Here is a 57,671-nt window from a genome sequence, read left to right on the forward strand (position 1 = left end):
GAGATGATCCAGCAATCATCTCAATTGCCCCTTTTTTAGCTAATGCTTTTAAATGTTCTTCAGCTGCATTGGCTGATCGGAATCCTAATTTTTGGGCAATTTCAGCTCGAGTCGGTGGCATACCGGTTGTTTGGATGTTTTCTTTAATTAAATCATAAATTTGTTGTTGGCGTTCGGTTAATGGTCTCATGGTTTATTCCTGTTTTTATATACAGATACATGTGATTATATACAGCTATACAAACAAAACAACTGTTTTATCTAATTTTTTTGATATTGGACATTAAAAAATCCACAAAAAGTATTATTTTTGATCTAAATCACAAAATATGGAGGCATTTTTTCATCAAAATGCGTTATTGATGATATTCTGACAGAGATGATTTAAATGTTTTATGTGGGACCTTTTGCGGGCAATTATTAAAATTATTTTAGGTATAGATGCTATATATTCTGTTGCCCAGTTGTATGATATAATCCCTTAATATAGTCATTTTAGTTGGAATTTGATTTATGTCTTATATTGTTGCCCTTAGTGGAGGCATTGCAAGTGGTAAAAGTACCATAGCCCATCTATTTGCTCAATTAGGCGTTCCAATTATTGATGCTGACATTATTGCTCGCCAAGTGGTTGAAGTAGGTACGCCTGCTTTGGAGCAAATTACTAAACATTTTAGCCAAGAAATCTTGTTAGAAAATGGTGAATTAGACCGTAGCCAATTAAGAGAGATCATTTTTAACAATGATCATGAACGGTTATGGTTAAATAATTTATTGCACCCGATTATTGCACAAGAGATGCAAAAACAGTTTGCTCAGCAAACCAAACCTTATGTGATATGGGTGGTGCCTTTATTAATTGAGAACAATTTACACCAGTTGGCTGATCGCGTTTTGATGATTGATATTCCAGAAGCGTTACAATTAGAACGCCTGATTAATCGAGATAGAATTAGTGAGTCATTGGCAAAAAAAATGATTGCAACACAGGTTTGTTTGACCGATCGTTTAGCCTTTGCCGATGATATTATTGTGAATGATGGTGATTTAGAGTCACTGAAAATTCAAGTAGATAACTTGCATAAGCAATATCTACATAACTTAAAAGTTAAGAATAGCTATGAATAACATAATTTTCGAACATCCATTAAATGAAAGAATGCGTACTTGGTTACGGATCGAGTTTTTACTTAAACAATTACATTTACATCGCCATTTCACACAAAATAATGCATTATTGTTTTTTCATGCATTATCAGAATTATTAGAAATCGTTGAGCGTAATGATGTTAAAGGCGATTTAATTAAAGAGATCGAAGCTCAAAAACAGAAAATACTATCTTGGATTGAACTTGATGGTGTAGATAAAGAGTTACTTGGCGATATGCTTAAAAAATATGATCTTTTTTTAACAAAGTTTAATTCGAGTTTACGCTTAGGACAAGCTTTGAAAGATGACCGTTTTATTACGGCAATTCGTCAGCGTTTGATGATCCCAGGTGGATGTTGTAGTTTTGATTTACCATCATTTCATTTATGGTTAAATCAAACACAAGAAAAACGCAATTCACAAGTTGATGAGTGGTTAAAACATATTGCGGTACTTGATGAGCCTTTGAAAGCTTGTTTACAATTTATTCGACAATTAGGCGAATTTAGTCTTTTCACTTGTACCAACAATTTCTTCCAAGAAACCAATGGTGATGTGAGTTTGATTCGAATTCGTGTTGCTTTGGATAAAAATGTTTATCCTCAAGTATCCGGTCACATGTCTCGTTATAGTATTCGTTTTTTACCCCTTTATGCTGGCGATAATAACAATATTGATGCAATCGAATTTGAACTTGCATGTTGTTAGTCAAATAGAATTTAAGAGCGTTTAAATGAATAAAAATACCATTGTAAAATGTCCTACCTGCCAAAAAGATGTTGAATGGTCTGAAAAAAGTCCATATCGTCCGTTTTGTAGTAAACGTTGCCAATTGATTGATTTAGGTGATTGGGCCACAGAAGAACATCGCATCGCTGATAAAGAACTTTCTGAACAAGATCTTTGGAGTGAAGACGAAATTTCTGATCTGATGAGTAAACATTAATGAAGATTTTAGGCATTGAAACCTCGTGCGATGAGACGGGGATTGCTATTTATGATGACAAACAAGGTCTTATCGCCAATCAACTCTATTCACAAATCAAATTACATGCTGATTACGGTGGCGTCGTACCTGAGCTCGCCTCGCGCGATCATATTCGTAAGACGGTACCGCTCATTCAAGCTGCATTGAAAGAAGCAAATTTAAAACCCAGTGATATTGACGGCGTGGCTTATACCGCTGGGCCTGGGTTAATTGGTGCATTAATGGTTGGTGCTTCTATCGGTCGCTCGCTTGCTTATGCTTGGAATGTGCCTGCGGTTGCGGTGCACCATATGGAAGGCCATTTACTCGCGCCGATGTTAGAAGATAATCCGCCTGAGTTTCCTTTTGTTGCTTTGCTCGTATCCGGTGGTCATACTCAATTAATTAAAGTCACTGGTGTTGGCGAATATGAGTTACTTGGCGAATCGATTGATGATGCCGCAGGTGAAGCGTTCGACAAAACAGCAAAATTATTAGGTTTGGATTATCCTGGTGGCGCTAAATTATCTAAACTTGCTGAGCAAGGTGATGCGTCACGTTTTCATTTTCCAAGACCGATGACAGATAGACCGGGTTTAGATTTTAGTTTTTCCGGTCTAAAAACGGCTGCAGCAAATACTATTCATCAACAAGGGCAAGATCTTGACGAGCAAAGCAAAGCTGATATTGCTAGAGCATTTGAAGATGCATTAGTCGATACGTTGTTGATTAAATCACGTCGAGCTTTAGATCTCACCGGTTTTAATCGTTTAGTTATCGCTGGTGGTGTTAGCGCCAATAAAACGTTACGCCGTAAATTAGCTCAACTAATGGCTGAGCGAAAAGGGCAGGTATATTATCCGAGATTAGAATTTTGTACAGATAATGGTGCGATGATTGCTTATGCAGGTATGATCCATCTTAAATCCTCACAATTTGCTGATCTGGCAATAGAAGTTAAACCAAGATGGCCATTAAGTGAACTTAATGACAAATAAATTGTTCAAGCTATATTAAAAAGGTTTTTTAATGAAAACATTTATCCCCGGTAAAGATGCAGCACTTGAAGATTCGATTAACTATTTTCAGCAACAATTGGAAAAATTTGACTTAGTTGTTAAAGAAGCATCTTGGCTTAATCCTGTACCTAACGTATGGTCGGTACATATTCAAAATACTAAATGTCCACTCTGTTTTGCTAACGGTAAAGGCGCCAGCAAAAAAGCGGCATTAGCTTCTGCTCTTGGTGAGTATTTTGAAAGGCTTTCAACCAATTACTTTTTTTCTGATTTTTATTTAGGTGAAAAAGCTGCCAATAGTGAATTTGTTCATTATCCAACTGAAAAATGGTTTACGATACCGAAAGATAATAGCTTACCTAAAGGATTATTATCGCCAAAATTACTCAAGTTTTATGATCCGGATCATGAATTAACTGCTACCGATTTAATTGATTTACAGTCAAGTAATGGTGAACGTGGGATTTGTGCTTTACCGTTTGTACAACAATCCGATGGTCAAACCATCTATGTACCGGTTAACTTAATAGCTAACTTATATGCTTCTAATGGAATGTCAGCAGGCAATACTCCAAACGAAGCACGAGTACAAGGTTTGTCAGAAATATTCGAACGTTACACTAAAAATAGAATTATTACTGAGGCAATCAGTCTGCCAACCATACCTGTCGAAGTACTCAATCGTTATCCAGCAGTATTAGCTGCAATCGACGCTCTAGAAAACGAAGGCTTCCCGATTTACTGCTTTGATGGCTCATTAGGTGGCGAATTCCCCGTTATTTGTGTTGTTTTATTTAATCTTCAAAATGGTACTTGTTATGCCTCTTTCGGTGCACACCCTAATTTTGGTGTGGCTCTTGAGCGAACCGTTACCGAACTCTTACAAGGCCGAAGTCTTAAAGATTTGGATGTGTTTTCACCACCAAGTTTTGATAATGATGATGTTGCTGATTTAAGCAACTTAGAAACGCATTTTATTGATTCAAGTGGCTTAATCTCGTGGGATCTGTTTAATGAAAAACCGGATTATGAATTTGTAGATTGGGATTTTTCAGGATCGACAGAGCAAGAATTTGCCAATTTAATGGCAATTTTTAATCGTCATCAAATTGAAGTCCTGATCATGGATTACCAACATCTTGGGGTTTATGCTTGCCGTATTTTAGCTGTCGGCATGTCAGAAATCTATCCACCTGAAGATCTATTGATCGCAAACAATAATATGGCGATCCATTTACGCGATTTGATCTTATCGCTTCCTCATCAAAAGCATACAGCAAAAGAGTTGCTGGCAATTATTGAACAGTTCGATGATGAAGGTTTAGATGATTTTGCTCGTGTTCGTGAACTGCTTGGCATTGCAACAGGTAAAGATAATGCATGGCTGACTTTACGAATTGGTGAATTAAAAGCTATGCTGGCATTAGCCGCTGGTGATTTACCGCAAGCAAAATTGTGGATCGATTGGACGGTTGAAATGAACGAATCCATCTTTACACCTGAACGTAACCATGCTTATCGTTGTTTGCAAACCTTAGTGAATTTTATTATTGAACGAGGCGAAAACCAATTTAGTGATTACCAAAATGCATTCAATAAAATGTATGGAAAAACTTGCGTTGACGAAATGTGGCAATATGCAACAGGCAAAAAACAGTTTTTTGGCCTCGCTGATTTGATTAGCAATGAGCATAATCATCCAATGGATCAATTTGTGATGCATCAAAAACTTTTAGAGGTCTACAACAAATTAAAGCAGACCATGTAAAATTGCTGTTTTTTAAGATAAATCATTATTTAAAGAGAAAGCATTCATCATCAGTGATAAACCTAAACCGTCTTTGCTGATAATTTTATGTACATTTGAATTTGATATTTAGTGATAAAAGGACTATATTTGAGACACCTATCACAAAATTTAAGTTTTATGCTTACTAAACTTAAAAAATTCACTTAGCATAAAATGAATCCTTAAACGGGTTGTTCTATAATAATATATTATAGTTTTATATGATAAAGCCTTTTTGAGGCATCGTTTTTCTAAAAGCAATAAGTAGATTCCCTTATTGCTTTTCATTTTCTCTCTAGCAGTTTGAACGCTGGCATAATTATTTAAATCAAGTCGAACAAAGTTAAGTCAAAAATTTTCAATTTTTAGTTTTTTTAAATTAATCCATTTATTGAGGCTAAATGATGACAATTCTTACCGTAGGTTTTGCTTGTTTAGATCTAGTTTGTTTTACTTCACCTAATTTAGAAAAAAACGGTGTTATCCCGCCAGATAATATAGTCCGTTGTGGAGGTGGTTCTTGTGCTAATACGGCTTATTTGCTCGCACTTTGGGGCGAAGCTATTTATCACATTAGTCATTTAAATAATGATTCCTATGGTAATCAGATTGTTTCTGAACTTACCGATGCAGGCGTGAATACTGAGCAATTTATTTTTTCAGAAAAAATGATCACCCCATTAGAAGCAATCACTATTGATGAACAAACCGGAACGCAAACCGTTATATCGCACCGATTAACCACTCCACCAAAATTAACTGATGATGAAAAAAATAAACTCAATCACTTTATGCAAACCATTTGTGGCTACAATATTGTTATTTTAGTCGATGGATATGAAGCCGAATTAAGTGAATATATCATCAAGAATTTACCTAAAACGAAAGTTATTATGAGTATAGATAGTCTGTCTGATTCGAGTCTGTACCTAGCTCAACATGCAGATTATGTCATTGTAACTGAGCAATTTGCGTGTGCATTTTTAAAAATAAAATCCTTTAGTGATAAGAAAACAATTAAAGACGCATTTAAAAAATTGCGTAGTTTAACTAGCGGTAAAGTCATCATCCGCATGGGTGAAAAGGGAAGTGCATATCTTGCTCGTCAAGACGTCATCATTATTCCCGGTTTTAAAAATCAATCGATTGATAAGATGACCGAAAGTGATATTTTTCAGGGCGCTTTTGCTTACGGCATTAGTTATGATTGGCCATTAGAAAAGACCCTATTATTTGCAAATCTATCAGTTGCTGCTGTTAACCAGCAAAAAAGAGGGCGAAGCGCTATGCCAAACTTGGTTGATATTAATCGAGTAGGTAAAACGTTTAGTAAGCATTTTACTTCCTATTTTTAATTAATGATATTTTATAGAAGGTTTGCAAACATCAAAAACCCCGCTCCTCAACTTTTTTTGGAGTAAAAAAGGGGGCTTCGAGTTTTTCTATTAAACAGATTTTAGGTAAGTTTGGACGTTTTAACCTGTATTTCATTAAGGAATAAACGTCCGAACCAAGAGATTTTTTAGAGTGTGCTTTACAAATTATGTTATCAATGAGATTAACCTTGTCTGGCAAACTCAGCAGCTTGATTGATGAGTTCATCGCTAGGCGTAACACCGGTGTACAAAATAAATTGTTCAACGGCTTGTAACACAACAACATCTGCACCGGTAATGACAGTTTTATTTAATTTTTTTGCATAATTAATTAGTGGTGTTTCAATTGGTAGGGCGACCACATCAAATACAATATCGGTATGATTAATCAGGACTTCACTAAATGCTAGTTGATCTGCTTCAACGCCACCTTGCATACCAATAGGGGTCACATTAATAATTAATTTTGCTTGTTCTGGCGTAATGGTTGATTCATCCTTAACCCATTTATAATTGTAACGCTCAGCTAAAGCTTCGCCTTTAATCTGATTTCGGGCACATACAATCCCATGTTTAAAACCAGCATCATAAAAAGCGCCAATTACCGCATTAGCCATGCCTCCACTGCCTTTTAAAACAAATGGCGTGTTGTTGTTAATATGATTTGCCTTAATTAGTTTTTCTACAGCAATATAGTCGGTGTTATACGCTTTTAAATAGTGGTCGGTATTAACGATCGTATTCACTGCTTGAATGGATTGTACTGATACATCTAATTCATCAATAAATTCTATACAAGCTTGCTTATAAGGCATCGAAATTGCACAACCACGAATAGATAATGCTTTAATGCCATAAATTGCATCTTTCAAATTATTGGTGGTGAAGGCTTTATAGATATAATTTAGATCCAATTTTTCATATAAATAATTATGAAAGCGAGTACCAAAATTACTTGGTCTAGCTGAAAGTGACATACAAACAGTAGTATCTTTGTTGATAATTCTTGCCATTAACCAAAATCCTTGTGATCATACTAATTAATTTAGTATTCTAGCATCTTTTTGACCGATATATATTTAATTATGGTTGCAAACAACACTGGCCCCAAAATAAATCAGGAAAAAAACACAGTAAAAGTGATGATATATCTTTATTGTCACCAAAAACACCACACCTCAAAAAACCAGTTATGCGATGAGTGTAATGATCTATTACAGTATGCTATGCAACGATTGACTATGTGCCGATTTGGCGAGTCTAAAACTACCTGCGAACTCTGTTTAAAACATTGTTACCGTAAAGACTACAAACAGCGAATAAAAGAAGTCATGCGTTATTCTGGTCCAAGAATGATGATTTATCACCCTATAATGGCTATCAAGCATCTTAATAAAAACTTAAAAACGATTTTGAAGAGATTTGTAGAAAAGCGCTTTTCTAATGCAAAAAAAAGTTGAGGAGCGGGGTTTTTGAGCCTTGAATTATCAACTTTTGTCAGGGTTATCTTCTAATTTGCCTATAAATTCAATTGTTTTCACTTATTTTAGATGTTCTTTGCGATTTGTTCGCAGTTAAACACTAAAAATGCGAATGATTATCTTTTAAAATGTTGCCATTTATTGAAATACAACCGTATTTGATAGGAAGTATGATGTCTGTATTCACGCTTGAACACCTTTCTATAGGGCATGAGGCTGTTGTTAAACGCCTGTTACCTGACTCTTTACCTTTTCGAAGCAAACTTTTAGCTATGGGAATGACACCCGGATGTAAATTGAAGGTATTACGAATCGCACCACTAGGCGATCCGATTGAAATAAGTCTTCGCGGTTTTTTGCTCTGTTTGCGTCGACGTGAAGCAGCAGCCATCGAAGTTGAGGTAGCTGCATGAAAATTGCGTTAATTGGCAATCCCAATTGTGGTAAAACCACTTTATTTAATTTGTTAACTGGCTCAAAGCAGCGTGTTGGTAATTGGCCTGGTGTGACGGTTGAGCATAAGTCAGGCTCATTTGATTATCAAAATACACAGTATGATGTTGTTGATTTGCCTGGAACTTATTCCATTGAGTCAGATTCAACCGCTCAAGATGAATTTATTACTCGTCAGTTTTTGTTAACAGACAAAGACAGTTTGATTGTTAATGTTATTGATGCAACCAATTTGCAACGTAGCTTGTATTTAACTTTTCAGCTAATTGATATGCAAGTACCGATGATAATTGTGCTTAATATGGTTGATGCACTTACAGCGATGGGGGAAAAGTTAAATATCGCTAAACTCTCGAAACTATTAGGTTGCCCAGTTGTGGCTATCTCATCTACGCAAAAGACGGGATTAACACAATTTTATCAGCAAATACAAATTAGCACTCTAGATCTGAAAATAGCAAAACCAACAATAGATACCTTAAATTGGGATTCAAAAGTGATCTTTAATCGCTACTTGCATGAATTACCCGTGACGAGCAAAATCCATCAATTTAACCGGTGGCAATTAATAGAAGCATTGCTTAATGGTTCTGATCCCTCATTTGATTTAGTTGAAAATGAGAAGTTAGAGACTTGTCGTCGTTTGGTATCGATTAATTTTGATTATCAAGTTGATGTAGCCTTAGCCTCTATACGTTACGATACGATTGATATGGTTTGCAAAATGGTGGTCGATAAACCTCGTGAGGCCAGCTTAAATCTTACTGAAAAATTGGATAAATTAGCTTTAGGACGCTTTACTGGGATTCCATTCTTTTTGTTTGCAATGTATGCCATGTTTTTGGTTGCGATTAATTTTGGTTCGGTTTTTGTTGATTTTTTTGAAGGTATTTTTAGTACGATTTTTGTTGATGGCTTTAATTACCTTTTAAATATGCTACATGCCCCAACTTGGTTAACGGTTATTTTAGCTGACGGGCTTGGTAATGGGATCACGACTGTATCAACATTTATTCCAGTTATTGCGGCGATGTTTTTTGTTTTATCTTTTTTGGAAGATTCAGGTTATTTAGCTCGAGCTGCGATGATTGTAGATCGTTTTATGCGATGTATCGGACTGCCCGGTAAAGCCTTTGTACCAATGTTAATGGGATTTGGTTGTGGCGTGCCAGCTATTATGGGGACAAGAACATTAGATAGCCCACGTGATCGTCTCTTATCTATTTGTCTAATTCCTTTTATGTCTTGTAGTGCACGTTTGCCAGTTTATGCATTGTTTGCTGTGATATTCTTTCCTAATTATGCATCGGTTGTGGTTTTTATGTTGTATTTACTTGGTATTTTTGTGGCAATGCTGACCGGTTTTGTCTTAAAAAATACTTTACTACAAGGCGAATTAACACCATTTATTATGGAAATGCCGGTATATCGTATTCCGACTTTACGCAGTATGTTGCGAATAACTTGCCAACGGCTAAAAAGCTTTGTTTTACGTGCAGGTAAAGCAATTGTAGTGATGGTGACAGTACTTAGCATATTAAACTCATGGGGTGTTGATGGTTCGTTTGGGCATGAAAATTCAAATGACTCTATGCTATCTGTTATTGGCCAAAAAGTGACGCCAGCTTTTACACCAATGGGGATTGATAAACAAAATTGGCCAGCTACCGTGGGTATTTTTACCGGAATTTTTGCCAAAGAATCAGTGGTTGCAACTTTAAATTCACTCTATTCAATGGATCATCATGAGCAAGAAGAGTTTTCATTTTATGGTGGAATTAAGTCAGCTTTTTTCACGATTCCTGCTCATCTTATTGATTTAGCAAACTCAATTGGCGATCCACTCGGGCTCGTTAATCAAGATAGCCGACAAGATGAATTATCTGTTGATTCAATTACGATAACTAAAATAAGCAATTCTTTCATTACTTCAACTTCTGCCATTGCTTATCTCATTTTTATTCTACTATACACACCCTGTGCAGCAGCATTAGGCACCATTTATCGTGAGGCAGGGCTAAAATGGATGATCTTTGTTGCAGTTTGGACATTTGTTATTGGGTGGTTATGTGCAACGGTTTATTACCAATCTAGTCTATTAGGCCATTCAACATTTGCACCATATTGGCTAACTGGTATAGGGGTATTTATTATTCTGACTTTTGTTGTTATGCGTAAACTTGGGAATTTGCCATGCTTTAATCATTATCAGTTACCTAAACCACGCACAAACAATAAATCGGCTTGTTGTGAATAATAGATTTTAATTTTTATGCTTATAACATCAATCCGAGATTATGTTCAATTACGAGGGCGAGCCAATTTGCTAGATGTGGCTCGTCACTTTCGTTTACCTGAAAGCGCCGTTGAACCGATGCTTGATTTTTGGGTAAATAAAGGAGTCATTAAATTAGTAAATAATAATTTATTAACTTGTGCTGGTAAGCAGTGTTCTGCATGTATTAGTTGTAATTTAGCCGTTTATCCCAATTATGTTTGGGTTCAATAATTTATCTTCTTTTAACAATCTTAATTAATTAAATCAGGTTAACCTGCCTTAAATATACTAAATGTATCAAATGTATTAATCTTTAACCTTTGATTAAACCCTGTCACTTTTTTAAAAATTTAGCTGCTTATTTTTGCCTATTTTTGTTATCTTTTAAATAAAAAGGTCAATATATTTTTTATTCAATATCTTTTTTCGAGACTTACATCACAAAATTGAATTTATTTATACCTCAAAGTAACAAATGATATTAATATGAACGCATGTTCATTTTGGTGTGATGAAACACAAAATATAAAACATGAAGCTATTGGTGCAGATGATGCTGTATGTAAAGTGAGACAAAGCATTGTAGAATATTAAAACAGTATTTTAGGTTACATTGCTTAAATAAAGTCATGAAATACATGCAGTATAAGCCGTGATAGATTATCCGCCATGAAAAATAGTGATCACATTATGGCAATGGATGCAAAAGGGTTGAATTTGCTAAAAATTGATTCAACTAAGGTAAAAATCATAATTTAAAAGTGGTCTATTTTCTGAAGAAGTAGAACGTTTTTTATTACTATGAGTTTTAAAGTAACGAGTTGTTGAATTACGCTTAAATTTAGCTTGCTTGAGCTTGCTAACTTTTAATTTTGCTTTGTTTTTATACTATTTTTGATAAAAATAGCCTGAACTGAAACGACTTTATCCTGTCGTTTTATTACTTAATAAATGTTATTATAATTATGTTTAAAAAACATGTAGTAGAGGAATTTGAAGTATGAGCCAATTAGATGAATTTAAAAAATTAACTGTCGTGGTTGCCGACACAGGTGATATTGATTCGATTAAACAGTTTTCTCCAGAAGATGCAACGACTAATCCATCGCTTGTGTTAAAAGCAGCTCAACTTCCTCAATATCGTTCTTTAATTGATTCAGCTGTTGATACTGCTAAAAAATTAGGTGGCAGTAAAGAACAACAATTAGTTAATGCTTGTGATCAAGTTGCGGTGAATATAGGCGCCGAAATTCTAAAAACAGTTCCAGGTCGAATTTCAACCGAAGTCGATGCGAGATTGTCGTTTGATAAACAGGGATGTATTGAAAAAGCGCGTAAAATTATCGATTTATATAAACAAAAAGGCATTGATAAATCGCGAATTCTAATCAAAATCGCCTCAACTTGGGAAGGAATTAAAGCAGCAGAAGTTTTGGAGAAAGAAGGTATTAACTGTAATTTAACTTTACTATTTTCCTTTGCTCAAGCGCGAGCTTGTGCAGAAGTTAATGCGTTTTTAATCTCACCATTTGTTGGGCGTATTTATGACTGGTATCAAGCAAAGAAACCAATAGAACCTTATGTTGCCGATCAAGATCCGGGCGTAGTATCTGTTCGTAATATTTATAACTATTATAAACAGCATGGTTATAAAACAATTGTGATGGGAGCAAGTTTCCGTAAAGTCGATCAAATATTAGCGTTAGCGGGTTGTGATCGTTTGACCATTTCACCAAATTTATTAGCGGAAATGCAACAATCTAATGCGCCAGTAGAACGCAAATTGAATCCGAATCAAACAATTGTAGAACGTCCATCGTTAATGACTGAAGCTGAGTTTAGATGGCAACATAATAGTGATGCAATGGCAGTTGAGAAATTAGCTGAAGGCATTCGAGCCTTTGCGGTCGATCAAGGTAAACTAGAAGATATGATCGGAGCACTGCTTTAATTATTAATAAAAGGGGAGAGAGTTCCCCTTTTTAATTTTGTTACAAACCTGTTTTATTTGTCTGCTGATCGCAGACTATCAATGAATTATTAAATATTTTTTGGAGATCATTATCATGAATGCAACCACACTATCCCACCGCGAATTAGCAAATGCGATAAGAGCATTAAGTATGGATGGCGTGCAAAAGGCAAAATCAGGTCATCCAGGTGCACCAATGGGGATGGCTGATATGGCTGAAGTACTTTGGCGTGGATTTTTAAAACATAATCCAACCAATCCAAATTGGGCAGATCGTGACCGATTTGTGTTATCCAACGGTCATGCGTCAATGTTAATCTATAGCTTGTTACATTTGACTGGTTATAACGTAACGCTTGATGATTTAAAAAACTTTCGTCAATTAAATGCTAAAACAGCAGGTCACCCTGAATTTGGCCATGTTCCAGGTGTTGAAACCACAACAGGTCCACTTGGTCAAGGTATTGCTAATGCAGTGGGTATGGCAATAGCTGAAAGAACATTAGCTGCTCAATTTAATAAGTCTGGCCATACAATTGTTGACCACAATACTTATGTATTTATGGGTGATGGCTGTATGATGGAAGGGATCTCTCATGAAGTTTGTTCTTTAGCGGGAACCCTTAAATTAGGCAAACTTATCGCTTTTTACGATGATAATGGTATTTCAATCGATGGTGAAGTTGAAGGTTGGTTTACTGATGATACTGCTAAACGTTTCGAAGCTTATGGATGGCATGTGATTCGCGGTATTGATGGGCATGATGCGAAAGCGTTAGCTGAAGCTATCGAACAAGCACAAGCTGTAACTGATAAACCATCATTATTAATGTGTAAAACTGTCATCGGTTTTGGTTCGCCTAATAAAGCCGGTAGCCATGAAAGTCACGGGGCTCCTCTTGGTGATGCTGAAATTGAAGCAACACGTAAAGCATTAGGTTGGTCTCATCCTGCATTTGAAATTCCTAAAGAATATTATGATGCATGGGATGCAAAAGCTAAAGGTAAACAACGCGAAGATGAATGGAATGCTCGTTTTGATGCCTATGCTAAAGCTTATCCTGATTTAGCGAAAGAATTTAAACGCCGTATGAATGGCGACTTACCAAGTAATTGGCAACAAACAGCCAAAGATTTTGTTAATAAATTACAAGCAAATCCAGCAACAATTGCAACTCGTAAAGCGTCACAAAATGCAATTGAAGCATTTGCTCCAGTATTAACTGAATTCTTAGGTGGTTCTGCTGACTTAGCGCCAAGTAATTTAACCATGTGGTCTGGTTCTAAAGAAATTTTAGCCAACCCTGCTGGTAACTATATTCATTATGGTGTGCGTGAGTTTGGTATGTCAGCAATTATGAATGGTATTTCTTTACATGGTGGCTTTATTCCTTATGGTGCAACCTTCTTGATGTTTATGGAATATGCTAGAAATGCAGTACGTATGGCAGCATTAATGAAGATTCGCTCTTTATTCGTTTATACTCATGATTCAATTGGATTGGGTGAAGACGGCCCAACACACCAACCAGTAGAACAAATGGCAAGCTTACGCGTGACACCGAATGTAAGTACTTGGCGTCCTTGTGACCAAGTTGAATCAGCTATTGCTTGGCAATATGCGGTTGAACGAAAAGATGGTCCAACTGCACTTATCTTCTCAAGACAAAATCTTAAACAACAAGAGCGTACAGCTGAGCAATTAGCTAATGTTTACCGTGGTGGTTATATCTTAAATGATTGTAGCGGTACGCCAGAACTTATCCTTATTGCAACAGGTTCAGAAGTTGAGCTAGCTGTTGAGGCTTATCACAAATTAACCGAAGCAGGTAGAAAAGTAAGAGTTGTTTCAATGCCATCAACTGATGCATTTGATAAGCAAGATCAAGCTTATAGAGAATCAGTATTACCATCTTCAGTAACAGCTCGTATCGCTATCGAAGCTGGTATTAGTGACTATTGGTTTAAATATGTCGGTTTAAACGGCAAAATCATTGGCATGACAACCTTCGGTGAATCAGGCCCAGCAGAACAACTATTTGCTAAGTTTGGTTTCACGGTTGAAAATGTTTTAAACCAAGCCAAAAGCCTATTGAAATAAATCATAGTTTCATTAACAAAATAAAACTTCGCTAATAACTTTAGCGAAGTTTTTTTATATTTCTATTTTATATTTTTTGCCTTTTTTCATGATTTAAATATTGGTGATGATATTTGTTTTGAATAATAGCTAGGAATTTATCCATTTTGTAGACAATAATTATTATTTTTGATTCAACAAATTTTGAAAAACCATCACTATTAATTTAGTGATGGTGAATTGATCTTAATCAGTAAACATCAATACTTAATACGGATTAGGATCTTTCTTCAAATTATCAAATGGATATAACTTATTTTTCCAATCTTTAATTTGAATATCTTTTTGTTCGGGGATATCAATCAGATTATATTGCATATAATCATGGTGAACGTTTAAATTAATCCCCATCCAATGACTTAGTAGATATACGAATTGATACCCGGTAATTTGTTTATTGATTTTAATTTGATTCTTTTCTGATGAATCAAAAAATATTAATGGCACTTGATAACTATTTTGGTATTCCCAATTATGCCTTAAATCTTGATATTTCTCAGCGTGAGAAAGCCCATGATCGGCAAAGTAGACTACAGAGTAATCTTCATTGTGTTTTTTCAATATATCAATTGTAGATTTTATTAAGTCATCGGTTTCTTTAATGCTACTGACATAGCAAGATATATTCTCGTTTTTGAGATCGAACTGAATATCAAATTGTAATCTTTTACAAAAATGAGGATGTGAACCAATTAAATGCATAACAATGAGTTTTGGTTTATCTTGTTTTTTAGATAATAAGGAATCTAATTCTGGTAGTAGTAAAGTATCATATTTACCACGAGTTGATTTACCATTGTACTCACCTTTTTTAGTGTAAAAGATATTTTTACTATAAGCGGAAATTCTTGGTACAGTTATTTCCATTCTACCTAGTTTTCCTTGATTAGATAGCCAATAGGTTTCAAATCCAGCATCATTAGCAATAGCAATAATATTATTATTTAATTGAGCATTGACTTCATTATCATCTAAATAGCTAGACTGACTAATTAAATGTGGAATTGAGGATTGGGTATTTGATGCAGGAACAATTAATCCGTCCCAAATCACCGAGGCATTTTTATTGGTGAAAGGAGTATTATCATATTTAAAGCCATAAGCACTCATGTAATCTTTACGAACACTTTCACCAATGATAACAACATAGGTTTTATGTTTAGGATTGACAGAAACAATGGGTATTGTATTGGGTTGTTGTATTTGTCTAAGTTGTTCAGCCTTTTCAGTCTGATATATTTTTGTACTTAAATATAAATCGAAGCAAAACTCAAATGCGGGATATTTGAAATTATCTATTATTAAAGTTGTTATCGAAGATAAAGTAGTTGGCTGATATTTGATGGCACTTTTAACCGGTTTATAAAAACAAATCATTAATGCTAGTGCAATAACATAATAATTTTTTATTTTAGGAAATCTAAACTTTTTAAAAAAAAGAATAAAGAAAATTACTAATAGGAATGGTATTAAATAAAAATAGAGAGGTAATTGCGAACAGAATTCTTGCATTTCATCGATATCAGTTTCTGATATGGCACTGACTACAGCAACATTGGGATATCCATAGTAAAATCCTATTGGAAAATAAAGTGCAGCTATGACGAATGTTAATCCGAATAAGAAACGGAAAAAAGTGAATCTAGCTAAAAAAATTAGAGAAAAATAAGTAAGAAGTATCCTATCAAATCTTAGCGGGTAACCTAATAAGTAAACCAATACTACTGAAAGACAAATACAAATAACATGCGATAGTAATTCTTTTTTTAACATTACAAATTTATATTAATAACAATCCATTGAAGAGGTAAAAATTATATAAGTAATTAAATTTTAAGCAATATAAATTTATTTACAATTTAGTTTCTTTTATGACTTTTATATTTATTAAGTTAGATTAAGTATAGATATTAACAATTTTAGATAAAATATAGCCAAACTTACTCTGTTTATTGATAAGTTTGGCGAGAAATTTTTATTATCGTGAAGCTCTTTTCAGTATAATATCTTGCGGTTGTTTTTGAATGTAGATCATTCTACCGATAAGTAAGAACGCTGCTACAGCTAGCCCTAAAATAATTCCTATCCAAAAACCGGCAGCACCAATTGGCTGTATGACAAGATCGGTTAATCCTAAGATATATCCAACTGGTAACCCTACTACCCAATAAGAGATAAGGGTAATAAAAAATATGCTTTTAGTATCTTTATAACCACGTAATACATTGCTTGCTACAACTTGCAAGTAATCAGATACTTGATAGATAGCGAGTAGAATAATAAGTTGTAGGCAAATAGTGATAACATCAATCTCATGGGTGAATATGGTAATAATTGGTGACCTGAATACCACCAGAATTAATGCTACCACTACGGCTATCATGAATGATATGGCTAAACTTACATAAGCTGTTTGTTTGGCCAATATGGGTTTGTTTTTACCTAATAGGTAACCAACTCTAATACTAGTTGCTACCCCTAAAGATAAAGGTATTGCAAACGTTAAACTGCTAATCGTGAAGATAATTTGATGTGCAGCAACAGTTATTTGACCAAGTGGTGCAATAAGTAATGCAACTACCGCGAACAAGCTCATTTCAAAAAAATAGGCCAAAGCAAGGGGAGTACCTAATACAACTATTTTTTTGATGATAGCAAAATCAATCAGTTTTGTTAGTGGTGTTTTACGAATATCCCGTTGAGTAGTTGTCGTTAAGGTATAGATACGAATTAAAGCAAACATTAACCAAAAGATTATTGCTGCGGTAATGCCACAGCCTACACCACCAAATGCTGGCAATCCTAATTTACCGTAAATTAAAACATAATTAATGGGGATATTAGCAAGTAATGCAATAAATATAATCACCATAGCAGGCTTTGTGTTAGATAAACCTTCACATTGATTACGATAAACTAAAAATAGCAAGAAAGCAGGTACGCCCCACATGATTGAGCGTAAAAATGATACCGCTACATCAACCATTTCTGGATCGATTGGATGGTCAGCTGAGCTTCTAAAACTAATTATTTTGTCCGAATTGTACAAAACTAGCATCATGATTATGGATAAGATCAAAGCAATCACAACACCTTGACGAGTCTGATCAGCAACTTGTTCACGTTTAGCCGCACCATTTAAATTGGAAATTATCGGTGTTAATACCGTTAATAAGCCTTGTCCAAATAAAATAGTAGGCAACCAAATTGATACAGCTATGGCTACACCCGATAGCGCTGTTTTGCTGTAGTTACCTGCCATAATGGTATCAACAAACGTGATCGCGGTTTGAGATATCTGTGCAATCATGACAGGGATTGCCAACGTAACTAAGTTTTTTATTTCGTGTCGATAATGTTGCTTCATTGGATTTATTTACTGTTTTACAGTACCCCATAAATCATATTCATCTGAATGTTCAATATTTACTTGAACAATATCGCCGACTTTAACATCTTTTTCTTCATTTAGATAGACAACACCATCTATTTCTGGCGCATCGGCCATGCTTCGCCCAATAGCACCTTCTTCATCAACTTCATCAATCAATACAGATAATGTTTTACCTATTTTATTTTGAAGTTTCTGTGTTGAAATCGATTGTTGTAATTGCATAAAACGGTGGAAGCGTTCTTGCTTTATTTCTTCTGGTATTTGATCAGCTAATTGATTTGCAGCAGCACCTTCCACTGGGCTATAAGGGAAACAACCAACACGGTCTAATTGCGCTTGAGATAAAAAGTCGAGTAATAGTTCGAAATCTTTCTCAGTTTCACCAGGGTAGCCAACAATAAACGTTGAACGTAAGGTAATTTCAGGGCAAATCTCACGCCAATGATGAATTCGCTCTAAGGTTCTTTCAATTGTGCCTGGGCGTTTCATTGATTTTAAAACGGTAGGGCTAGCATGTTGTAAAGGGACATCTAGATAAGGTAATATTTTTCCTTCTGCCATTAATGGAATCAAATTGTCGACACTTGGATAAGGGTACATATAATGTAGACGCACCCAAATACCAAGAGTAGATAATTGCTCGCAAAGGGTATGAATATCAGTTTTTAATGGCATACCATTCCAAAAGTTTGTACGATTTTTGACATCGATACCGTAAGCAGAGGTATCTTGTGCGATAACTAAAAGCTCTTTTACGCCACTATCGACTAAACGTTTTGCTTCATCAAGAACATTACCGATAGGACGACTAACCATCTCCCCACGTAATGATGGGATAATACAAAATGTACAGCTATGGTTACAACCTTCAGAAATTTTTAAATAAGCATAATGTTTAGGTGTTAATTTTACGCCTTGCTCCGGTACAAGGCTTGTAAATGGATTATAGCTAGGTTTTGGCGCATATTTATTAACATGTTCAAGAACAGCTTCGTAACTATGAGGTCCTGATATTTCTAGGACTTTAGGATGAACATTACGTATCTGATCTTCTTTCGCGCCAAGACAACCTGTCACAATAACTTTGCCATTTTCATTAAGGGCTTCACCGATGGCCTCTAATGATTCTTGTACGGCACTATCAATAAAGCCACAAGTATTAACAATAACCAAATCAGCATTGTCATAACTTGGCACTACTTGATAACCTTGAGTACGTAGTTCAGTTAAAATTCGCTCAGAGTCAACTAAATTTTTAGGACAACCAAGGCTCACAAATCCAATAGTAGGGGATGACATATTCATAGTAATTTAAAATTTATTGAGGTATTTATCGAGAATCTAAAAGTTTATTAATTTAGATTAAAATAATAGGTGAGCATTCTAACATAATTAAATTAGTCGAAATAAAAATTTTTAATTTGCAGTGATGAATATGGAGAGAAACTAGAAACAAGCCCTTACTGAAATAAGGGCCTACATTATGATAAAAAATTATTTCAATGCATTAATGACTTCATCAATTTGACGATCTAAACTTTCGATACCACCACCCGATAAGTACCAAAGATCAGGTGTTAAATAGATAACCTCAGTTTTACTTTTCGCTAATATTTTTGGATTTAAAAAGTCGTTTTTCATTGCTGATTGACCAATAGCTTTACTTCGGTCAACGACATAAACAATATCAGGTTTTACTTTACTAATATAGCTGTTATCAATAAAGGTTGGTTTAGGTTTACCACTAGGCTGTGGTGTTAGTGGTACAGCCCGTTTTACTTTCAACACATCATGAATTAATGCTGCGCTTGAACTGCCATTAATAAGAATCATTTTTCCATCATTATGAATAGCAACTATTGCTTTTTTGTGACTCGCTTGTGCAACAGCTTGTGCGTTGGTCACTTTTGTATCAAGCAATTGAATCAAATCTTCAGCTTTCTTTTTAGTTCCAGTTATATCTGCTAGAACATTGATATGATTTTTAGTTGATTCAAGATAATTCTTCGCGTCAACACTTAAATTAATTACTGGTGCAATTTTCGATAATTCTTCAGTTCGACTAGCTTGACGACCATCAATAACGATGAGTTGCGGTTTAACTTGTTTAATTGCATCGATGCTTGGTTCTTTCATACTACCTGTATCAGAGACACTTTTATATTGCTCAAGATAAGAAGGAAGAACGGAAAGAGGTGTTCCTACAACAATAGAACCTTTACCTAATGCATCTAAGGTATCTAAAGCACCATAGTTCATTACTACCACTTTACTTGGTGATTTAGGAACAACAACGGTTTGTTTATTATCTGGATTCACAGTGATTGATGATTGGCAACCTGATAACCCTAAAGTAAAAGCTATTAGAGTGCTTAATAATATTTTTTTATTCATATTGATACCTTTTGCTTTGATGAAAATGATAACCATTATTATTTAAATGATGTGAAATGTCTAGATATAAATAATTTTTCGTAAATATATTGATAATCATTATCGAAAAGTTATTGATAATTATTCTCATGTGGGTTATTGTAACGCACGGCTTGCTTTGCAAAATATCAATATAAATAATAAGGTTATAAAACATGAATACTAAAATTAAACTGGCAACACATGTCATAAATACAAGTATTTTATTATCATTATCTGGTTTAGCGATAGCAGACACTGATAAAAATACTGATACTATGGTGGTGACAGCATCAGGATTTTCTCAACAAATTAAAGAAGCTCCAGCAACAATTTCGGTAATCACGCCAGAGGAAATCAGCAAAAAACCTTATCGTGATGTGACTGATGCGCTTAAGGATATTCCAGGTGTCACGATAACTGGTGGCGGTGATTCAACTGATATTAGTATTCGTGGTATGGATGCCAAATATACTTTATTATTAATTGATGGTAAAAAAGTTAGCACTCGTGAAACCAGACCTAATAGTGATAATTCTGGTTTTGAACAAGGCTGGTTACCGCCTTTAACTGCTATAGAACGTATTGAAGTTGTCCGAGGACCAATGTCATCGTTATATGGTTCAGATGCTATGGGTGGGGTCGTCAATATCATTACTAAGAAAGTTTCAAATAAATGGTATAGCGGTATTCGAGTTGAATCAATCATGCCTTATCGTTCAGATGAAAAAAATACCTATGTAGGTAGTTTTTCAACTATGGGACCAATTATTGATGATATTTTGGGGATTCAATTATATGGTCAATATAGTAAGCGTCATGAAGATACATTTTTGAATGGCCATTCCGGACAAAGATTACGTAGTATAAATGGAAAATTATCGCTTAATGCTTCAGACACACAAAAATTTGATCTAGATTTTGGTCGCTCTAGACAAAATAGTAATGCATCAGCAGGAAAAACAAGACCTCTTAGTCGTGGTAATTTCAATCGAGATAATCGCCGAAACTCTTATGCGTTAACTCATAATGGTTTATTTGGTGATGTATCAACGACATCTTTTATTGCTCATGAAGACAATAATAATCCAGAAAGAAAAATGAAAATTCGTAATACTGATGTTGACTCACGTATGACAATTCCATTTTCAATCAATATGTTAACTATCGGTGGTAAATATACTTATCAAGAACTTCATGATAAAGGCAACCAGTTAAAGAAAACTTTAACCAAAATCGATCGTTGGAACTATGCGTTGTTTGCTGAGGATGAGTTAAGTATTTTAGACAATTGGAGTATGACATTAGGTCTTCGCTATAATAAAGATGAAAACTATGGTAATAACTGGAATCCAAGGATTTATAGTGTCTGGAATATTAATGATAACTTTACTTTAAAAGGTGGCTATTCAACTGGATTTGCGACGCCTCAACTGCGTCAAGTTGTTTCTGACTGGGGTCAAGTTACTGGTGGTTCTGGAACGGGTAATAAAGGGATGATAATGGGTAATCCAGATCTTAAACCAGAAAAAACAAATGAATTCGAAATAGGTGTCGGTTATACCAATGAATATGGTATTGATGCTTCTGCAACGGCATTCTATACAAAATATAAAGATAAGATCCAATCTTATTATATTTGTCGTGGTGCAGCTGGTTCAAGAAATTGTCAAATTTCTGGTTATAGGGAAAAATTTGATTTTGTTCAAGGGCGAGAAAATGTTGATAAAGCCGATCTTAAAGGTCTTGAGCTTTCATTCAAAACACCATTGTTTACTGATTTCGTATTAAGTTCTAATTACTCTTGGATCAAAACAGAGCAAAAAACTGGTAAAAATAAGGGTAACCCTTTAAACCGTACACCAAAACAAAAATTCAATACTCAACTTGATTGGAATCTCACTCAAGAGTTGGATTTATGGACTAAGGTTGCTTATTATGGGGTAGAAACTACCACAGATCGCAGTGGTAAGAAAATTGAATATCCAGGCTATACCTTCTGGGATGTCGGTGCGTCTTTCCAAATAAATAAAAATGCTAAAGTATATGGTGGCGTTTATAACTTGTTTGACAAAGATGTTTCAAACGATGACTTTGGTAAAACATTAGAAGGGCGTCGTTACTTTATTGGAACAGAAATTAATTTTTAATATTTAAATCTCACCAAGTAGCTAGACTTCTTAGCTACTTGGTAAAACTGTTTATTTAACCCATAATACAACTGATTTAAAATTCTAATAACTCTTCTATATTTATTTAATTAATCGTTTTTAATTAATTAACTCTATTTGAAATTATTTTTTATCGATATTTGCAAAATGATCTTTGATTAACTAAAAATTATCTTTTATTTAGTCTATTGATCAAATAGTTAAAATTATTCTTTCTTAACCATTCTTAAAAATTATCTAATTTTTTATTAACACATAATTTTATTATAAAAATTTCTTATTAATTAATATTAATCAATATTAATCATATAAATATAGTCTTTATATGAAATTGTATATTAAATCAACTTTTATCATATTTCATACTTCAGAAATTTAACTTGCATATTCAATAGATTAATTTGATTAAATTATTATTGATTGATCGATAATTTCGATCAATAATTTGATCGTTTTAAAATTTAAAAGCTTTAATGTCTGATCTTTAAAGAACAATTTCATAATAACAAGCTGTATGAGTTCTATTCGGTTTAGCTGTTTGAGGTAGTGTATCAAAAGTGGACATATAAAGGAGTGTTTTTATATTTATTTGCAACAGCATGTTAATAAAAAGGAGATTTACCTTGAACTGGTTAGCAATATTAAAAAGTGGATACTTTAATTCAATTTCTATATTAGGCAATAAAGTATTAAAAAATAAACAAAACTATTTATTGGGCATTTTACTATTGTCATTAGTTAATAATATTAATGCATTACTACCCGTCTCAACGACTCAATTGATTCATGGTAATTCACCAATGATAGCGATCAATGATGAAATAGTTGATTCAACTGCCTTTAACGAGAAATTGAGTGTTGTTAGCATGCCGGATGGTCGGCTACGCAATTCAGAAAGTGATATTAACGATTTTAAATTGGACTCTAATATCACTCTTAACCAAATAAATTGGATAATTGAAGGGAAAAAAGGTTCAAATGAAATTACAATAATTATTGATGCCAATGGTCACGATGTTAAATTGATGGATATCGCCAATAATCTCAATATCAGTATTTTTGATGAAGATGGAGATACAGGTATTCCTGATGGCGTATTAACGGCTACTTGGTATTATAGTGTTCCTGGTGGTAATAAAAATGGGCTAGGTGAATATAAAAAAGTACCTGAAAATGAGTTAACTAAAAAAATAGATCCCTGCAAAGCACCTTATAAATTAGAGCTTTCAATTAAGAATATAAAAGTGCAAACAGAATATGGTCTGCCAAATGAATCAGAACATATTTATGACGATGTTTTTAAAACATATAATTTTAAATCCAAAATTAATCAAGTGTGTTATGCTCGGACTTATCCAACCATGGATAAAAATATATGGTCTTGGACTCAATATAATAATGATACTCCTAGTGGTTATGGTTGGGGAGCGTCAATAGATCCTACACCTAATCCAAAACATGGAGGTGGTTATAATAAAGATGAGTGGCATCCAGAATTAGGATTTTTACTCAATACCAGTGCTGGGCATAATAATCGTTTTCCTCATACTGCATTTAAAGGAGCATCATTCCAACTTTGGATGAGTAATGAACAACAAGATTATCTGTTTTCAACAGATGATAATAATATCTCAATTGATAAACTTGGTATTGTAACTTTTAATGGCAAACCTAAAAAAAGAACCATCCAAATTTTTGCATGGCCTAAAGATGCAAGCGGAGAGTCTGATAGGATTGTATTTTGGAGTGATTTAAATTTCTGGGCAAAACCCGGGAAACAGACATTAACATATTCAGAAGGTCTTTGCGGAGGAATTCAAAATCAATTAACGCTTACTGACTGGGTTAATACGCCTCAAGCAACCAACACAAATACTAACTCAAGTTTTAGAGAAACCGGAAATGCGATGACCAGAAAAATGAATGGTGGTTTAAGCGGTGAATGGGGACAGCTAGCTATTGATTATTATCCTAAATCAGATTTTCCTACATCCAGTGCAATTAATGGTACTAACCAACGGCTAGCATGGGTTTCTGATTTCACTATGGAGCCTCAAGGAAAAGTACATCGTGTTGTATTTATGCTAAATGGTGGAATTTTTAAAGCTTATAACAATCCTTGGCCTAGTGCGCCTTTCTCAGTAACGTTTGAAGTTTGTAAAGAAACTTGGTAAGAACGCATAAATTCGATTAGATATAGGCTCATGTGATAATCATCACATGGGTTTGATTAATCTGTATGACAACTCTTTAACTATGAAAAAAAAGTTGAGGAACGGGGTTTTTGAACTTAAAAAAGCGAATATTTTTTATTAAAATCTAATTTTACTCCATTTGTATATAATGGTGATAGTGCTAAAGAAAAATGATTTCTAAGCTCAAACTGCTGTTATACAAATGAAGGTGGCTTTATTCTATTTCTATAAAATACTAGTTAGCTAAGTCATAATAGCTCATCAACCAATTTGCCATTACCAAACAAGATCTATTTCTCATCCTAATGAAGAAAAATATATATGTTAAATTATGTTCGGCATTGATTAAATTGATAATAATTTAACTATATAAAGATAGTGAAAATCTCGAAAATTAAAGATTATTAATCGATAAACTAAACATTGCGAAATCATTTATTAGACATGGAGAATGGCAAGCTAGAGAATTTTGTAATATATTAACAATCAGCTAAGCTAATAATGAAAGGCAAGCCTAATGGATATATTTGAAGATAAACAAGAGTCAGAACTACTTACTGAAATTGCCGTTGCTTACTATGAGTATGAACAAACGCAAGAAGAGATTGCCAAGAGATTTGGTCTTTCACGTATTAAAGTTGGGCGTTTGCTAAAAAAAGCGAGAGCAGAGGGGATTGTTGAGATTAATGTCAAATATCACCCGATTTTTAGCTCGCGTATTGAGCAGCAATTCGTTAATAATTTCGGTATTAAAAGAGCGTTAATTGCTTTAGATCACCAAGACGAGGATGAGCAACGACGACAAGTGGCGGCACTTGTTTCAAATTATTTATCCAGTACTTTGAAAAATGGTATGACGGTAGCGGTTGGACAGGGGCGTAATGTGGCTGCAATTGCTAGTCATGTAGGCGTTTTTCCTGAAAAACAATGTAAATTTATCTGTGGTATTGGTGGTACTCAGCGAGTTGGAGAGATTATTGATGCCGATCATATCAGTCGTAGCCTTGCGAGAAAATTTAGCGCAAGTAGCGAAACTTTGTATGCACCAGCTTATGTTGAGAATCGTGAACTGAAACGTGCGTTTATGCAAAATCGGGTTATTAAAGATACGATCGAACGCGCTAGTAAAGCTGATATTGCTTTAGTTGGTATTGGTGATATGAATGAAAACTGTTACATGGTACAGTTAGGCTGGTTTACCCCGCAAGAAGTCACATATGCTACTTTGAATCAAGGCGTAGTTGGTGATATTGCAGGTTATGGTTTTTTTGATATAAATGGCAATCCTGTTGATACAACCATGAATGATCGGGTAATTGGTTTAAGTATTGATGAGCTACGTAACATTCCTTGTGTTATTGCCATTGCATCAGAAAACACTAAAGCGACAGCAATTTTAGGTGCGCTTCGCTCTGGTGTCATTGATATTATTGCTACTAGTGCTTCAAATGCTAGGATGGTGTTGAACCTAAATAAAATTTAAGTTGTATATGAGCTATTTGTAACAATGTAGCTATTTATTATCACTTTGTTAATTATAATAAGCGTTTAATAATTCTATCAACCCTAATTCGGCTTAATCGTTTAATTAATTTATGTACATTTTTGGGATAAAACACGCTAGCTTGAATTTGTTGAAAATGTGTAACTAAAGTCGTTTTTTCTCGAATTGCGACGAGTTCTTGTTTGATTTGTTTTTGTAATTCGTGTTTTGGATCGTGGATTAATATTGCATTTTCCAGATCTAAACGCCATGCTCTAGGATTAAGATTATTACCTGTGATCATCATCCAACTATCATCGACCCAAATACCTTTTAGATGATAGGTTTGATCGCCATCTTTCCATAATCTAATGATTAACTGTTCTTTGTCTATGAAATTTTGAAGGCGTTCAACAAAGCGTCTTAAGTTGATTTCATATAAATAGGGTAGTCCACCCGAAATATTAAATGGCTGATCTTCTGGAATATAAAAGTCGTTAGCAACTTTATCACCAATAATGATCTCAACTTGTTTTCCTTTTCTTAGGAGGCGAATAATATCGCGCACTAATATATTGGGTAGATTGAAATACGGAGTACAAAATATAATTTTTTGTTTTGTGACATTTATTAAATGGTGAATGACCTTATTGAGCTGATTATTTCGCCCAAGACCAACTATTGGAGAGACCGATAATGTATCATTATCCGTATCTGCCACATATTGATAATTTGCGTCGGTAAGATTTTGACGTAACGCTTTAATTTCTGGTTTAATTTGTTTGCGAGTTTTATGTTCACTAACATCTAAACGTTGCACACCTTCAGCAGAAAGGATATTGTCATTGACGTAATTGACCATGGTGTCAGATAGCGCTTTATTGGTTATAAAGTGATATCTGTCATAGCGGTATTTATCCAGTTTATGTAAATATACATTGTTGATACTCGCACCACTATAAATCACGGTGTCATCGATGATCAAACCTTTTAAGTGTAGTACACCAAGTACTTCACGGCGATTAACGGGGACACCATAAATAGGAATATCAATATTTGGATGTTGCTGTTTTAGATCATAGTAATACCGAGCATTCGTTTGGGCTTTATCTTCACCTATTCGTCCACGTTGAGCACGATGCCAATCAACAAAAATCTTGATATCTAAATCTGGGCGCGCTGTTTTTGCTTGATAAAGTGCATCAAGTACCTCACGGCCGGCTTCATCTTTTTCTAAATAAAGTGCAACAATGTAGATACGGTGCTTAGCTTTCATAATATGCTCAAGCAATGTAATTCGATAAGATTTTGGATCGTATACAATATGATATTGCTCAGCATTTTGCTGAAGTTTTGCTAATTCATTTAGATGCTTTTGATGGTTGTATTTAATAAATGGTATTCGCATGATTTAAATATCATTAAAACTGACACAAAGTGTAGAATATCACAATTTATGTCAGAAAATAACACTCCTATTTTTCATAGGTTATCCTATGTTTAAATTAATCTGTTTTTATTCAGTCTATTAACTCAATATTTAAGATTGTTCATTAACCCAAGTTTGAATAATTTTATAGCTTAATGCTAGCACGACTGGACCAATAAATAGTCCCATAATACCAAAAGCCAGAATACCTCCAATTACACCAAAAAGTATAAGTAAGAAAGGTAGATCGGCCCCTTTTTTTATCAAATATGCTCGCATTACGCTATCTAGGGTAGTTAATATGATGGCAACTACAATTAATACAATACCTGATACGATATGACCATCCCAAAATTGCCAAATAATACAGCCAATCATTACGATAACTGGTCCAATTTGAGCAACACAGCAGATGAATAAAATGAGGGTTAATATGCCTGGAAATGGCATTTTGGTAATAATAAAGCTTAAGCCACCAATTAAAGCTAATGTAATGGCGGTGACAACCACGCCTAATGCAACTGCTCGTATGGATTGACCGGCTAATGTAACGGTAGTAGTTCCATATTGTTTAGATAAACGATTAGCTAAAACATAAACATATTTAGTAATGCTTTCACCTTTAAGAAATAGCAATAAACTAAATATAATCATCACACCAGCATGGAATATGAAAACGCCAATGTTGGTGACTTGTTCTAATAGCCAGCCAATCATTGTACCAATATAGGGTTGAATATCAGATACTAATTCCGACCCATCGGTTTTAATAATTTCGAGCCATTTTTGGTGTAGCTCCTCACCAAACATAGGAACGTTTATTAACCAGTCAAAAGTAGGTAATTCTCTATGAGATAGGTTTCTAACCCATTCGATAAGGTAATGCCCATTTTGAGCGACACTACTAATGATGAGAAGAAAAGGAATGACACAAACAAATGCCAATATTAATGCCATAACTAACAGTGATAACCAACGTTTATTAAACAACTTTTGTTGGATTTTTATCATTAATGGCCAAGTAGCAATAACCACCATAACGGCCCAAAAAAAGCCAAACAAAAATACTTCTATCACTCGATAAGTTACTGTTATAAGTAAACCTATCAGTAATAGATTTAAAATTAGCTTTAGTAAATCATCGGTTTTTTTTTCTGCTGGCATTTTTACCTCATATTCTTTAATCTAGATAATGTTATTATACGCATTATGTTTTGAAAAGCATACGATGTCGTATCAATTAGACAATTTTCTTGGAGATATAAAATGAAAAAATTAATGTTGTTAGTTTTGATGGGTGTAACATTATCAGCGTGTGCAAATACACAAAAAGTCCCTCAAGTTGCGCAAAAATTGAATGAAATCGCGCCATATCCTAACGCTAAAGTCGGTGCTACGCGTTATGTGATTCATCTTCCTAGCTTAAAAGATGAAGCTAACGCAAAAGTAGAAATATTAGTTGGTAAAGATATGAATGTAGATTGTAATGCACATAATTTAGGTGGGGTAATTAAAGAAAAAGAGCTTAAAGGATGGGGATATTCTTATTACGAAGTTGAAGAAGTTAAAGGAACGCTTTCAACCATGATGGCTTGCCCTGAAAGTGCTAACAAAAACCAGTTCGTTACAATCAGACATAATTTAGGTTTATTAAATTATAACAGTCAGTTACCATTGGTATTTTATGTACCAAACGATGTAACAGTTAAATATAGAATTTGGCAACCAGATTCAAAAGTTTTGCAAGCCACTGCCGAATAAAAAACGTTAATTAATTGTTAATAGCTCGCTAACAAAGGGCTGATTGATTAAAATATAGTCATTCGGTCCTTAATCTAAGTTTATTTGATTTTTTATGTAGACATCTGTAAAAAAAAAGGTATTTTATCCCTCGTAATGCAAGGTTAGCTCTACTTGTTCATTAATTCAATTAATGACTCGTAATTGCCTGATTACCTCGGTTTCGCCGTTAATTAAGATAATGGTAAAATTTGGGGGTCCGTTGTGTTTCACAATGGGCTTGTGTCTAACATGTAATATCCCTAACTAGAGGAGAAGTGGTGAGCATGTTTACTCAACGTAAAACAATTCTTTCAATCATAGCTGGTGTTTCACTAGCATTATCTCAATCTGCTATAGCTAAAGATCGCGTTGTGCATTTTTATAATTGGGCAGGTCAAATTGGTAACGATACTATCACTGATTTTGAAGAATCGACTGGTATCAAATTAGTTTATGATGTTTATGACTCTAATGAAGCACTTGAAGGTAAATTAATGGCCGGTCATTCTGGCTTTGATGTAGTTTCACCTTCTGATAGTTTTTTAGCAAGACAGATCAAAGCTGATATCTATCTGCCATTAGATAAAAGTAAATTACCAAATTGGAAAAATCTTGATCCTAATTTGATGAAATTAATGGCAAACCATGATCCTGATAATAAATATGCAATTCCTTATGTATGGATGACGACAGGTATTGGTTATAACATTGATAAAGTTAAAGAACGTCTTGGCGATAATGCTCCAGTTGATAGTTGGGATCTAGTCTTTAAACCTGAAAATATGGAAAAACTTAAAGATTGTGGTGTTGCTTACTTAGATGCGCCAACTGAAATCTTTGCGAGTGCACTTAAATATTTAGGTAAAGATCCGAACAGTACTGATGCGAAAGATTATACCGGTGCCGCTTACGAGTTGTTAGAAAAAGTAAGACCAAATATTCGTTATTTCCATTCATCACAATATATAACTGATTTAGCTAACGGTGATATTTGTGTAATTTTAGGTTGGTCAGGTGATATATTACAATCTCGTGACAGAGCTAACGAAGCAAATAATGGTGTGCATATTGGCTACCATATTCCTAAAGAAGGTGCATTAGTATTTTTTGATACATTTGCTATTCCTAAAGATTCAGCTAATCCTGATGAAGCTCACGAGTTTTTAAACTTCGTTATGATTCCAGAAATTGCTGCACAGGTAACTAATGATGTTAACTTTGCTAGTGCAAATAAAGCGGCTAACGATCAGTTTGTAAGACCAGCAGTGAAAAATGATCCTGCAGTTTATCCAAAACCAGAAGTTATGGAAAAATTATTTACCCTTACAGTAAAAGATCCTAAGCTCGAACGTGTGATTACTCGCACATGGACAAAACTTAAAACGGGTAAATAACCGTTTGAACGTCAAATTATTGACTTATATATTCTAGGCGGAGAGGTTTAATAACCTTTCCGTCTCGTTTTTTTTGGCTTGTTGTTATGAGGAAAAAAGTGTGAACGATAAAACAACAAATCAGGTACAGCCTAAAAAAAAGATGATAACTCCATTATTGGAGATCAAAAATTTAACTAAAGTTTTTAATGACGACTATTATGCCGTCGATGATGTAAATTTAACCATTTATGATGGGGAAATTTTTGCCTTATTAGGTGCATCGGGTAGTGGTAAATCGACCTTATTGCGTATGCTTGCAGGGTTTGAACAACCAACATCCGGACAAATTATTTTAGATGGTAAGGATTTATCGCAAGTTCCTCCTTACAATCGTCCAATTAATATGATGTTTCAATCGTATGCTCTTTTTCCTCACATGACGGTTGAGCAAAATATTGCTTTTGGTCTTAAACAAGATAGATTAGCTAAAAGCGACATTAAACAGCGTGTAGAAGAAATGTTAGCGCTTGTGCATATGGAGCAATTTGGTAAACGTAAACCTCATCAATTATCTGGTGGTCAAAGACAACGAGTTGCTTTAGCAAGAAGTCTAGCTAAAAGACCAAAACTTTTATTATTAGATGAACCGATGGGCGCTTTGGACAAACAACTTCGTGATCGTATGCAACTTGAAGTGGTTAGCATTTTAGAACAAGTTGGTGCGACCTGTGTAATGGTAACCCATGATCAGGAAGAAGCGATGACAATGGCAGGGCGCATCGCGATTATGAACAAAGGTCAATTTGTGCAAATTGGTGAGCCTGAAGAGATTTACGAGCACCCAAATAGTCGTTATAGCGCTGAGTTCATCGGTTCAGTAAATGTGTTTGATGGCATTTTACAAGAAACATTAGAAGATGGATTAATTATTAGTTGTCCTATGATTAAGCACTCTTTAAAAGTTGATTATGATTCACCAGCTGTCGAAGGTGTTCCAATTCAAGTTGCCTTAAGACCTGAAAAAATCAAACTCTGTGATGAAATTGCTGAGGATGCCTATAACGTTGCAACAGGTGAAGTTGTTGAAATTGCTTATTTAGGCGATCTTTCAATTTATCACGTAAAATTGCAAAGTGGTCAGATAATTATTGCACAGCTACAAAATGAACATCGCTATCGTAAAGGTATGCCTACTTGGGGTGATATTGTCAACCTTAGTTGGGAAATCGATAGTTGTGTTGTGCTTACTGAATAAACACAAGAGGATATATTGATGCGATCCATTATATGGGGTTTGTTATTAAATGCCTTGGTGTTACTCGGTATTTATTTACGTTTTGTAACAACAAATGCATTTGACAATCTTTTTTTAGATGCGTTATTTACATCAATGGTATTAAGCTTTTTATTATCATGTTTAGGTGCATATTTAGCGCATTATAAACCATCTAAATTTGCTTATCGATTGATAATAGCTGGTAGTATTTTATATATACCTGAATTAGTCGGTTTGGTTGCTATCTATTATGCTTATAAAAAGATGCGACATCAACGTGATGATTCCGACTTAATGACATTATATGGTCGTTTGTTAGTTATCGCGATTCCTTACTTTTGGATGCTGTTACTCTTTTTATTACCATTTTTAATCGTATTTAGAATCAGCTTTTCGGAAGTGGCGATAGCCGTTCCTCCTTATACTGAACTTTTTAGTTATGAAGATGGGCTGGTAAATATTGTTTTAAATTTTGGTAATTATCTTAATTTATTAGCTGATACTATTTATCTAGACTCCTATTTACAGTCATTGAAAGTGGCTGCAATTTCGACATTATTATGTATTTTGATTGGTTATCCATTAGCATGGGCTATATCGCAATGCAAACCATCTACTCGAAATATTTTATTATTGTTGATTATATTACCATCATGGACATCATTTTTAATTCGTGTTTATGCGTGGATTGGAATATTGAATCCTAATGGTTTGTTAAATCATTTCTTAATGTGGTTAGGTGTTATTGATCAACCGCTAATCATTATGAAAACTTATCTAGCTGTTTATATCGGTATTGTATATTCTTACTTACCATTTGTTGTGTTACCAATTTACACATCATTAAGTAAAGTCGATTCAACCCTAATTGAAGCAGCATTAGATTTAGGCTGTAAGCCAATCAAAACCTTCTTTAGGATTATCGTACCATTAACTAAAAATGGTGTTATTGCTGGAGCCATGTTGGTATTCATTCCGGCGGTTGGGGAATATGTAATCCCTGAACTGTTAGGGCCTTCAGATAGTCTAATGATTGGTACTCAGCTATGGGCTGAATTCTTTAATAATCACGATTGGCCAGCCGCATCAGCTGTCGCAACAGTGATGTTATTGATATTAATTGTCCCTATCTATTACTTTAACAAATTCCAAAACCGACAAATGGGGGGTAAATAAATGAATAATTTACCATTAATCGTGCGATCAGCATTGATTGTTTTTATCTCCGCATTCTTAGGTTCATTGGTGCTATCGGTTTTGATTTCAGCATCTGGTTTTACTTTATTAAGTAGTAGTAGCTTATATGTGGGATGTTTTGTCTTCAGTCTTATTTTGACAATTATTGTAACGATATCATTGCTAGGTAAATTTTTAAAAGGATTAATTCTATTATTAGTGTTTTCCTTTTTATATATACCGATGATCATCTTGATTGTTTATTCTTTCAATAGTTCAAGACTTGTAACTGTTTGGTCTGAATTTTCAACTAAATGGTATTTTGAATTGATCCATAATGAAGCCTTACTTAAAGCGGTAGGATTGAGCCTTTCTATTGCTGCGGGTGCTGCATCATTAGCAATCGTACTTGGTACCTTAGCTGCTTATGCCATAATACGATATAGACGATTCCGAGGTTCTAATTTGTTTTCGTTTATGACAACGGCACCACTAGTTATGCCAGATGTAATAACCGGCTTGGCATTACTATTGTTATTTGTTGGAATGGGACAAGTACTTGGTTGGCCAACACAAAGAGGTGCAATTACTATTTGGCTCGCTCATGCAACATTTTGTACCGCTTATGTGACAGTCGTTATTAGCGCAAGATTACGAGAGTTAGATAGGTCAATTGAAGAGGCGGCATTAGATTTGGGTGCTAATCCATTAAAGGTATTTTTCATTATAACGTTACCTATGATTGCTCCAGCTCTTGTATCTGGTTGGTTATTGGCATTTACTTTATCACTTGATGATGTGGTTATCGCTAATTTCGTGACAGGGCCAGGTGCGATGACGTTACCAAAACTGGTATTTTCTAAAGTCCGATTAGGGGTTGATCCTCAAGTTAATGCCTTAGCGACAATTATTTTATTAATTGTTGGTATTATTGGCTTCATTTCATGGCTTTGGATGCGTCGAGCTGAAAAACGGCATTTGCGTGAAATTCGAATGCATTAATTGCCTTATCAAAAATTGCCGCTTTATGCGGCAATTTATTTATCCTCATAAAATATACGTGTTTTTTTTATTGAATTATATTATAGTGTTTGATGTCAGTTCACTGACAAAAAATTCTCAGGGCGGGGCGTAATTCCCCACCGGTGGTATAGCCCACGAGCGCTTAATAAAATAGATTTTATTAAGGACAAGCAGATTTGGTGAGATTCCAAAGCCGACAGTTAAAGTCTGGATGAAAGAGAGTAGCTTATCTTTTCTATATTTGCGCTATAGCAAAATCACTATGGTCAAGCACTTGCCCTGATTCTGGTATTTAATATATTTATAACTTAATGAATTCAAATTAATTAAGAATAAATATAATTAGTTTAATAAAACAGGATAGGTATTTACCATGAATCAGTTTAACTTAAATGAATTCGGGACACCCATCGAGCGTGTCAAAAAAGCAATCGCTTCAATCAAAGCTGGATCTGGCGTATTAGTGCTAGATGATGAAGATCGCGAAAACGAAGGCGATATTATTTGGGCAGCACAAACAATTACAACACAACAAATGGCGCTAACGATTCGATATGGAAGTGGTATAGTTTGTCTATGTATGCCGCAATCCTATTGCGATAAATTAGAGTTGCCAATGATGGTTACTAACAACACCAGTAAAAACCAGACCGCTTTTACTATTACTATTGAAGCTGCGAAAGGCGTAACAACTGGTGTATCGGCTGCGGACAGAGTCACTACGGTAAAAGCTGCGGTTGCAGATAATGCAAAACCAAGTGATTTAAATCATCCAGGCCATGTTTTTCCATTAGTCGCAAAAGAGAATGGCGTCTTCAGTCGTCGAGGTCATACAGAAGCCTCTGTAGATTTAGTTTCATTAGCAGGCTTTAAACCAGCCGCTGTAATTTGTGAATTAACGAATGATGATGGAACCATGGCTAGAGCACCACAAGTTGTCGAATTTGCTAAAAAGCATCAGTTACCAGTAGTTACAATTGATGATATTGTGGCCTATCGTAAATCATTATAAGCCTTTCAAGAAACCGCCGAAATATTCGGCGGAATAATTTACTTAACCTAAAACTTTTAAAGCACAAGTTTTAGTGATTTTTACACCATTTTCTAATGCTGATGTATCAAAAGTCATATCTGGATGATGTAGACCTGGTGTTAAGTCAACACCCAATCCCCAAAAACCTGATTTTACATCTCTTTCACGAGGATAATTGAAAAAATCTTCTCCACCTGGGGTAAAAATAGGATCTTTTAATCCATCTTTGCCAAGCACATCTATAATAGATTCAGCAATAATTTTTGTGACTTCATCATCAATTTCAGCTGCTGGTATCTCTTTTGATACTTTGATATCAGCTTTAGCACCAATTGATGCAACGCTGAGTTCGATTGCTTTAAGTGTTTTTGCTTTTAAATCATCCATAGCAGGATTAGTTGGGGCTCTTAAATCCCAACAAACATAGGCCTCTGATGGAATAGCATTCGTTACACCCGCATCACATATACAACGCGTGGCTTTCACGCTATAAGTTAAGCTGGGCGCTAGGTGAATAGTATTCACAGCTTGAATTGCCATAGTTGCAGCATCTAATGCATTTACGCCTAAATGTGGTCTTGCACCATGAGCAGGAATACCATGGATATTTACTTCAACTGTCGTTGAGGCTGAATAAAACATGGCAGCTGATGCACAGCCTTTTGGGCATTCATCTTTAGGACGTACATGTAAGCCAATGATCATATCAACATCGTCAATAGCACCGCCTTCTATCATGGCTAAAGCACCTGAACCTAACTCTTCAGCAGGTTGAAAAATTAGCTTTAATTTTCCTTTTTTTATATTACCTTCTTTAATGAGTTCTTGGGCTGCAGTTAATAACATTGATGAGTGACCGTCATGTCCACAAGTGTGTCTCGCACAGTGTTCACCTTCAATGATATGACCTAGAGCATCCATATCAGCTCGTAATGCTAACACTGGACCGGGTTTTCCACTGTCAAATTCAGCAATAATTCCTGTGGTATTGTTAATGTTTCGTGTTACTTTATAGCCAGCAGCTTCAAGTTTATCCGCGATATAGGCTGAGGTTTTAAATTCTTCAAAACCCAACTCAGGAATTTGATGTAAATAGTGGTAATGTTCAAGTACATTAGACATAGATATCTCCTTTATCACACTATAAATCGCATGATGATCATCGCAATTAAAGCATTAACTATACTGTTAAGCATTAATAGTGGCCAATATTTTTTAGGTACATCAGCAACACCCAATAAACGTCCCATATATTGTAATTGTGAGCCCATTAAGAAAATAGCTGGTGCTAAGATCGTGATATCAACACCACTTAAAATACCGCCAGAAATTAAATTTACAGCAACACCCGTTCCTGCTGAAGCTGATAGCCAAGCGGTCAACAATACCGTTATAGCTTCACCCGGTAAACCAAATAGCCCCATAACGGGTGCAAATACTTCACCGATTAATTGCATCAAACCTAATCTTTTTAATATTTCCGTGATAACAAATGCCATAATAATGTTAGGCATTAAATTGTTTATTGCAATATTGAAACCTTTTCGAGCACCAATAACGAAAATATCTAATGGATTGTTAGTCTGTTTTTGATTGGTTGAGTTATTCATTGATAAAATCCTTTTTATAAACTGAATTTAAAATCATGCGTACTAAAATTGCACCAACGAATTTCAATACAATCATAATGACCAATGGTGTAAATATTGCGACAGTCATTGAAGCAAAAAGCGCAGAACCAATAGAAAAGTAGTTATTAATTAAGCCCGCTCCTGAATATTGCCAGGCGCTGATAATGATAAGATCTTTTTTACTGATCTGTTTTTCATCATACAACTCTTTAGTTAATACGGCTCCAGCGTCAGTACTTTGTAAATCAGTAATTAACGCAAGGCCAGTTTTACCAGGAACCCCTAAAATAGGTTTAAGAAGGGGAGTTAATAGTTTGTGAGCTGCACGAATTGTACCGTAATGGGTAAAAATTTCTAAAACACCTAACGCAAGCATAACTGTCGGTATTAGTGATAAGGCAAAAATAAAGCCGGCTCTGGCGCTATTTCCACCTTCACCAACAAAAGTATTTTTTTCAGGGTGAAGCATCGTACCAAATTTACCACTTAAGCTGGTAAAATCAAATGCACCTAACCAAGCTTTTCCATCCACGTTATAAAATAGCCCGGAAAAAAACAGTATGGCAACAACTAGTGACACATAGGCCTTTATTCCGACTTTAAACTCATTGTCCGATTTATTTGACATTGTCTATTCCTTTTTGATTTATCTGACTTATTTTCTAATATAAATATTAAATAAGTTACACTTAAAGTACTTGAATTATTTTGATTTAAAATGAATTAAAATACTAAGCGACGTATTCTATATTGATTTAATTGAAAAAAAACCCCTTTCCTCAACTTTTTTTTAAAATTAGATAGATTTTATTCGTCAATTACGCGTTGAGTAAGATTGATCATTTGCTGGGATTAAGGATAGGATCTAAGCTATATTAAGTTATCATTTTTGGTAATTGATTTAAGTTAAATGGATTAATTTTATTTCGGATTTTCTCTCAATTTTTGAGAAAGTTATTTAAAAGCATACAATTATCAATAATTCTAGGCTTGCCATTTTTCATCCGTCATTATAGAATTGTTAATAAATAGTAAGAAATAGCATTAAAGTGTTTCAGAAACTATCGATATTATATATAAGGTTGAACTGTTTCTCTGCATAAACATCATAATCTTTAGGTGGCAAATGTTTTAGTTTGCGAACCGTCTTTTGTTTTCATTAAGCACATTAATGAAATAATAAAATTAAGCAATATAAACAAAAAATAAAAAAATAATGAGGTCATTATGTACAGCAGGAATAAAGAGTGGGTATTTGTTGTTCTCACCTGCTTTTTTGAATTGTGTTGGGTATTTGGTTTTACTACTGCGAGCCAGTGGTGGCATTGGGTGATTGTTGTATTAGTCATTATTGTTGATTTTACGTTTTTAACTAATGCATGTAAGACTATTCCTACAGGTACTGTCTATGCAATATTTTCTGGTGTTGGCGCGATTGGCTCATTACTGATTGATATGGTTGTATTTGGCAAACAAATTAAACTGATTGAAATATTTTTTGTAGCTTTAATTATCATTGGTGTTGTGCAATTAAAACGAGCTGATAGCTAATTAACTAAAATTTGGATTGAGATATGGGATGGTTATTTATTTTAACTGCTGCAATTTTCGAAGTTATTGGCGCTATAGGTCTTAAGCTATACTCGCAACAAAAAAGCTTGTTGCGATTAATGTTTTATTGGGGCGGTTTTTTTGTTTCATTTATACTATTTTATTTTTCACTCAAGTATCTGGATTTAAGTATAGTTTATCCAGTGTGGGTAGGGCTAGGTACTTCGGGTGCGGTTTTGGCTAATATGCTCATCTTCAATGAACCGAAGAATTTCACTCGAATATTTGGTCTGAGTGTGATTATTATCGGTATCGTTGGTTTACATGTTACCATTTAGTTGTAAATGAGTTTTCATTCTGACAATTATATTAATTTGAGAATAGAGGATTTGCATTAGAATATAAAGTTATATAGAATATCCCAACTAACTAAATGGGTTGTTAGCTCAGTCGGTAGAGCAGTTGACTCTTAATCAATTGGTCGCGGGTTCGATCCCCTCACAACCCACCATTCACCAGATTCATCCAATACTATTATCCCACATCTTGGAAAATAATTATTGATTTATTAAGGCGTTACATATACTATTTCTCTTCTATGAAGTTGAATCATAGATTTGTTATGATTCTTAATAGCACGTTATAATTATTTAAGTATAGAAATTCCAAATGTTTTCACTAACTACAGGCCAAGTAATTCTAATTCTGTTAATAGTTGCACCGTTTTATTTTTGGTATATCTATTTACCAATTCTTCTCATAGGTATTCTTTTGCTTTGTTTCAATAGAAAGAAGCGAGAAAATGAGACAAATAGGTTTTATTATAAAGTTGGTAAATTTTTAATTGAATTTATCATTGTTAGCTTAATTATTTCATTATTAAGCATTTTGTGTTTACTTAATAGCTGAATATTTTTTGAGATGATGCTGATAAGATAAGAGTATTGAATGCTAATTGAAGTGCGGTATTTAATCGAACTTGAACAATTTTTTCAATGTTTGAGATTGAATCGACTACCGAAATCTTTTAATAGGGTATTTTTTATTTTATCAAAAATAGTGAGCAATTGTCGTGCTGATTAACATATTTAATCGTTTAGCGTAATTTATAAAAAGTTCTGAATCAAATGTATAAATCAATGAAAATTGATAATGACTTTAAGGGACTCATCACTCGAAAAGTAATATACTAAAAAGTAATCCGTTTTCTTTTAACTTTTTACTTTATTATTGAGGAGTGGTATATTACATCAAGGTGTTGAGTGGATAATAAACGTTATATGTTTAATAAGTATTTTTTTAATAGCTCTTTTCTGATCCCTCATACCCCTGCATTTATTCTATTTTTTCCTGAATTGTGTGTTTACTGAGTTTGTATAGATCACACTAAGATTTATGGCGAGTCTTCATTTTTTATTTCAACTAACTTATGAGTCATAATATGAATTCATATCTATTACTTTTTATTGCAATTATTTGTGAAGTGATTGCAACTTCTTCATTAAAACTTTCTAACGGTTTTACGCATTTAATGTATTCAATAATTACTATTATTGGTTATAGCGCGTCATTTTATGTTCTTTCGTTGGCCTTAAAAACAATTCCTGTCGGTATTGCTTATGCGATTTGGTCGGGTATCGGGATTATTATTATCAGTTTGATAGCTTGGATTTTTATGAAGCAATCTTTAGATCTAGCAGCATTAATTGGTATGGGCTTTATTATATTTGGTGTGGTTATTATTAACCTATTTTCAAATGTTAGCGGGCATTAATATAAACATATTGCGTTGATAATAACTTAAATACTATTTGAACGTTATCTGACTGTAGTTCGCGTTTGAACATAAAAAAACCGGAGTTGTTCTCCGGTTTGCGTTTTTCAAAATATTTCTGAGCTAATTATAATAGTTTGTTTGCTTAACTTAGATTTCATTAGCGTGTTGTTTTAAGTAGCTAGCAACGCCATTTGGATTTGCTTGCATACCTTGTTTTCCTTTTGTCCATTGTGCAGGGCAAACTTCGCCATGTTCTTCATGGAATTGGAAAGCATCAACAATACGTAGCATTTCATCAATGTTACGACCGATTGGTAAATCATTAATTGTTTCATGACGAACAACGCCTGATTTATCAATAAAAAATGATGCACGAAGAGCAACACCAGCTTCAGGATGTTCAACACCATAAGATTGCATAATGCTATGCTTTATATCAGCAACGATAGGGAATTTCACTTCTCCAATACCACCTTTATCTTGTGGTGTGTTACGCCATGCATTATGAACATATTCTGAGTCCATTGAGACACCAATTACTTCGACACCACGTTTTTTGAACTCTTCTAAACGGTGATCAAATGCAATAATTTCTGATGGGCATACAAAAGTGAAGTCCATAGGCCAGAAAAATACTACGGCATATTTACCTTTAATATGCTCAGCTAAATTAAAATTATTTACAATTTCGCCAGTACCTAGTACTGCCGCTGAAGTAAAATCTGGCGCTTTACGAGTGACTAATGTCATAAAATTTTTTCCTTGTGTAGCTAATGTATATACTGAATATGCGTTTTATTATATCAATCTTAGCCAATACGCCAAGTTGTTATCAGCAATTGATTTCATAAGTTTAACCTATGGTAAATAAATTATTATTCGGTTTTAATTATCGTTTTATTGGGTTTTCCCTTATTTTTAATGTCTCGGTGACGTTGTTTTAGCTTTTTCTTTTTAGTCTCTTCTTGCTTTTTAGCCGCATTTTTTTGTTTAGCTTTTTGCGAAGGTTTCTTTTTTGTTACTGGTTTAGGTGCTTTGGTTTTTGGGCGTAGTTCATCAATTGTTCTTAATTTGATAGGCTCACGAATATAACGTTCAATTTTTTGTAATAACTCATTATCGTGTGCCTCAATCAACATAATTGCTGTACCTTTTTTCCCTGCTCTAGCGGTTCGACCAATTCGATGTAAATAAACATCAGCCGTTTTAGGTGCATCAAAATTGATAACATGGGTGATATCGTTAATATCTATCCCTCTAGCAGCAACATCAGTTGCTACCAGTACGTTGACCGTGTTGTTATTCATCCGTTTGATGGCTTCGTTACGTTTGGTTTGAACCATTTCTCCTTCTAAATAACAACTATGAATTCCAGCTTGATGCAGCAGTGAAACCAATTCATGTACACGTTCACGTTTACGAACAAAGACGATAGTTTTTTTAACTTCTTTCTGCTTTAATAAGTGAGTTAACAATGCGACTTTATGTGTTAAATCATCAGCACGATAATAAAATTGTAAAATCTTCTTTCGTTCTTTTCGAGAAGGATCAGCATTGATTTCAACAGGTTCGTTAAGAATTCGATTAGCAAAACTATGTAAACCTTCACCTTCTAACGTTGCTGAAAATAATAATGTTTGTTTACGCCAGCGCGTTTCAGCTGAAATGGTTTCAACGTCTTGAGCAAACCCCATATCTAACATGCGATCGGCTTCATCCAAAATGAGCATTTCAACTGCACGACAATCAAAGTTTTCTTCTTTAATGTATTGTAATAGACGTCCGGTTGTTGCAATGACTATATCCTGATTTTTGCTGAAAACTTCGGCATGATTCATATAAGCAACTCCACCTGTAATCGTGGCTATACTCAAGTGTGTTGACTTGGTAAGTAGTTTTGCCTGTTCAGCTATTTGCATAGCTAATTCTCGAGTGGGGGTTAAGATTAATATTCTTGGAGGTCCAGGTTTTCGACGTGGAAAATCAAGCAGATGTTGTACCGCTGGAATTAAAAATGCCAATGTTTTACCGGTTCCTGTCGGGGCTGATCCTAAAACATCTTTACCGTCTAGGGCTACAGGGACAGTTTGTGCTTGTATTGCAGTGGGTTCGTTAATGTTTTGCGCTTGCAGATTTTCAATTAAAATTTCATCTAACTGTAAATCAGAGAAAGTTTGCGTTGTCATAGTGCTCTTCTAATCTATCATTTTGCCCCACATTATAACGGCAATCGCTATAACTACAATCTTTATCAGCAACCAATCATATTATATGAAAGTAAAAATTGTTTTAATTGCAGACGCTTTATTTGATAGGCAACTACTGGCGTATTAGCTTATCATAAGCTGGGGATTATGATAGAATTATGATTTTTAGAAATTATAAAATACTATTCACTCTTTATCAAAATTGATGGTCGAATTATAAATATGACAGAATCTTTTTCGAACGATAAATATAACCAGCAGTTACAAAATAAAATAACCAATTTAAAAACGATATTATCTGATTTTCAATTACCCGAGTTAGTGACTTATTCTTCACCTATTAGTCATTATCGAATGCGTGCTGAATTTAGAGTTTGGCATAATGGTGATGAGCTTTATCATATAATGTATGATAAGAAGAAAAGAGTCAGAATAGATAGTTTTCCTATTGCCTCAAAACTGATTAACAAGGCAATGCAGTCGATTTTACCTTTAATTCAATATAACGATAATTTGCGTCATAAGCTTTTTCAAATTGATTATTTCTCTACACTTAGTGGGCAGTTATTAATAACACTTTTGTATCATAAAAAATTAGGTGACGAATGGATAATTGCTGCTGAGCGTTTAAAACAACAATTAGCTGAACTAGGAATTAATGCTAATCTGGTTGGTCGAGCAAGTAATCAAAAAATTGCCATTGATGCTGATTATGTTGATGAGGTTTTACCAATATTTGATAAGACTTTTAAATATCGACAAGTTGAAAACAGTTTTACTCAACCTAATGCGGCTATCAATATAAAAATGTTGGAATGGGCTGTTTCGGTAACTAAAGAGTCGAAAGGTGATCTTCTAGAGTTTTATTGTGGTAACGGTAATTTCTCGATTGCATTGGCTCAAAATTTTAATAAAGTCTTAGCAACTGAGATTGCAAAAGCTTCAGTCTATTCAGCACAACATAATATCAAAATCAATAATATTAATAATTTAATTATTGTGAGATTATCTGCTGAGGAGTTTACTTCTGCCATTAGGAAAGAGAGGGATTTTAATCGATTAAATGGTATTAATTTAGATGATTATCATTGTCAAACTGTGTTGGTAGATCCTCCTCGAGCGGGATTAGACGATAAAACGATTAATATCATTCAAAGTTATGATCGAATTGTCTATATTTCATGTAATCCTTATACTTTAAAAGATAATTTGCAACAACTTACTCAAACGCATTATATAGAACATTTTGCTATGTTTGACCAATTTCCTTATACTGATCATATTGAAACAGGTATTGTATTACGTAAAAAGGAATATCAATAATATTCAAAAACGGTTAATCTGGTTTAAATAAGATAAATTTTATGCCAAATTAACTGTTTTATTCCAATTATTTCATATTAAGTGGTTTAAAAAGCAAAAAAAAACCCTAGATAAACTAGGGCTGCATTAAATTGCAAGGAATGGATGAAAGGAAATAAAACAATGAAACAATACTGTCTAGCCTCATGAATCATTGTGGTGCTACTATAGCAAACCTAAACAGACGTTTTAATGACTGAAAGATTACAAAATAGTCACTTAAATGTCATGATGTCATTTGACTTCCTAATATATCCTATAACTGCATTATGCAATTTCGATAACCTGATAAAACATTAAGGAATATTCAATATGAAATTGTTAGTTGTTGAAGATGAACAAAAAACCGGTGAATATCTTCGTCAAGGTTTAGTTGAATCAGGATTTATTGTAGATCTTACTGATAACGGACTCGATGGTTATCATCGAGCAATGACTGAAGATTATGATCTGATTATTCTTGATGTAATGCTACCTGATATTGTGGGTTGGAAAATTGTACAGTCTTTGCGTGAAGCAGGGAAAGATACTCAAATTATTTTACTTACTGCAATGGGAAGTGTTGAAGATAAAGTGAAAGGACTCAATTTAGGCGCAGACGACTATTTAGTTAAACCTTTTTCTTTCGCTGAATTGTTAGCAAGAATTAAATCTTTATTAAGACGAAACGTTCCACAAGTTAATAATTATCAATTAAGCATTGCTGATTTAATTATGGACTTACCTAAACGAACAGTAACCCGAGGTGATAAAAGAATTGATTTAACGAATAAAGAATTTTTATTACTAGAATATTTTTTACGTTACCCTGGAGAAGTTTTACCAAGATCACTTATTGCCTCACAAGTATGGGATATGAATTTTGACAGCGATACCAATGTAATTGATGTAGCAATTAGGCGATTGAGGAATAAAATCGATGCCGATTTTGAACCTAAATTAATTCATACAGTCCGTGGAATGGGATATAAATTAGATGTCTTGGATGAAGCAGAGTAACATCATATCGTTTCGTATACCACTTATCGTATGCCTGCTAACCTGTGGGCTACTTTATTGTTTTAGCTACCTTATTGAACATACATTTGAAAAAATTTCAATTCAGCAAAATGTTTCTGAATTGAATTCAGTTATTACCTCAATCGAACATGAACTTACCTATTATTCACCCGATGAAAATCGAGATGAATTCTTTCAAAATCTATTACTTATCCTAACAGGTCATCATCATCTATTTGTTTATATCATTGATGATTCAGGAAAAATTGTGTATCGCACTCGTGGTCCTAATTTATCTATTGCTTTATCACAAGAAGATTTTGAACGATTGATTACCGAAAATAGTACGGCGATTTGGAATATCGATAAATCATCTTATCGCATCGGTGCTTCCAGAGTTCTACTGGATGAAGGACGTCAATATACGACAATAGTTGCAGTAGCGCGTAATTTACAGCTTGAATTTATAAATCGATTGAGAAATGGATTAGGTTTACTAATTGCTATTTCTTGTGTGTTAGCATTGATTGGATCGTTAATTTCCATTTATTACACACAAAAACCAATTAATCGTTTAATTAAAAAAATTGAACGAATTAATATGAAAAGCTTAAATTATCGTATTTCAACAGCTTCGGTTCCTGTAAAATATGTGAGTTTGGTTAAGGCATTTAATAATATGCTTCATCGAATGGAAGATGTTTTTGAACGACAACGCAATTTTACCGCAGATATTGCCCATGAAATGCGAACACCAATCACAAATCTAACGACACAAACGCAAATTGTTTTAAATAATGCGCGCTCTACAGAAGAGTACCGAGAAATTTTATATTCTAATTTAGAAGAGTATGAAAAAATGTCTCAGATGATATCGGATATGCTTTTTTTAGCACAAGCCGATAATCATCAGCTAGTACCTAATCTTATCGATATAGATTTACATTCGATGATTAGTTTAATGTGTGAATATTTTGAACCTTTGACTGATGAGAAAAATATTACTTTTGCACTTGAAGGTAATTGTTCTCATATTCAAGGTGATAAAATGATGTTAGGGCGGGCGATAAGTAATATCATCTCTAATGCGATTCGTTATACCCCTGAAAATCAAACAATTAAGATTAAATTGGGTCAACTTACACAAAAACGAATTCAAATTATCATCTCTAACCCTGGTAAAAAGATTGAAAGTCGTCATTTACCTCATCTTTTTGACCGCTTTTATCGAGTTGATGAATCGCGTCATCGAAATAACAAAGATAGCTCAGGTACCGGAATTGGTTTGGCTATTGTAAAATCGATTATCGATACACATAAAGGTCATATTTATGTTGAATCAGATGATCTGTCTACACGTTTTATAATCAATCTTCCGACCGTTATTTAACATCATAATCACTTATTAAGAGATTAGCTGCAGCGTATGCGGCTTTTTCTCTTAGATCTTGCGGTACTAGTTGATTATCGACTACTTCATTAAGTACCATCATTACTGCACCTAACGCATCTTCAATATAACCTAAATCATTACTGCCAATTTGAGCATATCTTTCACGAATTAGCTCATGATATTTGTTCATATTATTATCTTCCTATTTATTGAAACTCAAATACAATTTAAATAAACGCAGTTAACATTTGATAAACTTCATTGGATGTGATTGATTGCATCGTTTTATCTTTTGAAATGATGCTGTGTTGGTTTTTGCCATATCCTCCAATTAGGTTTGGATCGGTTTTTCCAAATAAAGTTATATTAGGACGATCTAGTGCCGCTGTTAAATGGCTTAATCCTGTATCTACTGACACTACAGCTTTTGAACCCGCAATAACCGTTGCGATTTCGTTAAGAGAAAGCTTTGGTAATACTTCAACGTGATTAAATCCTTGTGCTAAGCGTAAAGCCCGTTCTTGCTCATGAGGAGCTCCCCATGGTAGTTTAATCCTTAGTCCTGTTGGTTGAATTAATTTAATTAATTCTCGCCATGCTTCTTCTGTCCAATGCTTTTCTTCGCGAGTAGTAGCATGAAGGAATACTAAATATTTCTGGTTATCATCAGGTAATGCAGTTAAGAAATGACGAGCAATAGCATAATCACCGATTGAATCAGGTTGCAAATAATTAAGACTTTTAGCAAACAGCATCCGAACACGTTCTATGGCATGCATCTGTTTAGGGACATGATGTTTAACATCATAAAACCAACTAGCGATGGGTTCTTTGATGCTTTGTCGATCTAAGCCATGCTTAATACCTCGCGCTTTACGAGTAATTAAAAATGCGCTTTTTATTAAACCTTGAGCATCAATGATGCAATCATACTGTTGTCGTCTTAAATGTTCTATAAATTGGTGGCGTTCTTGACGAACCGTTTTAGCAAACCAGTTTTTTCGCCAACGCCTTATTGCAACTGGGATAACTTCATCTACAGCAAAATGCCAACTTGGAATCTGTGAAAAGTTTTCTTCAACTACCCAATCAAATGTAATATTTGGTAGATTGTTGGCGGCATCTGTTAAAGCCGGTAAAGTATGCAACACATCACCCATTGATGAAGTTTTAACAACCAATACACGCATAATTAATTACTCTTTTCACAGCGAACGATAAGTTTCATCAATGTTTCAAAAACATGATCGGGTTTTATATCAATTAGACTTTGATGATAACCTTGCTCACTATCACCTTTACGAACTCGGTGGTAGCCAGTAATGAGTCTAATGACTTCAGCTTTATTTGATAATGGGGGAGTAAAATCAGGGCTACTTGGTCCATAAAGTGCAACTAAAGGCTTATCAAGTGCAGCTGCAACATGCATTAAGCCTGAATCATTAGTGACAATTGCTTTACATGCCGCAATCAAGTTGATCGCTTGTTCTAATTTTGTTTGGCCAGCAAGATTAATACACTGATCACCATGCGCCATTTTGGCAATAATCTGTTCTCCAACAGCTTTATCTTTTTCTGAACCAAAGATAATAATTTTAGCATGTTGTTTTACTATCAAATCAGCCAATGCAGCATAGTGATAATCAGGCCAACGTTTAGCAGGGCCAAATTCAGCGCCAGGACAAAATCCAATTAAAGGAACATCTGTAGGAATATTAAAGTTTGATAATGCTTGCTCAACCTCATCCTTTTCAACACTCAGTTTTGGCCATAAAATTGGTTGAGGAATATCTTTTGCTGAATGGATATCTTGTTTAGGGTAGGCAAGGGCGACATAACGTTCGACCATTAATGGAAAAGCTTTTTTATCAAGTATGCGCATATCATTTAATAAACCATAACGCATCTCACCCTTCCAGCCAGTGCGTTTAGGAATTTTAGCAAAGAAAGGAATCAGTGCTGATTTAAATGAGTTAGGTAAAATGATTGCTTGGTCGTATTGACGTAATTCTTTTCCTAGCTGGTAACGTTTAGTTAATGCAAACTCCCCATGATTAATTGGCATAGCAATTGATTGATTGACTTCAGGCATTTTATTCAATAAAGCACGGCACCAAGCTGGTGCCATTACATCAATTTCAATACTTGGCTCTAGATGCTTTAAAGTGCGATATAAACTTTGTGACATCATCATGTCACCAACCCAAGATGGACCAATAATCAGGGTTTTCATTGTAGTTCCTCTTATTGCTCGTTTAACCATTTCATATATTCAGTTGTACCTTGTGCAACTGTTTTAAACTCAATTGGACATCCTGTTTTTCTAAATTTAGTCAAATCAGCTTGAGTAAAGCTTTGGTAACGTCCTTTCAGGTGATCTGGGAAAGGAATATAATCAATTTCACCTTTTTGATGATAATTTAAAACGGCATCAGCTACTGATTGGAAAGATTCAGCTCGCCCAGTTCCACAATTAAAGATGCCAGAAACATTATTTTTCCAGAACCATAAGTTTACCTCAACGACATCTCCAACATAAATAAAATCACGTCTAAAATTATCACTTCCAGTAAATAATTTAGGTTTTTCCCCTTTATTGATTTGTTCATTTAAATGGAATGCGACGCTAGCCATGCTACCTTTATGGTTTTCCCGTGGACCATAAACATTAAAATAACGAAATCCACAAATTTGTGAATTTGCTTGTGGTAATATTTCACGGACATATTGGTCGAATAAGAATTTTGAATAACCATAAACATTTAATGGTTTTTCATAGGAACGCTCTTCAATAAAATTATCGCTCCGACCACCATAAGTGGCAGCTGAGGATGCATATAAAAAAGGAATATCAAAATCTAAACAATAATGGAGCAAATCCTTAGAATAATTATAATTATTTTCCATCATAAATTTGCCATCCCATTCTGTTGTGGATGAACAAGCACCTTGATGGAAAATAACTTCAATATCAAGATTTTCGCCAGATATTATTTCTGCTATAAATTCATCTTTATCCATATAATCAGCAATATCTAAATCGGCTAAATTTGAAAATTTAGTACCATCAGTTAAATCATCTACCACTAAAATATCTTTGTGCCCTAGATCATTTAATCCTTTAACGATATTACTTCCAATAAACCCAGCACCGCCAGTAACAACAATCATAATCACAACCTTTAACTAGTAAAAATAATATAATAACGATTTATTGGCAAATTTTCGAGTATTCATTTCTACAACTTAGTTTTGTTGCTAATGAATTTATGATAAAAAATGACACGATTTAATGGTATATATCAGTTATGTGAATCATACCTATGAATTTTTCATTAACATCAAGTACCGGTAAAACTGTTATTGGTCTTGGCTTGTGTTGTTCCATTATATTTAAAGCATCTGAAACTGTTTGGTTTTGTTCAACTGTTACAGGAGTTGATATCATCAACTGAGTAACATTGATATTTAATAAATCTGGATAAGTCTTTAGCTGTCTTCGAATATCGCCATCAGTGATTATACCAAGTAATGCATTTTCCTTATTTACTATTGCAACTGCACCTATTCCAGAATTAGTCATCACAAAAATGGCATCAGAAATAGATTTTTCAGCAGTAATCGATATCTGTCTATTATGTTTTTCTACCAATTGCTTAACAGTCATTAAACGAATTTGCCCTAAACTTCCGCCTGGGTGATAAAAAGCAAAATCATTTTTGGTAAATTTTTTAGCGTTCATAACTGAAATTGCTAAAGCATCACTTAATGCTAATTGGACAGTAGTACTTGTAGTTGGCGCTAAATTTAATGGGCATGCTTCATTAGTTATATGCGCATCTAAATTATATGTTGCAAATCGGGCTAACGTCGATGAAGGATTACCACAAATTGAAATTAGTGGAATGTTAATTTTTTGTATGGTGGATAAGATATTAAGAATCTCGGCGGTTTCTCCGCTATTTGATATCGCAATAATGGTGTCAAATTTAGTAAGGCTACCTAAGTCACCATGGATTGCTTCAGCTGGATGTAAATAAAATGATGGTGTTCCAGTACTCATAAATGTAGCTGAAAGCTTACGAGCAATATATCCTGGCTTTCCCATTCCAGTTACGATAACTCTTCCTGACGTATTCAAAATTAACTCGACAGCATTAAAGAAACTTTCGTTGATGGTATCAACAATATCCTCTATTGCAGCTGCTTCTTGTTTTAAAACTTGTTTCGCCATTTTTAAAGTTTCACTTTTAAGTGTCAAAAGGTTCGCAGATTTTGTGGTCATATCTCAATTATCCTTATTTATAAATTGATTTAATTGAATTAATTCTGTCAACAACGAATTAAACTTGTTTAGAAATTGTACTAATAAAATGAAAAATAATTTTGATGATTCACAAAATACTTACGATGAAAAAGTGAAAGTTTGATTGGGATCACAATTGTTAAACTTGGTTGTGAAAGTGTTAAAAGATTAACATTTTGTGAATTATTTTATTACTACAATGCCCTCAAATTAATTGAGAAATTAACTATGAAACAAGAATTACCGAGATACAAAAGAATTTTAGAGTACTTAGATGAATATGATGTTGCCAATATCAATTCATTATCTAAGCTTTTTTCCGTTTCGCATATGAGTATTAGGCGTGATTTAAAGCTTTTGCAAGAAAAAGGCCTAATAAAAGTATCTTATGGTGGTGAAATAAAGAGAAGTTTTTTAAATGGTACCCCTCTATATAACATCAAGCAAAATCGATTTTCAGAAGGAAAAAAGAAGGTAGGTAAAATTGCAACAGGATTATTGCAACCAGGAATGGTGATCTTTATTGATGCAGGCACAACAATGCGAGAATTTGCATTGAACATCAATGTTCCTATTACAGTTATTACTCCAGATTTACACGTTGCTCTTGAATTATCTTCTCATCCAGAAGTGAATACCATTATTTGTCCTGGTGAAATACAAGCGTCTAGTGCAGCCATTTATAACTCACAATCAATGAAGTATCTATCTGAACAGGTTATCGATTTGGCATTTATTGGCGCTGATGGTTTTAATCTTGAAGATGGCGCATTAACGACATCTCAAATTAAAGCTGACTGTAAATGGATGGCCTTAACCCGATCTATTCAATCTGTTTTGCTTGTTGACAGCAGTAAATTTGGACTTAGATGTCGATTTAAAATCTGCGATTTGAGTCGCTTTAATTACCTTATAACTGAAAAGCAATTTCCGAGTAATTTTGAAAAGCAATTATTAAAACAGGATATTAAATATATGTTTGAAGTCGTGTAACAAACTACCTAATGGTAGATGTATAAAAAGTTCATTAACTGAACTTAATTTTTGAGAGGAAGCAAAAATATGAAAGTAGCCGTTGTAGCTGATGATTTAACAGGTGCTAATGCCACATGTGCTTTATTAAGCAAAAAAGGGTTTAACGCGATCACTTGTTTGGAAAAATTTAATGAAGATCTTAGCAAATTTGATGTTATTTCGTTTGCAACAGATTCTCGTTCAATACCTTATAAAGAGGCATATTCGCGTGTTGTTGATTGCATAAATCAATTTAGTAAATATCAACCTTTAATTAGTAAACGAATTGATTCAACATTACGAGGAAATCTAGGAGCAGAAGTTGATGCCGTTATTGATAATGATCCTAATTTAATGGCTTTAGTTGTTCCAGTTTACCCATCGAGTGATCGTATCTGTGTAGGTGGTTCTTTATTAGTTAATGGCGTTCCATTACAAAATACAGCGATGCGTAACGATCCTAAAAATCCGATGACTGAGTCTTCAATTATTGAATTATTTCGATGCCAATCCCGTTATCCAGTTTCTCATATTGCACTAAAGGATGTTTTAGAAGGCAAAGATAGAATTGAGCAACGGTTAAAACAAATATATCAACAGGGAGGACGAATTGTCATATTTGACGCAACAACAGATACGGATATAAGCGTTATCGCTCAAGCAGCTAATAATATTAATTTGCCTGTTTTTTGTGTAGATCCTGGACCATTTACTGCGCAATTTGCAGATCTTCGTTATTCGTCTGAAAAAAAAATGGCAAACAAAGTCTTTGTTGCAATAGGAAGTGTTTCAGATCTCACTCAAAGACAAATTAAAAAATTGAGATATGACCGGAAAGTTTGGTTAGAAACAGTTTTAGTCGATGAATTAATTGAGATTGCAAAAGACACTAAGAAAGCTAAACCTATCGTCGATAAATTGTTAGAAAAAGTCGAACAATTTGATGTTATTGGTATTGATACAGTTGAAATGCCTGAGCATGTCTGTGATTTAAATAAACTCGCTACTAAACATAATATGAATAAGAGCGAAATTAGCAACACGTTAAATCAAGCCATTGCTGAAATTACTGCACAGGTATTACTCCATCCTGAATCTATCATACGTGGCATTTATACCAGTGGAGGTGATGTAACCGTAAATGTTGTTAATCGCTTAGGCAGTAGTGGGTTCTTGCTAAAAGATGAAGTAGAGCCATTAACGGTTTACGGGCATTTGGTTGGAGGACAATGCGATGGTTATTCGATTGTAACTAAAGGTGGTTTTGTTGGTAATGATAATACTTTAGTTCATTGTATCGATTATCTGAGTACAAAAATTTCATCACATGAAAGTTTAAAACATTAATAACCCTGAGTTAATTTAGTTAATAAATAAAAACAGAGTTTAATAAATTCTGAAAAAAGTTAAAGGAGTAAGACATGAACCATCGTAGCTTAATTGGCGTGCCTATGGGCGATCCAGCAGGAATCGGTCCTGAAATTGTTGTTAAAAGTATCGCTGCACCAGAAACGTATAAATATGGATGTGTAGTGGTAGCTGGTGATAAAAAAGTATTAGAAGATGCCTGTAAATTCTCCAAAGTAAATTTACATATCAATCAAATAACTGATCTTTCACAAATACAAGATGAACCTAATGTTTTGAATCTTATTCAATGTGGCCAATTAAATTATGACACTTTCAAAATTGGCCAAATTGAAGGCCAATGTGGGCAAGCTGCATTTAATTATATTAAAGTTATAACCGAGCTTGCTATGCAAAAGAAACTTGATGCTATAGCAACTACACCAATCAATAAAGAGTCGTTAAAAGCAGGAAATGTTAATTATATCGGTCATACCGAGATATTAGCAGACCTTACTGGCAGTAAAGATCCTTTAACCATGTTTCAAGTTAGAGATTTACGAGTCTTTTTCCTAACACGCCATTTGGCTCTTATCAAAGCCATCGAATCATTAACACCAGAAAGAGTATGTGATTATGCTATCCGTTGTAATGAAGCATTAATCAAATTAGGTATTGATAAACCTAAAATGACCGTTGCAGGAATAAATCCTCACTGTGGTGAGCATGGTCTTTTTGGTCATGAAGATGATGATGTCCTATTACCTGGTATTGAGTTGGCTAAACAACAAGGGATTGATATTAATGGTCCGAAACCGGCAGATAGTGTTTTCCATTTTGCCATGGGTGGGGGATATGATGCAGTGTTATCTCCGTACCATGATCAAGGTCATATTGCAACGAAAATGGTTGATTTTCATCGTACTATTTCAATTACCAATGGTATGCCTATTCTCCGTACTTCAGTTGATCATGGCACAGCAAATGACATTGCCGGTAAAGGAATAGCCAATCCAGTTAGTTTGATTGAAGCAATTCGTTTAGCTGCGCTTTACGCACCAAATTTCAAACGTTAGTAAGTATTTATACTTATAACTATTTATTTTTCGATAGTGATTATCATTGTCGAAGGAGGGTTTGCATATGTCTAAAAAAGAAAATAATAAAAAATCACTTTATCCTTATGTCTTATTAAATGGCATTATTCTAGTGGTTGTAGGATTAATTGTTTTTTATTTAGGAAGTTTACATAGTATTGAAAAAAGTAGCTGGCGAATGGTAGCTGGTTTGCTTGTTGCAATAACTTTATTACTTTTTATGATTTTAAAAACAAGAATTCAAGCATTTCCTGCATTAATTATATCTGCTGTAATTACTGGATCATTAGGGGGAATGCCTGGTGAGTTTATGATAGCAACAATTAGTAAAGGCTTTGGTAACACACTTGGTAACATCGGAATTGTAATTGGTTTTGGTGTTATGATGGGGTCTGTTTTGCAGATGAGTGGTGCTGCACAAAAAATGGCTCAAGTTTTTATTAATTTATTAGGGAAAGGAAGAGAAGAATTAGCCCTAGTTATTATAGGATTATTAGTTAGTTTAGCTGTTTTTTGTGATTCAGCATTTATTGTCCTATTACCTCTTGTAAAGGCAATTTCTCGTAGTACAGGTAAGTCTGTTGTGGGACTTGGTTCAACATTAGCAATGGGATTAGTTATTAGTCATAGTATGATCCCGCCAGCAGTTGGGCCATTTGGTGTTGTTTCTCAGTTTGGTATTGGACTAGGTGAATATATGCTATGGGCAATGGTTGTAGCTATACCTATTACTATTGCTGGATTTATTTATACTCGTCATGTGGGTCGTAGCATTTATCAAATTCCAACTGAAGATGGTGAAAACTTCACACGGGAACGCTTGACTGTTACATCACAAAATATACAAGATGACCAACAATTACCAAGCGCATTAGCATCTTTTGCACCAATAGTTACTCCAATTATTCTGATATTAACTGCGACATTAGTTAATGAAATGAAATGGGATAACTCTATTGCTATTATGTTAAAAACTATCGGGCACCCAATTGTTGCTGTTGGAATTGGGTTATTAATCGCAATAATGGCCTTAACCAATTCATTCCCAAGAAAAGATGTTGTACATCAAATGGAAAATTCAATTCGATCAGCAGGTATTATATTGCTTGTCATTGGTGGCGGTGGCGCATTAGGAATGGTGTTGCGTGATTCAGGGACAGGGCAAATAATCGCAGAGTATATTGTTCAAATTGGAGTCCCAGGTATTTTGTTACCGTTGACAATCTCGACTTTGATTCGATTAATACAAGGATCAGGTGTGGTTGCAATGATTACAGCAGCAAGTATCACTGCCCCAATGATTGGGACACTAGGTGTAAATCCAATTATGGCAGGGTTAGGGTGCTCTATTGGATCATTTATGTTCTCTCACTTCAATGATGCATACTTTTGGGTGGTTAATCGTTCATTAGGGGTTACAGAAGTTAAAGAACAAATTAAAGTTTGGAGTATGACAACTACAGTTCTTTGGGCTGCAGGAACGGTTACATTATTAGTTGTTAATGCAATTTTCTTTTAAAATAAAAAAGGATAGCGTAAAGGAATATGCTATCCTTAATATCTTCTATAAATTTCAATTTAATAATTTTGCAGTAACTAAAATATATCTAGCTAAGTTAATATAAGGTTCGCTTTGGCAGTATTGTTTTTCAATTTCTAATAACTGATCAAAATGAGTTTCTGCTTTTGACTTATTAGTTAAATAGTCATGAAAGACTCGGATTCCTGTTTTATTCGTAATCTCAAAACTTTGTTCAATTAGCCATTGATACACTTGATTTGGATCACGAGGATAATCAGGCGATAAGGTTTTCTTTTTGCGTTTAGCAAGTCCTGATTGAGTATATCCAAAGTTACCTAATGTCACCGTTTTAAATAATAGTCCATGATAGTTATAAAACATTAAAGATAAATACCCCTCTTTTTTTAGATGTCTTTTTAAAGATTGGATTATCTGTACAGGATCAGCTACCCACTCTAATACAGCATGGCAAATCACAAGATCAAAAGGTTGATCGATAAACTTATCAAGATTTTGAATTGAACAATGAATAAAGTTTAAGGTTAAATTTTCTTGCTGCGCTTGATGGCTAGCTAAATCCAGCATTTGTTTGGAAATATCACAAACAGTTATATTATGTCCTAATTTGGCAAGTCTACACGCTATTTGTCCTTGACCACCACCAGCGTCAAGGATGTTGATAGGTTTAGGATATTTGGCTAATATGTTTTCAAGTTCTTGCCAAACAATAGCTTCTCGGATTTTGCCTTTAGTTGTACCATAAATATTTTTAGCAAATTTATGGCTAATATCATCAAAATTACGATCGTTAACAGTCATATTTATTATTTAATTTAGTTACTTCTAAATTAATTTGAGCAATTTTTTCTGACATTTGTTGATAACATTGTTCCATCAAAGTTCTTGCATCTTCTTTACGTAAATTTTTTGTCTCAATAGGCGAGAGCATTTCGACAATCATATGACCATTATTGAGGCGATTTAGCTTAATGTTATTCGTATCCGATACACAAATTGGCACAATAGGAACTCCAGCTGCAATAGCTGCTTTAAATGCGCCTGTTTTAAAGGGTAACAAACCTCGCCCTTTACTACGGGTTCCTTCAGGAAACATCCAAATTGATATACCACGTTTTTTTATTTCTTTAACGACCAAATTAATCGTATCACGAGCTTTTGATTTATTGTTACGGTCAATCAAAATATTTCCTGTAAGGTAATAAAGTTGACCAAAGAATGGAATCAAAGCAAGACTTTTTTTGCCTACCGTAACTGTTTTAGGTTGTACAATATCAGCAGCGACAACCATATCATAATTATTTTGATGATTAGCAATAAATACACAGCTACCTAAATTTTCAATTTCGGGGTATTTACGAGTATCGACTTTTACTCCTAATATTGGTTTAAAGAAAAAGCTGAAAAGATGGGCAAATCGAGCCACATTTTTGGGGTTGCGAGGATTGAATAAGCAAAAAATAACGCCTAGTACACAAGTTAAAATACCAATAAATAACACGATGATTAAGCGAAAAAGAAAAACCATAATTTACCTCATAAGTTAACTTGGCGTATTATATACGTAATCTATAAGAATATACAGTTTGTTAAATATCGCTTTGAAGGATGTTTATGCACGAATCAACAATCATTTGGGATGAAAATCAAACCCCAATTTCTCGTTATTTTGATGATATCTATTTTAATACCAACGGCGCAATCGATGAAACACGTTATGTGTTCATTGAAGGAAATAGTTTATATGAGCGTTTTTTGCAACATCAGCGCGAAATCTTCACTATAGCAGAAACAGGTTTTGGTACAGGTCTAAGTTTTTTAATTGCTTGGCAGATATTCAAACAATTTAGAGAGAATAAACCTAATAGTCCTCTTAAAAGATTGGATTTTTTTAGTGTTGAAAAATATCCTTTATCTGAAAAAGAAATGTCAAAAGTTCATAGTAAAATAATCAACAGTAATGATTCTTTGAGTTTACTAGCCAAACAATTAAGAGATTCTTTAAACGAGTCTCAAAGTATTGTTTTAGATGATACTCATTTAGTTATTTGCTATGACGATATCACTCACTA

Annotated in this window: 51 protein-coding genes, 1 tRNA gene, 1 pseudogene and 1 riboswitch (2 of these 54 cut by a window edge); of the genes and pseudogenes, 33 read left to right on the top strand and 20 right to left on the bottom strand. The window is 34.2% G+C overall.

All coding sequences use genetic code 11. The annotated features are described in order from the left end of the window. Positions 1-190 carry the beginning of a transcriptional repressor LexA gene (gene lexA / locus J3U00_RS02295; RefSeq protein WP_065734520.1) on the bottom strand. 437 nt of this gene lie to the left of the window's left edge, so only the first 190 of its 627 coding nucleotides appear in the window; its start codon is at positions 188-190; the stop codon falls past the left edge of the window. Between the two features lie 323 nt (positions 191-513). On the opposite strand from lexA, the gene coaE reads away from it, so the two are divergent. The 6 genes from coaE to J3U00_RS02325 all read left to right on the top strand — a co-directional run bounded on the left by coaE (position 514) and on the right by J3U00_RS02325 (position 6,280). Next, the gene (coaE, locus tag J3U00_RS02300; RefSeq protein ID WP_267331386.1) at positions 514-1,128 is read left to right on the top strand and encodes a dephospho-CoA kinase; all 615 of its coding nucleotides are present in this window, start codon (positions 514-516) and stop codon (positions 1,126-1,128) included. Beyond that, positions 1,121-1,858, top strand: coding sequence for a cell division protein ZapD (gene zapD, locus J3U00_RS02305; RefSeq protein WP_267331387.1), 738 nt, complete (start codon positions 1,121-1,123; stop codon positions 1,856-1,858). Before coaE ends, zapD begins: the two co-directional genes overlap by 8 nt. A 25-nt stretch (positions 1,859-1,883) precedes the next feature. Further along, positions 1,884-2,096, top strand: coding sequence for a DNA gyrase inhibitor YacG (gene yacG / locus J3U00_RS02310; protein WP_065734517.1), 213 nt, complete (start codon positions 1,884-1,886; stop codon positions 2,094-2,096). Then, entirely contained in the window at positions 2,096-3,115 is a 1,020-nt protein-coding gene (tsaD, locus tag J3U00_RS02315; protein ID WP_065734516.1) for a tRNA (adenosine(37)-N6)-threonylcarbamoyltransferase complex transferase subunit TsaD, read from the top strand. Before yacG ends, tsaD begins: the two co-directional genes overlap by 1 nt. A 31-nt stretch (positions 3,116-3,146) precedes the next feature. Further along, complete coding sequence (ycaO, locus tag J3U00_RS02320; RefSeq protein ID WP_267331388.1) at positions 3,147-4,904, top strand: 30S ribosomal protein S12 methylthiotransferase accessory factor YcaO; 1,758 nt, start codon at positions 3,147-3,149, stop codon at positions 4,902-4,904. 425 nt (positions 4,905-5,329) lie between these two features. Continuing rightward, entirely contained in the window at positions 5,330-6,280 is a 951-nt protein-coding gene (locus J3U00_RS02325; RefSeq protein WP_267331389.1) for a carbohydrate kinase family protein, read from the top strand. 203 nt (positions 6,281-6,483) lie between these two features. Here the strand turns inward: J3U00_RS02325 and J3U00_RS02330 are convergent, their stop codons facing one another. Continuing rightward, a complete protein-coding gene (locus J3U00_RS02330; protein WP_267331390.1) occupies positions 6,484-7,314 on the bottom strand; it encodes a shikimate 5-dehydrogenase in 831 nt (276 codons plus the stop codon). 51 nt (positions 7,315-7,365) lie between these two features. On the opposite strand from J3U00_RS02330, the gene J3U00_RS02335 reads away from it, so the two are divergent. The 6 genes from J3U00_RS02335 to tkt all read left to right on the top strand — a co-directional run bounded on the left by J3U00_RS02335 (position 7,366) and on the right by tkt (position 14,586). Beyond that, positions 7,366-7,761, top strand: coding sequence for a nitrous oxide-stimulated promoter family protein (locus tag J3U00_RS02335; RefSeq protein WP_267331391.1), 396 nt, complete (start codon positions 7,366-7,368; stop codon positions 7,759-7,761). Positions 7,762-7,955: 194 nt separating this feature from the next. After that, on the top strand, positions 7,956-8,195 hold the full coding sequence (locus tag J3U00_RS02340; protein ID WP_220224853.1) for a FeoA family protein: 240 nt from the start codon (positions 7,956-7,958) through the stop codon (positions 8,193-8,195). Next, positions 8,192-10,492 (top strand): Fe(2+) transporter permease subunit FeoB, encoded by a 2,301-nt coding sequence (feoB, locus tag J3U00_RS02345; RefSeq protein ID WP_267331392.1) that lies wholly within the window; start codon positions 8,192-8,194, stop codon positions 10,490-10,492. The genes J3U00_RS02340 and feoB overlap by 4 nt, the downstream gene beginning before the upstream one ends. Before the next feature lie 15 nt (positions 10,493-10,507). Next, a complete protein-coding gene (locus tag J3U00_RS02350) occupies positions 10,508-10,744 on the top strand; it encodes a FeoC-like transcriptional regulator (RefSeq protein WP_065561719.1) in 237 nt (78 codons plus the stop codon). Between the two features lie 769 nt (positions 10,745-11,513). Beyond that, positions 11,514-12,464 carry a transaldolase gene (gene tal / locus J3U00_RS02355; RefSeq protein ID WP_065561718.1) on the top strand — a complete coding sequence of 317 codons (951 nt, stop codon included), beginning with the start codon at positions 11,514-11,516 and terminating at the stop codon, positions 12,462-12,464. 115 nt (positions 12,465-12,579) lie between these two features. After that, positions 12,580-14,586, top strand: coding sequence for a transketolase (gene tkt / locus J3U00_RS02360; RefSeq protein ID WP_267331393.1), 2,007 nt, complete (start codon positions 12,580-12,582; stop codon positions 14,584-14,586). A gap of 246 nt (positions 14,587-14,832) precedes the next feature. On the opposite strand, the gene J3U00_RS02365 is transcribed toward tkt, so the two are convergent. The 4 genes from J3U00_RS02365 to J3U00_RS02380 all read right to left on the bottom strand — a co-directional run bounded on the left by J3U00_RS02365 (position 14,833) and on the right by J3U00_RS02380 (position 20,413). Continuing rightward, positions 14,833-16,398 (bottom strand): phosphoethanolamine transferase, encoded by a 1,566-nt coding sequence (locus tag J3U00_RS02365; RefSeq protein WP_267331394.1) that lies wholly within the window; start codon positions 16,396-16,398, stop codon positions 14,833-14,835. 205 nt (positions 16,399-16,603) lie between these two features. Then, entirely contained in the window at positions 16,604-17,992 is a 1,389-nt protein-coding gene (locus J3U00_RS02370; protein WP_267330221.1) for an MATE family efflux transporter, read from the bottom strand. 9 nt (positions 17,993-18,001) lie between these two features. After that, on the bottom strand, positions 18,002-19,318 hold the full coding sequence (rimO, locus tag J3U00_RS02375) for a 30S ribosomal protein S12 methylthiotransferase RimO (RefSeq protein ID WP_065561714.1): 1,317 nt from the start codon (positions 19,316-19,318) through the stop codon (positions 18,002-18,004). A gap of 195 nt (positions 19,319-19,513) precedes the next feature. Further along, entirely contained in the window at positions 19,514-20,413 is a 900-nt protein-coding gene (locus J3U00_RS02380; RefSeq protein ID WP_267331395.1) for an ABC transporter substrate-binding protein, read from the bottom strand. Positions 20,414-20,607: 194 nt separating this feature from the next. Here J3U00_RS02380 and J3U00_RS02385 point away from each other — a divergent pair, with 194 nt between their 5' ends. The 3 genes from J3U00_RS02385 to J3U00_RS02395 all read left to right on the top strand — a co-directional run bounded on the left by J3U00_RS02385 (position 20,608) and on the right by J3U00_RS02395 (position 26,280). Next, positions 20,608-22,581 carry a TonB-dependent receptor domain-containing protein gene (locus tag J3U00_RS02385; protein ID WP_267331396.1) on the top strand — a complete coding sequence of 658 codons (1,974 nt, stop codon included), beginning with the start codon at positions 20,608-20,610 and terminating at the stop codon, positions 22,579-22,581. A gap of 644 nt (positions 22,582-23,225) precedes the next feature. Continuing rightward, positions 23,226-24,776, top strand: a complete 1,551-nt coding sequence (locus tag J3U00_RS02390; protein ID WP_267331397.1) for a hypothetical protein — start codon at positions 23,226-23,228, stop codon at positions 24,774-24,776. Between the two features lie 538 nt (positions 24,777-25,314). Then, entirely contained in the window at positions 25,315-26,280 is a 966-nt protein-coding gene (locus J3U00_RS02395) for a sugar-binding transcriptional regulator (protein WP_065563273.1), read from the top strand. Between the two features lie 52 nt (positions 26,281-26,332). Here the strand turns inward: J3U00_RS02395 and pssA are convergent, their stop codons facing one another. Next, positions 26,333-27,688, bottom strand: coding sequence for a CDP-diacylglycerol--serine O-phosphatidyltransferase (gene pssA, locus J3U00_RS02400; RefSeq protein WP_267331398.1), 1,356 nt, complete (start codon positions 27,686-27,688; stop codon positions 26,333-26,335). 132 nt (positions 27,689-27,820) lie between these two features. Further along, on the bottom strand, positions 27,821-28,873 hold the full coding sequence (gene ydiK, locus J3U00_RS02405) for an AI-2E family transporter YdiK (protein WP_065734485.1): 1,053 nt from the start codon (positions 28,871-28,873) through the stop codon (positions 27,821-27,823). A 102-nt stretch (positions 28,874-28,975) separates the two neighbouring features. On the opposite strand from ydiK, the gene eco reads away from it, so the two are divergent. From eco to ribB, 6 genes and pseudogenes are all read left to right on the top strand, one after another. Next, positions 28,976-29,470 (top strand): serine protease inhibitor ecotin, encoded by a 495-nt coding sequence (eco, locus tag J3U00_RS02410; protein ID WP_065563276.1) that lies wholly within the window; start codon positions 28,976-28,978, stop codon positions 29,468-29,470. A gap of 305 nt (positions 29,471-29,775) precedes the next feature. After that, complete coding sequence (locus tag J3U00_RS02415) at positions 29,776-30,885, top strand: extracellular solute-binding protein (protein WP_267331496.1); 1,110 nt, start codon at positions 29,776-29,778, stop codon at positions 30,883-30,885. Positions 30,886-30,985: 100 nt separating this feature from the next. Beyond that, positions 30,986-32,122 carry a putrescine ABC transporter ATP-binding subunit PotG gene (gene potG / locus J3U00_RS02420; RefSeq protein ID WP_081299544.1) on the top strand — a complete coding sequence of 379 codons (1,137 nt, stop codon included), beginning with the start codon at positions 30,986-30,988 and terminating at the stop codon, positions 32,120-32,122. Between the two features lie 324 nt (positions 32,123-32,446). After that, positions 32,447-33,319: pseudogene (potH, locus tag J3U00_RS02425) on the top strand (putrescine ABC transporter permease PotH); the annotation flags it as partial. 243 nt (positions 33,320-33,562) lie between these two features. Beyond that, positions 33,563-34,321 (top strand): ABC transporter permease subunit, encoded by a 759-nt coding sequence (locus tag J3U00_RS02430; RefSeq protein ID WP_370632617.1) that lies wholly within the window; start codon positions 33,563-33,565, stop codon positions 34,319-34,321. Between the two features lie 109 nt (positions 34,322-34,430). Continuing rightward, positions 34,431-34,569: riboswitch (FMN riboswitch) on the top strand. A gap of 146 nt (positions 34,570-34,715) precedes the next feature. Further along, positions 34,716-35,354, top strand: coding sequence for a 3,4-dihydroxy-2-butanone-4-phosphate synthase (gene ribB, locus J3U00_RS02435; RefSeq protein ID WP_267330229.1), 639 nt, complete (start codon positions 34,716-34,718; stop codon positions 35,352-35,354). Between the two features lie 42 nt (positions 35,355-35,396). Here ribB and J3U00_RS02440 read toward each other — a convergent pair whose 3' ends face one another. The 3 genes from J3U00_RS02440 to J3U00_RS02450 are packed head-to-tail and all read right to left on the bottom strand — an operon-like array spanning position 35,397 to position 37,634. Continuing rightward, the gene (locus J3U00_RS02440; protein WP_220224837.1) at positions 35,397-36,497 is read right to left on the bottom strand and encodes a M20 peptidase aminoacylase family protein; all 1,101 of its coding nucleotides are present in this window, start codon (positions 36,495-36,497) and stop codon (positions 35,397-35,399) included. Positions 36,498-36,511: 14 nt separating this feature from the next. Beyond that, positions 36,512-36,985 carry a YjiG family protein gene (locus J3U00_RS02445; RefSeq protein ID WP_065563280.1) on the bottom strand — a complete coding sequence of 158 codons (474 nt, stop codon included), beginning with the start codon at positions 36,983-36,985 and terminating at the stop codon, positions 36,512-36,514. Next, the gene (locus J3U00_RS02450; protein ID WP_065734480.1) at positions 36,978-37,634 is read right to left on the bottom strand and encodes a nucleoside recognition domain-containing protein; all 657 of its coding nucleotides are present in this window, start codon (positions 37,632-37,634) and stop codon (positions 36,978-36,980) included. Before J3U00_RS02450 ends, J3U00_RS02445 begins: the two co-directional genes overlap by 8 nt. Before the next feature lie 599 nt (positions 37,635-38,233). Between J3U00_RS02450 and J3U00_RS02455 the strand changes: the two genes are divergently transcribed. From J3U00_RS02455 to J3U00_RS02470, 4 genes are all read left to right on the top strand, one after another. After that, positions 38,234-38,557, top strand: a complete 324-nt coding sequence (locus J3U00_RS02455; protein WP_065734479.1) for a DMT family transporter — start codon at positions 38,234-38,236, stop codon at positions 38,555-38,557. A 23-nt stretch (positions 38,558-38,580) separates the two neighbouring features. Continuing rightward, positions 38,581-38,895, top strand: coding sequence for a DMT family transporter (locus J3U00_RS02460; protein WP_267331401.1), 315 nt, complete (start codon positions 38,581-38,583; stop codon positions 38,893-38,895). A gap of 97 nt (positions 38,896-38,992) precedes the next feature. Further along, positions 38,993-39,068 (top strand) — tRNA-Lys (locus tag J3U00_RS02465). Positions 39,069-39,998: 930 nt separating this feature from the next. Then, positions 39,999-40,331: a DMT family transporter gene (locus J3U00_RS02470; RefSeq protein WP_065563209.1), complete on the top strand. Its 333-nt coding sequence runs from the start codon at positions 39,999-40,001 to the stop codon at positions 40,329-40,331. A gap of 150 nt (positions 40,332-40,481) precedes the next feature. Here J3U00_RS02470 and J3U00_RS02475 read toward each other — a convergent pair whose 3' ends face one another. Then, a complete protein-coding gene (locus J3U00_RS02475; RefSeq protein ID WP_065563210.1) occupies positions 40,482-41,084 on the bottom strand; it encodes a peroxiredoxin C in 603 nt (200 codons plus the stop codon). Positions 41,085-41,209: 125 nt separating this feature from the next. Next, on the bottom strand, positions 41,210-42,520 hold the full coding sequence (srmB, locus tag J3U00_RS02480; protein ID WP_267331402.1) for an ATP-dependent RNA helicase SrmB: 1,311 nt from the start codon (positions 42,518-42,520) through the stop codon (positions 41,210-41,212). Between the two features lie 243 nt (positions 42,521-42,763). Here srmB and trmA point away from each other — a divergent pair, with 243 nt between their 5' ends. The 3 genes from trmA (at position 42,764) to J3U00_RS02495 (ending at position 46,292) form a co-directional block, all read left to right on the top strand. Continuing rightward, complete coding sequence (gene trmA, locus J3U00_RS02485; RefSeq protein WP_267331403.1) at positions 42,764-43,864, top strand: tRNA (uridine(54)-C5)-methyltransferase TrmA; 1,101 nt, start codon at positions 42,764-42,766, stop codon at positions 43,862-43,864. Between the two features lie 351 nt (positions 43,865-44,215). Continuing rightward, complete coding sequence (locus J3U00_RS02490) at positions 44,216-44,902, top strand: heavy metal response regulator transcription factor (RefSeq protein ID WP_065563213.1); 687 nt, start codon at positions 44,216-44,218, stop codon at positions 44,900-44,902. Continuing rightward, positions 44,889-46,292 carry a heavy metal sensor histidine kinase gene (locus J3U00_RS02495; protein ID WP_267331404.1) on the top strand — a complete coding sequence of 468 codons (1,404 nt, stop codon included), beginning with the start codon at positions 44,889-44,891 and terminating at the stop codon, positions 46,290-46,292. Before J3U00_RS02490 ends, J3U00_RS02495 begins: the two co-directional genes overlap by 14 nt. Here J3U00_RS02495 and J3U00_RS02500 read toward each other — a convergent pair. The 5 genes from J3U00_RS02500 to J3U00_RS02520 all read right to left on the bottom strand — a co-directional run bounded on the left by J3U00_RS02500 (position 46,285) and on the right by J3U00_RS02520 (position 50,580). Continuing rightward, positions 46,285-46,485: a YaeP family protein gene (locus J3U00_RS02500; RefSeq protein WP_065734473.1), complete on the bottom strand. Its 201-nt coding sequence runs from the start codon at positions 46,483-46,485 to the stop codon at positions 46,285-46,287. The genes J3U00_RS02495 and J3U00_RS02500 overlap by 8 nt on opposite strands. A gap of 37 nt (positions 46,486-46,522) precedes the next feature. Next, entirely contained in the window at positions 46,523-47,485 is a 963-nt protein-coding gene (gene rfaC, locus J3U00_RS02505; protein ID WP_267331405.1) for a lipopolysaccharide heptosyltransferase RfaC, read from the bottom strand. Between the two features lie 2 nt (positions 47,486-47,487). Then, positions 47,488-48,528, bottom strand: a complete 1,041-nt coding sequence (gene rfaF / locus J3U00_RS02510; RefSeq protein WP_220224830.1) for an ADP-heptose--LPS heptosyltransferase RfaF — start codon at positions 48,526-48,528, stop codon at positions 47,488-47,490. Positions 48,529-48,539: 11 nt separating this feature from the next. Continuing rightward, positions 48,540-49,466: an ADP-glyceromanno-heptose 6-epimerase gene (gene rfaD / locus J3U00_RS02515; RefSeq protein WP_065734467.1), complete on the bottom strand. Its 927-nt coding sequence runs from the start codon at positions 49,464-49,466 to the stop codon at positions 48,540-48,542. A 118-nt stretch (positions 49,467-49,584) separates the two neighbouring features. Further along, complete coding sequence (locus J3U00_RS02520) at positions 49,585-50,580, bottom strand: KpsF/GutQ family sugar-phosphate isomerase (protein ID WP_267331406.1); 996 nt, start codon at positions 50,578-50,580, stop codon at positions 49,585-49,587. Between the two features lie 249 nt (positions 50,581-50,829). On the opposite strand from J3U00_RS02520, the gene J3U00_RS02525 reads away from it, so the two are divergent. From J3U00_RS02525 to J3U00_RS02540, 4 genes are all read left to right on the top strand, one after another. After that, a complete protein-coding gene (locus tag J3U00_RS02525; protein ID WP_267331407.1) occupies positions 50,830-51,594 on the top strand; it encodes a DeoR/GlpR family DNA-binding transcription regulator in 765 nt (254 codons plus the stop codon). 69 nt (positions 51,595-51,663) lie between these two features. Beyond that, entirely contained in the window at positions 51,664-52,962 is a 1,299-nt protein-coding gene (locus tag J3U00_RS02530) for a four-carbon acid sugar kinase family protein (protein ID WP_267330234.1), read from the top strand. A gap of 74 nt (positions 52,963-53,036) precedes the next feature. Continuing rightward, positions 53,037-54,038 (top strand): 4-hydroxythreonine-4-phosphate dehydrogenase PdxA, encoded by a 1,002-nt coding sequence (pdxA, locus tag J3U00_RS02535; protein WP_065563222.1) that lies wholly within the window; start codon positions 53,037-53,039, stop codon positions 54,036-54,038. Positions 54,039-54,237: 199 nt separating this feature from the next. After that, positions 54,238-55,578: a GntP family permease gene (locus J3U00_RS02540; RefSeq protein ID WP_065563268.1), complete on the top strand. Its 1,341-nt coding sequence runs from the start codon at positions 54,238-54,240 to the stop codon at positions 55,576-55,578. A 54-nt stretch (positions 55,579-55,632) separates the two neighbouring features. Here J3U00_RS02540 and cmoM read toward each other — a convergent pair whose 3' ends face one another. After that, entirely contained in the window at positions 55,633-56,400 is a 768-nt protein-coding gene (gene cmoM, locus J3U00_RS02545) for a tRNA uridine 5-oxyacetic acid(34) methyltransferase CmoM (protein WP_267330236.1), read from the bottom strand. Beyond that, positions 56,390-57,127 carry a 1-acylglycerol-3-phosphate O-acyltransferase gene (locus J3U00_RS02550; RefSeq protein ID WP_065734458.1) on the bottom strand — a complete coding sequence of 246 codons (738 nt, stop codon included), beginning with the start codon at positions 57,125-57,127 and terminating at the stop codon, positions 56,390-56,392. Before J3U00_RS02550 ends, cmoM begins: the two co-directional genes overlap by 11 nt. 86 nt (positions 57,128-57,213) lie before the next feature. Between J3U00_RS02550 and mnmD the strand changes: the two genes are divergently transcribed. Continuing rightward, on the top strand, positions 57,214-57,671 hold the 5' portion of the coding sequence (gene mnmD, locus J3U00_RS02555) for a tRNA (5-methylaminomethyl-2-thiouridine)(34)-methyltransferase MnmD (protein ID WP_220224826.1). Its footprint extends 256 nt past the window's final position; the window shows 458 of its 714 coding nt (coding positions 1-458); it begins with the start codon at positions 57,214-57,216; the stop codon falls past the right edge of the window.

The sequence above is a fragment of the Gilliamella sp. B3127 genome (assembly GCF_026536935.1).
GTDB lineage: Bacteria > Pseudomonadota > Gammaproteobacteria > Enterobacterales > Orbaceae > Gilliamella > Gilliamella apicola_E.

What these genes read in the sequence shown, in the direction of transcription:
- pdxA (WP_065563222.1), top strand. Translation starts at nt 53,037, where the DNA reads ATGAACCATCGTAGCTTAATTGGCGTGCCTATGGGCGATCCAGCAGGA.
- pssA (WP_267331398.1), bottom strand. Translation starts at nt 27,688, where the DNA reads ATGCGAATACCATTTATTAAATACAACCATCAAAAGCATCTAAATGAA.
- J3U00_RS02470 (WP_065563209.1), top strand. Translation starts at nt 39,999, where the DNA reads ATGAATTCATATCTATTACTTTTTATTGCAATTATTTGTGAAGTGATT.
- J3U00_RS02430 (WP_370632617.1), top strand. Translation starts at nt 33,563, where the DNA reads ATGATCATCTTGATTGTTTATTCTTTCAATAGTTCAAGACTTGTAACT.
- J3U00_RS02450 (WP_065734480.1), bottom strand. Translation starts at nt 37,634, where the DNA reads ATGTCAAATAAATCGGACAATGAGTTTAAAGTCGGAATAAAGGCCTAT.
- ribB (WP_267330229.1), top strand. Translation starts at nt 34,716, where the DNA reads ATGAATCAGTTTAACTTAAATGAATTCGGGACACCCATCGAGCGTGTC.
- J3U00_RS02415 (WP_267331496.1), top strand. Translation starts at nt 29,776, where the DNA reads ATGTTTACTCAACGTAAAACAATTCTTTCAATCATAGCTGGTGTTTCA.
- J3U00_RS02455 (WP_065734479.1), top strand. Translation starts at nt 38,234, where the DNA reads ATGTACAGCAGGAATAAAGAGTGGGTATTTGTTGTTCTCACCTGCTTT.
- J3U00_RS02495 (WP_267331404.1), top strand. Translation starts at nt 44,889, where the DNA reads ATGAAGCAGAGTAACATCATATCGTTTCGTATACCACTTATCGTATGC.
- tsaD (WP_065734516.1), top strand. Translation starts at nt 2,096, where the DNA reads ATGAAGATTTTAGGCATTGAAACCTCGTGCGATGAGACGGGGATTGCT.
- J3U00_RS02340 (WP_220224853.1), top strand. Translation starts at nt 7,956, where the DNA reads ATGTCTGTATTCACGCTTGAACACCTTTCTATAGGGCATGAGGCTGTT.
- J3U00_RS02350 (WP_065561719.1), top strand. Translation starts at nt 10,508, where the DNA reads ATGCTTATAACATCAATCCGAGATTATGTTCAATTACGAGGGCGAGCC.
- J3U00_RS02385 (WP_267331396.1), top strand. Translation starts at nt 20,608, where the DNA reads ATGAATACTAAAATTAAACTGGCAACACATGTCATAAATACAAGTATT.
- cmoM (WP_267330236.1), bottom strand. Translation starts at nt 56,400, where the DNA reads ATGACTGTTAACGATCGTAATTTTGATGATATTAGCCATAAATTTGCT.
- feoB (WP_267331392.1), top strand. Translation starts at nt 8,192, where the DNA reads ATGAAAATTGCGTTAATTGGCAATCCCAATTGTGGTAAAACCACTTTA.
- J3U00_RS02330 (WP_267331390.1), bottom strand. Translation starts at nt 7,314, where the DNA reads ATGGCAAGAATTATCAACAAAGATACTACTGTTTGTATGTCACTTTCA.
- eco (WP_065563276.1), top strand. Translation starts at nt 28,976, where the DNA reads ATGAAAAAATTAATGTTGTTAGTTTTGATGGGTGTAACATTATCAGCG.
- J3U00_RS02460 (WP_267331401.1), top strand. Translation starts at nt 38,581, where the DNA reads ATGGGATGGTTATTTATTTTAACTGCTGCAATTTTCGAAGTTATTGGC.
- rimO (WP_065561714.1), bottom strand. Translation starts at nt 19,318, where the DNA reads ATGTCATCCCCTACTATTGGATTTGTGAGCCTTGGTTGTCCTAAAAAT.
- ycaO (WP_267331388.1), top strand. Translation starts at nt 3,147, where the DNA reads ATGAAAACATTTATCCCCGGTAAAGATGCAGCACTTGAAGATTCGATT.
- J3U00_RS02520 (WP_267331406.1), bottom strand. Translation starts at nt 50,580, where the DNA reads ATGACCACAAAATCTGCGAACCTTTTGACACTTAAAAGTGAAACTTTA.
- J3U00_RS02550 (WP_065734458.1), bottom strand. Translation starts at nt 57,127, where the DNA reads ATGGTTTTTCTTTTTCGCTTAATCATCGTGTTATTTATTGGTATTTTA.
- J3U00_RS02525 (WP_267331407.1), top strand. Translation starts at nt 50,830, where the DNA reads ATGAAACAAGAATTACCGAGATACAAAAGAATTTTAGAGTACTTAGAT.
- J3U00_RS02490 (WP_065563213.1), top strand. Translation starts at nt 44,216, where the DNA reads ATGAAATTGTTAGTTGTTGAAGATGAACAAAAAACCGGTGAATATCTT.
- J3U00_RS02445 (WP_065563280.1), bottom strand. Translation starts at nt 36,985, where the DNA reads ATGAATAACTCAACCAATCAAAAACAGACTAACAATCCATTAGATATT.
- J3U00_RS02380 (WP_267331395.1), bottom strand. Translation starts at nt 20,413, where the DNA reads ATGAATAAAAAAATATTATTAAGCACTCTAATAGCTTTTACTTTAGGG.
- J3U00_RS02365 (WP_267331394.1), bottom strand. Translation starts at nt 16,398, where the DNA reads ATGTTAAAAAAAGAATTACTATCGCATGTTATTTGTATTTGTCTTTCA.
- srmB (WP_267331402.1), bottom strand. Translation starts at nt 42,520, where the DNA reads ATGACAACGCAAACTTTCTCTGATTTACAGTTAGATGAAATTTTAATT.
- trmA (WP_267331403.1), top strand. Translation starts at nt 42,764, where the DNA reads ATGACAGAATCTTTTTCGAACGATAAATATAACCAGCAGTTACAAAAT.
- rfaC (WP_267331405.1), bottom strand. Translation starts at nt 47,485, where the DNA reads ATGCGTGTATTGGTTGTTAAAACTTCATCAATGGGTGATGTGTTGCAT.
- J3U00_RS02395 (WP_065563273.1), top strand. Translation starts at nt 25,315, where the DNA reads ATGGATATATTTGAAGATAAACAAGAGTCAGAACTACTTACTGAAATT.
- J3U00_RS02440 (WP_220224837.1), bottom strand. Translation starts at nt 36,497, where the DNA reads ATGTCTAATGTACTTGAACATTACCACTATTTACATCAAATTCCTGAG.
- J3U00_RS02540 (WP_065563268.1), top strand. Translation starts at nt 54,238, where the DNA reads ATGGTAGCTGGTTTGCTTGTTGCAATAACTTTATTACTTTTTATGATT.
- J3U00_RS02475 (WP_065563210.1), bottom strand. Translation starts at nt 41,084, where the DNA reads ATGACATTAGTCACTCGTAAAGCGCCAGATTTTACTTCAGCGGCAGTA.
- J3U00_RS02500 (WP_065734473.1), bottom strand. Translation starts at nt 46,485, where the DNA reads ATGAACAAATATCATGAGCTAATTCGTGAAAGATATGCTCAAATTGGC.
- rfaF (WP_220224830.1), bottom strand. Translation starts at nt 48,528, where the DNA reads ATGAAAACCCTGATTATTGGTCCATCTTGGGTTGGTGACATGATGATG.
- ydiK (WP_065734485.1), bottom strand. Translation starts at nt 28,873, where the DNA reads ATGCCAGCAGAAAAAAAAACCGATGATTTACTAAAGCTAATTTTAAAT.
- rfaD (WP_065734467.1), bottom strand. Translation starts at nt 49,466, where the DNA reads ATGATTGTTGTTACTGGCGGTGCTGGGTTTATTGGAAGTAATATCGTT.
- zapD (WP_267331387.1), top strand. Translation starts at nt 1,121, where the DNA reads ATGAATAACATAATTTTCGAACATCCATTAAATGAAAGAATGCGTACT.
- coaE (WP_267331386.1), top strand. Translation starts at nt 514, where the DNA reads ATGTCTTATATTGTTGCCCTTAGTGGAGGCATTGCAAGTGGTAAAAGT.
- tal (WP_065561718.1), top strand. Translation starts at nt 11,514, where the DNA reads ATGAGCCAATTAGATGAATTTAAAAAATTAACTGTCGTGGTTGCCGAC.
- yacG (WP_065734517.1), top strand. Translation starts at nt 1,884, where the DNA reads ATGAATAAAAATACCATTGTAAAATGTCCTACCTGCCAAAAAGATGTT.
- J3U00_RS02370 (WP_267330221.1), bottom strand. Translation starts at nt 17,992, where the DNA reads ATGAAGCAACATTATCGACACGAAATAAAAAACTTAGTTACGTTGGCA.
- J3U00_RS02530 (WP_267330234.1), top strand. Translation starts at nt 51,664, where the DNA reads ATGAAAGTAGCCGTTGTAGCTGATGATTTAACAGGTGCTAATGCCACA.
- tkt (WP_267331393.1), top strand. Translation starts at nt 12,580, where the DNA reads ATGAATGCAACCACACTATCCCACCGCGAATTAGCAAATGCGATAAGA.
- J3U00_RS02325 (WP_267331389.1), top strand. Translation starts at nt 5,330, where the DNA reads ATGACAATTCTTACCGTAGGTTTTGCTTGTTTAGATCTAGTTTGTTTT.